This is a genomic window from Nonomuraea sp. NPDC001684 (genome assembly GCF_053596515.1).
This window is the reverse complement of sequence record NZ_JBSFGJ010000024.1, coordinates 1-48,231: the sequence shown is the minus strand read 5'-3', so window position 1 is coordinate 48,231 and position 48,231 is coordinate 1. Positions and strand designations below refer to the sequence as shown.

Annotated in this window: 46 protein-coding genes; 25 read left to right on the top strand and 21 right to left on the bottom strand. The window is 73.2% G+C overall.

Annotated features, from left to right (window positions below; all coding sequences use genetic code 11):
• Positions 1-636 (bottom strand): M20/M25/M40 family metallo-hydrolase (locus ACWCSD_RS07955; protein WP_449913621.1); only part of this gene is annotated, 636 nt, incomplete at its 3' end.
• A gap of 231 nt (positions 637-867) precedes the next feature.
• Between ACWCSD_RS07955 and ACWCSD_RS07950 the strand changes: the two genes are divergently transcribed.
• Complete coding sequence (locus ACWCSD_RS07950; protein WP_364325551.1) at positions 868-2,250, top strand: aspartate aminotransferase family protein; 1,383 nt, start codon at positions 868-870, stop codon at positions 2,248-2,250.
• A gap of 52 nt (positions 2,251-2,302) precedes the next feature.
• Positions 2,303-3,412 (top strand): alanine dehydrogenase, encoded by a 1,110-nt coding sequence (ald, locus tag ACWCSD_RS07945; protein ID WP_397164893.1) that lies wholly within the window; start codon positions 2,303-2,305, stop codon positions 3,410-3,412.
• A 34-nt stretch (positions 3,413-3,446) separates the two neighbouring features.
• Here ald and ACWCSD_RS07940 read toward each other — a convergent pair whose 3' ends face one another.
• The 6 genes from ACWCSD_RS07940 to ACWCSD_RS07915 form a co-directional block, all read right to left on the bottom strand.
• Positions 3,447-4,835, bottom strand: a complete 1,389-nt coding sequence (locus tag ACWCSD_RS07940; RefSeq protein WP_397164891.1) for a tetratricopeptide repeat protein — start codon at positions 4,833-4,835, stop codon at positions 3,447-3,449.
• A gap of 56 nt (positions 4,836-4,891) precedes the next feature.
• Positions 4,892-5,770: an urease accessory protein UreH domain-containing protein gene (locus ACWCSD_RS07935; protein WP_449913620.1), complete on the bottom strand. Its 879-nt coding sequence runs from the start codon at positions 5,768-5,770 to the stop codon at positions 4,892-4,894.
• Between the two features lie 96 nt (positions 5,771-5,866).
• Positions 5,867-6,103 carry an SHOCT domain-containing protein gene (locus ACWCSD_RS07930; RefSeq protein WP_387668614.1) on the bottom strand — a complete coding sequence of 79 codons (237 nt, stop codon included), beginning with the start codon at positions 6,101-6,103 and terminating at the stop codon, positions 5,867-5,869.
• Positions 6,104-6,243: 140 nt separating this feature from the next.
• Positions 6,244-7,017: a class I SAM-dependent methyltransferase gene (locus ACWCSD_RS07925; protein WP_449913618.1), complete on the bottom strand. Its 774-nt coding sequence runs from the start codon at positions 7,015-7,017 to the stop codon at positions 6,244-6,246.
• A gap of 59 nt (positions 7,018-7,076) precedes the next feature.
• A complete protein-coding gene (locus ACWCSD_RS07920) occupies positions 7,077-7,538 on the bottom strand; it encodes a Clp protease N-terminal domain-containing protein (protein ID WP_449913616.1) in 462 nt (153 codons plus the stop codon).
• Between the two features lie 8 nt (positions 7,539-7,546).
• A complete protein-coding gene (locus tag ACWCSD_RS07915) occupies positions 7,547-7,744 on the bottom strand; it encodes a helix-turn-helix domain-containing protein (RefSeq protein ID WP_352326953.1) in 198 nt (65 codons plus the stop codon).
• Positions 7,745-7,801: 57 nt separating this feature from the next.
• Here ACWCSD_RS07915 and ACWCSD_RS07910 point away from each other — a divergent pair, with 57 nt between their 5' ends.
• Positions 7,802-9,280 (top strand): FAD-dependent monooxygenase, encoded by a 1,479-nt coding sequence (locus tag ACWCSD_RS07910; RefSeq protein WP_449913614.1) that lies wholly within the window; start codon positions 7,802-7,804, stop codon positions 9,278-9,280.
• On the opposite strand, the gene ACWCSD_RS07905 is transcribed toward ACWCSD_RS07910, so the two are convergent.
• The gene (locus ACWCSD_RS07905) at positions 9,261-9,908 is read right to left on the bottom strand and encodes a response regulator transcription factor (RefSeq protein ID WP_352349443.1); all 648 of its coding nucleotides are present in this window, start codon (positions 9,906-9,908) and stop codon (positions 9,261-9,263) included. The two genes, ACWCSD_RS07910 and ACWCSD_RS07905, sit on opposite strands and share 20 nt — an antisense overlap.
• Positions 9,905-11,017: a sensor histidine kinase gene (locus tag ACWCSD_RS07900; protein ID WP_449913612.1), complete on the bottom strand. Its 1,113-nt coding sequence runs from the start codon at positions 11,015-11,017 to the stop codon at positions 9,905-9,907. Before ACWCSD_RS07900 ends, ACWCSD_RS07905 begins: the two co-directional genes overlap by 4 nt.
• A 95-nt stretch (positions 11,018-11,112) precedes the next feature.
• Between ACWCSD_RS07900 and ACWCSD_RS07895 the strand changes: the two genes are divergently transcribed.
• On the top strand, positions 11,113-12,837 hold the full coding sequence (locus tag ACWCSD_RS07895) for a gamma-glutamyltransferase family protein (protein ID WP_449913611.1): 1,725 nt from the start codon (positions 11,113-11,115) through the stop codon (positions 12,835-12,837).
• A gap of 212 nt (positions 12,838-13,049) precedes the next feature.
• On the top strand, positions 13,050-13,727 hold the full coding sequence (locus tag ACWCSD_RS07890) for a glycoside hydrolase family 25 protein (RefSeq protein WP_449913610.1): 678 nt from the start codon (positions 13,050-13,052) through the stop codon (positions 13,725-13,727).
• Positions 13,728-13,737: 10 nt separating this feature from the next.
• Here the strand turns inward: ACWCSD_RS07890 and ACWCSD_RS07885 are convergent, their stop codons facing one another.
• Both ACWCSD_RS07885 and ACWCSD_RS07880 read right to left on the bottom strand, forming a co-directional pair.
• Positions 13,738-15,192 (bottom strand): flavin-containing monooxygenase, encoded by a 1,455-nt coding sequence (locus ACWCSD_RS07885; protein WP_449913609.1) that lies wholly within the window; start codon positions 15,190-15,192, stop codon positions 13,738-13,740.
• Between the two features lie 209 nt (positions 15,193-15,401).
• Positions 15,402-15,575, bottom strand: a complete 174-nt coding sequence (locus ACWCSD_RS07880; RefSeq protein WP_357990759.1) for a hypothetical protein — start codon at positions 15,573-15,575, stop codon at positions 15,402-15,404.
• A 106-nt stretch (positions 15,576-15,681) separates the two neighbouring features.
• On the opposite strand from ACWCSD_RS07880, the gene ACWCSD_RS07875 reads away from it, so the two are divergent.
• Positions 15,682-16,464 carry an SURF1 family protein gene (locus ACWCSD_RS07875; RefSeq protein ID WP_449913608.1) on the top strand — a complete coding sequence of 261 codons (783 nt, stop codon included), beginning with the start codon at positions 15,682-15,684 and terminating at the stop codon, positions 16,462-16,464.
• Positions 16,465-16,466: 2 nt separating this feature from the next.
• Positions 16,467-16,778 (top strand): DUF3817 domain-containing protein, encoded by a 312-nt coding sequence (locus tag ACWCSD_RS07870; RefSeq protein WP_352349459.1) that lies wholly within the window; start codon positions 16,467-16,469, stop codon positions 16,776-16,778.
• Positions 16,779-16,803: 25 nt separating this feature from the next.
• Here the strand turns inward: ACWCSD_RS07870 and ACWCSD_RS07865 are convergent, their stop codons facing one another.
• The 4 genes from ACWCSD_RS07865 to ACWCSD_RS07850 all read right to left on the bottom strand — a co-directional run bounded on the left by ACWCSD_RS07865 (position 16,804) and on the right by ACWCSD_RS07850 (position 20,477).
• Positions 16,804-16,995 (bottom strand): hypothetical protein, encoded by a 192-nt coding sequence (locus ACWCSD_RS07865; RefSeq protein WP_352322643.1) that lies wholly within the window; start codon positions 16,993-16,995, stop codon positions 16,804-16,806.
• Between the two features lie 105 nt (positions 16,996-17,100).
• Complete coding sequence (locus ACWCSD_RS07860; RefSeq protein WP_449913606.1) at positions 17,101-18,519, bottom strand: glycosyltransferase family 39 protein; 1,419 nt, start codon at positions 18,517-18,519, stop codon at positions 17,101-17,103.
• Positions 18,516-19,583, bottom strand: coding sequence for a protein kinase domain-containing protein (locus ACWCSD_RS07855; RefSeq protein WP_387668590.1), 1,068 nt, complete (start codon positions 19,581-19,583; stop codon positions 18,516-18,518). Before ACWCSD_RS07855 ends, ACWCSD_RS07860 begins: the two co-directional genes overlap by 4 nt.
• 39 nt (positions 19,584-19,622) lie before the next feature.
• Positions 19,623-20,477 carry an arylamine N-acetyltransferase gene (locus ACWCSD_RS07850; RefSeq protein ID WP_397164871.1) on the bottom strand — a complete coding sequence of 285 codons (855 nt, stop codon included), beginning with the start codon at positions 20,475-20,477 and terminating at the stop codon, positions 19,623-19,625.
• Between the two features lie 72 nt (positions 20,478-20,549).
• On the opposite strand from ACWCSD_RS07850, the gene ACWCSD_RS07845 reads away from it, so the two are divergent.
• The 6 genes from ACWCSD_RS07845 to ACWCSD_RS07820 are packed head-to-tail and all read left to right on the top strand — an operon-like array spanning position 20,550 to position 28,813.
• The gene (locus ACWCSD_RS07845; RefSeq protein ID WP_387668586.1) at positions 20,550-21,233 is read left to right on the top strand and encodes a response regulator transcription factor; all 684 of its coding nucleotides are present in this window, start codon (positions 20,550-20,552) and stop codon (positions 21,231-21,233) included.
• Positions 21,230-24,559 carry a DUF4153 domain-containing protein gene (locus ACWCSD_RS07840; protein WP_449913604.1) on the top strand — a complete coding sequence of 1,110 codons (3,330 nt, stop codon included), beginning with the start codon at positions 21,230-21,232 and terminating at the stop codon, positions 24,557-24,559. Before ACWCSD_RS07845 ends, ACWCSD_RS07840 begins: the two co-directional genes overlap by 4 nt.
• Before the next feature lie 8 nt (positions 24,560-24,567).
• Positions 24,568-26,097, top strand: a complete 1,530-nt coding sequence (locus ACWCSD_RS07835) for an N-acyl-D-amino-acid deacylase family protein (RefSeq protein WP_449913603.1) — start codon at positions 24,568-24,570, stop codon at positions 26,095-26,097.
• 43 nt (positions 26,098-26,140) lie between these two features.
• Positions 26,141-27,217 (top strand): alanine racemase, encoded by a 1,077-nt coding sequence (locus ACWCSD_RS07830; RefSeq protein WP_449913601.1) that lies wholly within the window; start codon positions 26,141-26,143, stop codon positions 27,215-27,217.
• 9 nt (positions 27,218-27,226) lie between these two features.
• On the top strand, positions 27,227-27,607 hold the full coding sequence (locus ACWCSD_RS07825) for a RidA family protein (protein ID WP_352349473.1): 381 nt from the start codon (positions 27,227-27,229) through the stop codon (positions 27,605-27,607).
• Positions 27,608-27,616: 9 nt separating this feature from the next.
• Positions 27,617-28,813: a hypothetical protein gene (locus ACWCSD_RS07820; protein WP_397164864.1), complete on the top strand. Its 1,197-nt coding sequence runs from the start codon at positions 27,617-27,619 to the stop codon at positions 28,811-28,813.
• Between the two features lie 30 nt (positions 28,814-28,843).
• Here the strand turns inward: ACWCSD_RS07820 and ACWCSD_RS07815 are convergent, their stop codons facing one another.
• Both ACWCSD_RS07815 and ACWCSD_RS07810 read right to left on the bottom strand, forming a co-directional pair.
• Positions 28,844-29,383: a TetR/AcrR family transcriptional regulator gene (locus ACWCSD_RS07815; RefSeq protein WP_397164863.1), complete on the bottom strand. Its 540-nt coding sequence runs from the start codon at positions 29,381-29,383 to the stop codon at positions 28,844-28,846.
• 3 nt (positions 29,384-29,386) lie between these two features.
• Positions 29,387-30,001 carry a LysE family translocator gene (locus ACWCSD_RS07810; protein WP_397164861.1) on the bottom strand — a complete coding sequence of 205 codons (615 nt, stop codon included), beginning with the start codon at positions 29,999-30,001 and terminating at the stop codon, positions 29,387-29,389.
• Between the two features lie 102 nt (positions 30,002-30,103).
• Between ACWCSD_RS07810 and ACWCSD_RS07805 the strand changes: the two genes are divergently transcribed.
• The 4 genes from ACWCSD_RS07805 to sigJ all read left to right on the top strand — a co-directional run bounded on the left by ACWCSD_RS07805 (position 30,104) and on the right by sigJ (position 36,303).
• Complete coding sequence (locus tag ACWCSD_RS07805) at positions 30,104-32,842, top strand: helix-turn-helix transcriptional regulator (RefSeq protein WP_449913598.1); 2,739 nt, start codon at positions 30,104-30,106, stop codon at positions 32,840-32,842.
• Between the two features lie 258 nt (positions 32,843-33,100).
• Positions 33,101-33,886, top strand: coding sequence for a hypothetical protein (locus ACWCSD_RS07800; RefSeq protein ID WP_397164857.1), 786 nt, complete (start codon positions 33,101-33,103; stop codon positions 33,884-33,886).
• 173 nt (positions 33,887-34,059) lie between these two features.
• Positions 34,060-35,352 (top strand): ArsB/NhaD family transporter, encoded by a 1,293-nt coding sequence (locus ACWCSD_RS07795; RefSeq protein WP_352349485.1) that lies wholly within the window; start codon positions 34,060-34,062, stop codon positions 35,350-35,352.
• A gap of 57 nt (positions 35,353-35,409) precedes the next feature.
• On the top strand, positions 35,410-36,303 hold the full coding sequence (sigJ, locus tag ACWCSD_RS07790) for an RNA polymerase sigma factor SigJ (RefSeq protein WP_449913597.1): 894 nt from the start codon (positions 35,410-35,412) through the stop codon (positions 36,301-36,303).
• Here sigJ and ACWCSD_RS07785 read toward each other — a convergent pair.
• Positions 36,300-37,724 (bottom strand): MFS transporter, encoded by a 1,425-nt coding sequence (locus ACWCSD_RS07785; protein ID WP_449913596.1) that lies wholly within the window; start codon positions 37,722-37,724, stop codon positions 36,300-36,302. The genes sigJ and ACWCSD_RS07785 overlap by 4 nt on opposite strands.
• A 69-nt stretch (positions 37,725-37,793) precedes the next feature.
• Here ACWCSD_RS07785 and ACWCSD_RS07780 point away from each other — a divergent pair, with 69 nt between their 5' ends.
• A complete protein-coding gene (locus tag ACWCSD_RS07780; protein ID WP_358282985.1) occupies positions 37,794-38,282 on the top strand; it encodes a winged helix-turn-helix transcriptional regulator in 489 nt (162 codons plus the stop codon).
• Between the two features lie 34 nt (positions 38,283-38,316).
• Here the strand turns inward: ACWCSD_RS07780 and ACWCSD_RS07775 are convergent, their stop codons facing one another.
• Complete coding sequence (locus tag ACWCSD_RS07775) at positions 38,317-39,165, bottom strand: NAD(P)H-binding protein (protein ID WP_397164852.1); 849 nt, start codon at positions 39,163-39,165, stop codon at positions 38,317-38,319.
• Positions 39,162-40,193 (bottom strand): saccharopine dehydrogenase NADP-binding domain-containing protein, encoded by a 1,032-nt coding sequence (locus ACWCSD_RS07770; protein WP_397164850.1) that lies wholly within the window; start codon positions 40,191-40,193, stop codon positions 39,162-39,164. The genes ACWCSD_RS07775 and ACWCSD_RS07770 overlap by 4 nt, the downstream gene beginning before the upstream one ends.
• 67 nt (positions 40,194-40,260) lie before the next feature.
• On the opposite strand from ACWCSD_RS07770, the gene ACWCSD_RS07765 reads away from it, so the two are divergent.
• Positions 40,261-40,863, top strand: a complete 603-nt coding sequence (locus tag ACWCSD_RS07765; protein ID WP_449913594.1) for a TetR/AcrR family transcriptional regulator — start codon at positions 40,261-40,263, stop codon at positions 40,861-40,863.
• Here the strand turns inward: ACWCSD_RS07765 and ACWCSD_RS07760 are convergent.
• Positions 40,849-41,418, bottom strand: coding sequence for a hypothetical protein (locus ACWCSD_RS07760; protein WP_449913593.1), 570 nt, complete (start codon positions 41,416-41,418; stop codon positions 40,849-40,851). The genes ACWCSD_RS07765 and ACWCSD_RS07760 overlap by 15 nt on opposite strands.
• Positions 41,419-41,528: 110 nt before the next feature.
• Between ACWCSD_RS07760 and ACWCSD_RS07755 the strand changes: the two genes are divergently transcribed.
• From ACWCSD_RS07755 to ACWCSD_RS07730, 6 genes are all read left to right on the top strand, one after another.
• A complete protein-coding gene (locus ACWCSD_RS07755; protein WP_449913592.1) occupies positions 41,529-42,869 on the top strand; it encodes a lanthionine synthetase LanC family protein in 1,341 nt (446 codons plus the stop codon).
• Between the two features lie 347 nt (positions 42,870-43,216).
• Positions 43,217-43,735 (top strand): flavin reductase family protein, encoded by a 519-nt coding sequence (locus tag ACWCSD_RS07750; protein WP_397164843.1) that lies wholly within the window; start codon positions 43,217-43,219, stop codon positions 43,733-43,735.
• Positions 43,732-44,643, top strand: a complete 912-nt coding sequence (locus tag ACWCSD_RS07745; RefSeq protein ID WP_449913589.1) for a glutathione S-transferase C-terminal domain-containing protein — start codon at positions 43,732-43,734, stop codon at positions 44,641-44,643. Before ACWCSD_RS07750 ends, ACWCSD_RS07745 begins: the two co-directional genes overlap by 4 nt.
• Complete coding sequence (locus ACWCSD_RS07740; protein ID WP_449913588.1) at positions 44,640-45,962, top strand: NtaA/DmoA family FMN-dependent monooxygenase; 1,323 nt, start codon at positions 44,640-44,642, stop codon at positions 45,960-45,962. The genes ACWCSD_RS07745 and ACWCSD_RS07740 overlap by 4 nt, the downstream gene beginning before the upstream one ends.
• The gene (locus ACWCSD_RS07735) at positions 45,959-47,128 is read left to right on the top strand and encodes an LLM class flavin-dependent oxidoreductase (protein WP_397164838.1); all 1,170 of its coding nucleotides are present in this window, start codon (positions 45,959-45,961) and stop codon (positions 47,126-47,128) included. The genes ACWCSD_RS07740 and ACWCSD_RS07735 overlap by 4 nt, the downstream gene beginning before the upstream one ends.
• Positions 47,125-48,159: an LLM class flavin-dependent oxidoreductase gene (locus tag ACWCSD_RS07730; protein ID WP_387668538.1), complete on the top strand. Its 1,035-nt coding sequence runs from the start codon at positions 47,125-47,127 to the stop codon at positions 48,157-48,159. The genes ACWCSD_RS07735 and ACWCSD_RS07730 overlap by 4 nt, the downstream gene beginning before the upstream one ends.
• The last annotated feature ends 72 nt before the right edge of the window (positions 48,160-48,231 follow it).

Below are 48,231 nucleotides of genomic sequence, written 5' to 3'. Positions count from 1 at the left end.
CACGGCCTCGCGCAGCGTGCGCACCTCGATGGTGAAGGCCGCCATGCCGCGCAGCGACGTCGTGACCGCCGGGTCGCCGACGCGCGGGTTGCCGGTGTCGGCGACCACGATGGCGTCGGCCCGCAGCAGCTCGGGGTTGCGCTCGACGAAGGCCTCCAGGCGCTCGCCCGCGTACTCCTCCTGGCCCTCGATGATGACCTTGATGCCCACCGGGAACCGGCCCTGGAAGGCGCGCAGCGCGGCGATGTGGGAGATGATGCCCGACTTGTCGTCGGCGCAGCCGCGGCCGTACAGCTTGCCGTCGATCAGGGTGGGCTCGAACGGCGGCGTGCGCCAGGCGGCCAGGTCGCCGGCGGGCTGCACGTCGTAGTGCGCGTACAGCAGGACGGTGGGCGCGCCGGGAGGGGCCGGGGCCTCGCCGTAGATCGCGGGGAAGCTGCCTTCGACGGCGACCTGCTGGACGTGCGGCAGGCCCGCCGAGCGCACGAGCTCCTCCGTCGCCGCCGCGGCGGCGTAGACCGGCTCCTCCGGGTGCCCGGGGAAGGCCACGGAGGGAATGGAGGCGAGCCGCTTGAGCTCCTCGATGGCTCGGGGCATCGCGGCGGCGACGGCGCTCTCGATCTGGTCAGGAGTCACGGGACGGTCCCCCGGGGGTCGTTCTCGGCAGTTTGGTCTCATTGGATCACAGAAGGTTCCACAGTATGGAAACGGGCATGACCCGCGCGTTAATCTACCTGCGGATTTCGTTGCTGTTACACAACGGTTCTGCGGATCTCGATTTTCTTGCATAGTGCTGCGACCGATTCGCTTGGCAAACCGCAGGTGAAGATGCACACTGTGGGGAGTTCGACACAAGGGAAGATAACCATGACGCAGCCGGAAAACGACGTCCTGAAGGCCGCGCAGGACAACCTGTGGTTGCACTTCACGAGGCACAGCGCCTACCAGGAGAACGAGATCCCGACCATCGTGCGCGGTGAGGGGTCCTATATCTACGACATCCACGGCAAGCGTTACCTCGACGGCCTGGCCGGGCTGTTCGTCGTCCAGGTCGGGCACGGGCGTGGCGAGCTGGCCGAGGCCGCCGCCAAGCAGGCCCAGGAGCTGGCCTTCTTCCCCTTGTGGTCCTACTCGCACCCCAAGGCGGCCGAGCTGGCCGCCCGCCTGGCCGAGCAGGCGCCGGGCGAGCTGAACCGGGTCTTCTTCACCACCGGCGGCGGCGAGGCCGTCGAGACCGCGTGGAAGCTGGCCAAGCAGTACTACAAGCTCGTCGGCAAGCCGCTCAAGCACAAGGTCATCAGCCGCCAGATCGCCTACCACGGCACCCCGCAGGGCGCCCTGTCGATCACCGGCATCCCGGCGTTCAAGCAGATGTTCGAGCCCCTCGTGCCCGGCTCGGTGCGCGTCCCGAACACGAACCACTACCGCGCCGACGAGATCAGTGGCATCCCCGGCATGTCGCCGGAGGAGTACGGCATCTGGGCGGCCGACCGCGTGGCCCGCGCCATCGAGATGGAGGGCCCCGACACGGTGGCCGCCGTCTTCGCCGAGCCCGTCCAGAACGCCGGCGGCTGCTTCCCGCCGCCCCCCGGCTACTTCCAGCGCCTGCGCGAGATCTGCGACGAGTACGACGTGCTGCTCGTCTCCGACGAGGTCATCTGCGCCTTCGGCCGCCTCGGCACCATGTTCGGCGGCCAGAAGTTCGACTACGTGCCCGACATCATCACCTGCGCCAAGGGCCTGACCAGCGGCTACTCGCCCATCGGCGCCATGATCGCGCACGAGCGGCTGTTCGAGCCGTTCAAGCAGGGCGACAACATGTTCGCCCACGGCTACACCTTCGGCGGCCACCCCGTGTCGGCCGCCGTGGCCCTCGCCAACCTCGACATCTTCGAGCGCGAGGACCTGCTCGGCCACGTCACCAAGAACGAGCCCCTCTTCCAGGCGACCCTCGACGACCTGCGCGACCTGCCGATCGTCGGCGACGTGCGGGGCTCGGGCTACTTCTGGGGCATCGAGCTGGTCAAGGACAAGGCCACCAAGGAGACGTTCAACGCCGAGGAGTCCGAGCGGTTGCTGCGCGGATTCCTGTCCAAGGCGCTGTTCGACGCCGGACTCTACTGCCGGGCGGACGACCGCGGCGACCCCGTGATCCAGCTCGCGCCCCCGCTGATCGCGGGGCAGAGGGAGTTCGACGAGATCGGATCCATCCTGCGGGGTGTGCTCTCGGAAGCGTGGGCGCGCCTCTAACACCCTCCCCACCCGGTACGACGAAGTGCCGGTCTCCGAAAGGATCCCTACGATGAAGATCGGCGTCCCTGCCGAGGTCAAGAACCACGAATACCGTGTGGCGGTCACCCCCGCCGGTGTTCACGAGCTGGTGCGGAACGGTCACGACGTCACCGTCCAGCGGGGTGCCGGCCTCGGCTCACACATCACCGACGAGGAGTACCTCGCCGCGGGCGCGAAGATCCTCGACAACGCCGACGCCGTTTGGGCCGGGGCGGACATGGTCCTGAAGGTCAAGGAGCCCATCGCCGAGGAGTACCACCGCCTGCGCGAGGGCCTGGTCCTGTTCACCTACCTGCACCTGGCCGCCTCCCGCCCGTGCACCGACGCCCTGCTCGCCGCCAGGACGACCGGCATCGCGTACGAGACCGTGCAGGTGGGCCACACGCTGCCGTTGCTCGCCCCGATGTCGGAGGTCGCGGGCCGGCTCGCGCCGCAGGTGGGCGCCTACAACCTCATGCGCTTCAACGGCGGCCGCGGCGTGCTGCCCGGCGGGGTGCCCGGCGTGGCCCCCGCCAAAGTCGTCGTCATCGGCGGCGGCGTCTCGGGCCTCAACGCGGCGCAGATCGCTGTCGGCATGGGCGCGGACGTGACCGTGCTCGACACCAACATCGACCGGCTCCGCCACATCGACGCCATCTACCAGGGCCGGCTCAAGACCCTCGTGTCCACCTCGTACGCGATCGAGCGCGAGGTGCTGCAGGCCGACCTGGTCATCGGCGCGGTGCTGATCCCCGGCGCCAAGGCCCCGACGCTGGTCTCCAACGACCTGGTCGCGCGGATGAAGCCGGGCTCGGTGCTCGTGGACATCGCCATCGACCAGGGCGGCTGCTTCGAGGACTCGCGGCCGACCACGCACGCCGAGCCGACGTACACGGTGCACAAGTCGATCTTCTACTGCGTGGCCAACATGCCGGGCTCGGTGGCCAACACCTCCACCTACGCCCTGACCAACGCGACGCTCCCGTACGCGGTCAAGCTGGCCAACCTGGGCTGGCGCGACGCGCTGAAGGCCGACCAGGGCCTCGCGGGCGGTCTGAACACCCATGACGGCCTGCTCACCAACGAGCCGGTCGCCCAGGCGCTGGGGCTGCCGTACACGCCGGTCGCCGACGTTCTCTGATGCTCTTCCGGGGGCGCGGCCGGCGGTCGCGCCCCTAACTCACTCCCAGGCGGCGCCGCAGGTCACGGGCGGTGGCGAGGACGTGCTGGATCTCGCCCGTGCCCGGCCACGGCGCGCTGCCGGGGCGCAGCAGCGTGCCGCGCACCGACGCCAGGTGCTCGACCGCGCTGCGGTGCACCCCGCTCCGCTCCACCAGCCAGCCGATCACGTCGGAGTGGTCGTGCAGCGGCCTGGTCACCAGGTCCCAGGTGCCCAGCACCTCCGTCAGGTCGGGCACCGACAGCGGCACGCCGCCCCTGCGGCCGGTGGCCGCGGACGCCAGCTCCGCGCGGGCGGCCAGCTCGGGCTCGGCGGTGCGCGCCCACGCCTGCGGCGGCGGGTCGGCCAGCCACTCCTCGGCCTCGCCCAGCTCGCCGGCGACCGTCAGCAGCCCGCCCAGCTCGACCGCCGCGCCGTGGTGGCCCGCCTGAGCCGCCTGGCGGAACCAGTGGCGGCCGCCGGCCAGGTCGCCGAACTCGGCGATCAGCAGTAGGCCGTAGTTGAAGGCGGACTCGGCGTCGCCGCCCGCCGCCGCCCTGCCGAACCAGTGGCTGGCCGCCGGGGTGTCGCCGAGCTCCACGCAGACGAACCCGGCCATGCGCTGGTCCTCCAGCCGCCCGGCGGCGGCCGCCCGCTCGTACCAGGCGCGGGCCGTACGCAGGTCGCCGCGGGACAGGGCGATGGCGCCGAGCCGGGAGGCGGCGCCCGGGTGCTCGTTCTTGGCGGCCAGCCGGTAGTAGGCCTCGGCGCCCTCCGGGTCGCGGCTGGCGTGCAGGTAGAGGCCCATGCAGTGGGCGGAGTCGGCGTGGCCGCCCCTGGCGGCGTACTCCCACCAGCGCACGGTCTCCTCGTCCTCGCCGGCGGAGTAGGCCAGGAAGCCGAGGTCGTGGGCCGAGGCCATGTCGCCGTCGTCGGCCGCCCTGCGGTGCCACTCGCGGGCCACGCCGGTCTCGCCGGTGTCCTCGCACAGCAGCGCCAGCCGGCGGGCCGCGGCGCGCGACCCGGCCAGGGCCGAGCGTTCGAACCAGGCCCGCGCGGCGCCGGCGTCGCCGCGCTGTTCGAGCAGGAGCGTGGCCAGGTTGGCGGCGGCCTCCGCGTCGCCGGTGGCCGCGGCGGTCTCGTACCAGATGACCGCCTCCTCCAGGCTGCCGTGCTTCTCGTGCCAGACGCCCAGGTTGTACGCGCTGTCGACGTTGCCGCCCGCGGCCGCCAGCTCCCACCAGAGCCGGGCCGCCGCGCGGTCGCCGCGCTGGGCGTAGAGCTTGCCGAGCCGGTGGGCCGCCTGGGCGTCGCCCTGCTGCGCGGCCACCAGCAACTCCGGCTCGTCACCCACCCGTGGCGCCGGAACGGCCGGCGTCGCCACCTCTCCCTGCCACCAGGCCATGGCGACAGAGTGGCACGTGATCATACGATCGCGAACCGTAATCGCCGACAACGGCCCTAGGAGAACCTGATGAACCCCGAATACATCCCCATCCCGCACACGTAACGCAGCGAGCCGGGGCGGTGGGGCGGCAGCCGTACGGTGGCGGGCAGGGCCACGTCGCGCCCGTCGATGGTGACGGTGCCCGTGCAGCCCTGATCGACCAGTTTGAAGATGACCTCGACCGGTACGTTCGCCGGGACGGACACGGCGGCGGGCCGGTAGCCCTCGCGGGTGGCGTAGACCGTGACGGTCCGGGCGGCGGGGCCGGCGGCGGCCGGTGCGGCCTCACCCGTCCAGCCGCCCAGGTTGAGCCCGGCCACGACGGTCCAGAGCCCGGCGGCGACGGCGACGACCCCGGCGAACCTGGCCAGCCGGGTGCGGGAGATCCGCCGCAGCACGTAGCCGAGCAGCGCGAACGCCGGCGCCGTGCCGACCACGAACCCCGCCATGGCCGCCGCGCCCGACAGCGGCGAGCCGCTGGAGACAGCGAGCATCTCCATGCCGATCGTCACCCCGCAGGGCACCAGGACGGTGGCCGCCCCCAGCAGCGGCGCCTGGTACCCGGACGGCCGGACGGGCTCGGCGCACGCGTGCCGCCCGCCGCGCATGAGCCGGATCGCGAACACGATCACGGCGCAGCCGGCCGCGACCAGGAGCACGGCCCGCGCCCGCGGCGGCAGGCCGACCGCCGAGCCGAGCAGCCCGAGCAGCGCTCCCACCAGCGTGTACGCCGCCAGCCGGCCGGCCAGGAACCAGGCCACCAGCGCCGGGTCGCGGCCGGGGCGGTGGCCGACCAGGCCCACGAGCAGCCCGCCCTGGGCGGCCGTGCACGAGGCGGTGCCCGCCACCAGCCCGGCTGCCACGCCCCCGGCGAACAGGGTGACCGCCTCCACGCTCAGCCCTCCCCGGTCGCGCGCGATGCTTTCGGGGGAAACGTAACGCGGCAGGCCGGATGCGGCCAGTGACAGTTCTTGTACCCTTAGTGATGTTTAGGTGGTTGCGCCCTTGAGCACGGACATCTTCTCGAAGAACTCGTCGTCGCCCAGCTCGCCGCGGGCGTACCGCTCGGCCAGGATCTGCTCGGCCGACGCGGTTGGCCGGTCGGGGACGGCCGCCGGGCGACGCCCCCACCAGCCCTTGCGGCGGGCGGTGACGGCGAGCGCGATGAGCGCGACCCAGAACAGGCCCCAGAAGACCGGGAAGACCGGCCAGAGATGCGGATGCATGACTTCCTCCTTCGTCCTGCCTCCAGGGTCCGCCTTCGCGCGGCGCGGCGAATCGCCCCCCGGGAGCCGCCGCCGCTGCGCCCCGGGGAGTGCTCAGGCGGGCCCGGCGTACGCCTGAGGCGGTAGCGCGCCGGCGCGTTTCATCGTCCGAAGGACGGGTGCGCCCAGGGCCGCCGGGCCTCGATGAGGAACCTGGACGAATGGGCGACGAAAGGGCCCTCGGCCTCGATGAGCTCGTGCAGCTCGCGCAGCCTGTCGCCGTAGCGGGCGACCGAGAAGCCGGGCACGATCCAGATCACCTTGCGCAGGAAGTAGATCACCGCGCCGATGTCGCGGAACTCCATGCGCAGCCGCTCGGCCCGCAGGTCGACCACCTCCAGCCCGGCCGCCTCCGCCTCCGCCACGGCCTGGCGCGGGTCGCGGGCCGAGCCGTCCTGCGGGCCCATGAAGAACTCGGTCAGCTCGAACACGCTGCGCGGGCCGACCTGCTGCGAGAGGTACGCGCCCCCGGGACGCAGCACCCGGGCGATCTCCGCCCACCAGGTCGCCACCGGATGGCGGCTGACCACGAGGTCGAAGACGCCGTCGCGGAACGGCAGGCGCGGCTCGTCGTCGTCGGCCACCACGTACGCGCCGCGCGGGCGCAGCCGGGCGGCGGCCAGCGCCAGGTTGGGCGGCCACGACTCGGTCGCCACCGTCACCTTCGGCAGCGTGGGCAGCCCGGCCAGGATCTCGCCCCCGCCGGTCTGGACGTCGAGCGCCGCCCGCGCCTCCGCCATCCGCCCGGCCAGCAGGCGGGAGTAGCCCCACGAGGGCCGCTCCTCGGTGGCCCGGCCCTCCAGCCAGGAGAAGTCCCAGCCGGCCACGGACACCGTGTCGGCCTCCTCGACCAGGTCATCGTATGTACGCCGCATCCTTCGACCATGTCAGCGCCCCGGCCGCGGCTTCAACCGGATTTCTCCCGTGTCGCCGATCAGGCGACCCGGGCGCGGACGGCCGCGCGGTCGATCCCGAGCTGGTCGATCAGCCGGGCCACCGGGTCGTGGCGGTCGAGCTCCAGGAGGGCGAGCAGGAGGTGGCGGGGCGCCTGCGGCCTGGTCTTCCGCCGGGTGGCCCCGATGGCGGCGTTGATCACCGCGCGGGCGCTCGACGTGAGCGCGGTGCCGGGGACCGGCGGATGCCGGCGGGGCGTCGCGCGCGGGGCCTGGCCGAGGTCGAGGCCGATCGAGCGCAGCGCCTCGCGGTCGAGCTCGTCGAGCGCGGCGCGCGCCCCGGCCAGGTCGACGCCGAGCGCCCGCGCCGGCTCGGCGGCGGGATCGTGCAGCAGGCCGAGCAGCAGGTGCTCGGTGCCGAGCCGCCGGTCGCCGCGCTGCCTGGCCTCGTCGAGCGCCGCGCTGACGACGGCCGCGAAGGGGCTCTTCTCCTTGCCGAACATGGCGATCCTCACTTTCCGTATCTGGCGTGCACGGACTGCCGCGACATGCCGAGCGCGTCGCCGATCTGTTCCCAGGTCCAGCCCTGCTCCCTGGCCGCCGCCACCGACGCCGCCTCGACCTGCTCGGCCAGCCGGTGCAGCGCGCCCACCGCCCGCAGGCCGAGGGCGGGGTCGTTCGACCTGATGCGTTGAGACAGCTCTTCCATGTCCACGCTGTCAGGCTAGATTGACAGGCGAGATTTTGTCAATCTAGCCTGACAGGCATGGACGACGTGATGATCGTGGGAGCGGGCCCGGTCGGGCTCATGCTCGCGGGCGAGCTGGCGCTGGCCGGCTTACGCCCGATCGTGCTGGACAAACGCCCGGAACCCAGCGAGCTGCCCAAGGCCAACGGGCTCGCCGGGCAGATCGTGGAGCTGCTCGGCCACCGCGGCCTGCTCGGCGTCCTCGCCGAGGGCAGCGGCTTCGCCGGCCCCGCCCCGGGGTTCCCGTTCGGGCAGGTGCCGCTGCGCTTCGCCGGGCACGACGACATGCCGCTGCGGCTGCTGCTGATCCAGCAGCCCCGGCTGGAACGGCTGCTGACCGAGCGGGCCGTCCGGCTCGGGGCCGAGATCAGGCGCGGCCACGAGGTCCTCGGGCTGGCCCAGGACGAGGAGGGCGTCACGCTGGAGCTGTCCACCGGCCGGGCCCGCGCCCGGTACGTGGTCGGCTGCGACGGCGGGCACAGCACCGTCCGCGCCCTGGCGGGCATCGGCTTCCCGGGCACCACCGACGACGAGGTGCTGCGGCTCGGCCACTTCGCCCGCGACGAGCAGGGCCCGTTCCAGGCGCCGCGCGTCGAGGGCCTGGAACCCGGCTGGAACCGCACCCCGGCCGGCCGGCTGCTGCTCACCTCGCTGCGGCCCGGCGTGCTCATCGCGGGCGTGCGCGAGCGCGGCACGCTGCCCGGCGGCCCGGTGACCCCGGACGACTTCCGCGCGGCCGTACGCCGGGTGATCGGGCGGGACCTGCCGCTGGGCGAGCCGATCTGGCTGTCCGGCACGGTCGCCCAGGCCCGGCTCGCCGAGCGTTACCGGGCCGGGCGGGTGTTCCTGGCCGGGGACGCCGCCCACCTGTTCCCGGCGGGCGGGTCGGCCCTCAACGTCGGCCTGACGGAGGCGGCCAACCTGGCCTGGAAGCTGGCCGCCGTGCTGCTCGGACGGGTGCCCGCCGGGCTGCTCGACACCTACGAGGAGGAGCGCCGTCCGGTGGCCGCGCGGGCGCTGGCCCAGACCCGCGCCCAGGCGGCGCTGGAACGGGCCCCCGGCGAGGACGGCGACGCCCTGCGCGCGCTGCTCGCCGAGCTGTTCGCCGACGAGCAGCCGCTGCGCCGGCTCGCCGCGCTCCTGCACGGCTCCGACACCCGCTACCCGCCCGCGCCCGGGCTGGAGCACCCGCATCCGCTCGCCGGCCGGTTCCTCCCCGACCTGCCGCTGAGCACGGCGGCGGGGGAGCAGCGGACCGCCGGGCTGCTGCGGGCCGGACGCCCGCTGCTGCTCGACCTCCGCGAAGACCCGGACCCGGTGCTGCCCGAGGGCGGCTGGATCGACGTGGTGCGGGTGCGGTGCGCCGAGCCGCCCGCCGACGTGCTGCTCGTCCGCCCCGACGGGTACGTGGCCTGGGCCGGGACCGGCGGCCTGGCCGAGGCCGCGCGGGCGTGGTTCGGCGCGGGGCCGTCCGCCGTCAGAGCCAGCCCGGCTTGACCAGACCGGACTCGTAGGCGATGACCACGAGCTGGGCGCGGTCGCGGGCGTGCAGCTTCATCATGGCCCGGCTGACGTGCGTCTTGGCCGTGGCCGGCGACATGAACAGCTTGGCGGCGATCTCGTCGTTGGTCATGCCCGTGCCGACCAGGGAGAGCACCTCGCGCTCGCGTTCGGTGAGCTGGTCGAGGCCCTGGGTGGCGACCGGCTCCTTGGCGCGCGAGGCGTACTCGGCGATCAGCCGCCGGGTCACGCTCGGTGACAGCAGCGCCTCGCCCGCCGCCACCACCCGCACGGCCTGGATGAGCTCGGCCGGCTCGGTGTCCTTGACCAGGAAGCCGGACGCGCCGCCGCGCAGCGCCTCGAAGACGTACTCGTCCAGCTCGAAGGTGGTCAGGATGATGATGTGCGGCCCGGGCGGCATCAGGCGGGTGGCGGTCAGGCCGTCGGTGCCGGGCATGCGGATGTCCATCAGCACGACGTCCGGGGCATGCTCGCCTGCCAGGCGCACCGCCTCCGCGCCGTCGGCCGCCTCGGCCACCACCGTCATGTCGGGCTGGGCGTCCAGCAGGGCCTTGAAGCCCGCCCGGACCAGCGCCTGGTCGTCGGCGAGCAACACCTTGATCACGTTGGGTTCTCCTCGGGTAGGGGCAGACGGGCCTCGACCTGGAAGCCGCCGCCCGACGGGCCGGCGACGAGCGTGCCCCCCAGGGCGGAGGCGCGCTCGCGCATGCCGGGGATGCCGTTGCCGCTGCCTTCCTCCGACAGCACGGCGGGCTTGGTCGCCCCCGTGTCGGCGACCACGATGGCCAGCTCCTCGGCGCCGTACTCCAGGCGCACCGACACCCGCGAGCCGGGCGCGTGGCGGGCGGCGTTGGTGAGCGACTCCTGCACGATCCGGTACGCGGCCCGCTCGACCTGCGGCGGCAGCGGCCGCGACCCCACCCGCCGGAGCGAGACCTCCATCCCCGAACGCTGGACGAGGTCGTCGAGCCGGTCGAGCCCGGCCGTCGGGGAGCGCGGGGCGCCGTCGCGCAGCACATTGAGCACCGAGCGCATCTCGCCCAGCACCTCCTTGGACGCCGTCTTGATCGTGGCCAGGGCCGAGCGGGCCTGCTCGGGGTTGGCGTCGATGAGGTGCAGCGCGGTGCTGGCCTGCACGTGGATGAGCGAGATGTTGTGCGCGAGCACGTCGTGCAGCTCCTGGGCCATGGTCAGGCGCTCCTCGCTGGCCTGCCGCCTGGCCTCCTCCTCCGCGACGCGCTCGCGCTCTGCCTGGCGTTCCCTGACGATCCTGACCAGCTCGGCCACGACCATGAACAGCAGGATGAACGCCAGGATCGCCACGCTGTGGAACAGGTCGCGGTTGCCCACCCACCAGGCGTAACTGAGGAGCGAGGCCACCGTCATGGTGGCCATCGTCCAGGCCATCAGCCGTCTGCCGCCCGTGACCAGGAGGAACAGCAGGACGCCCGGGCTGAGGAAGGCGGGGCCGTAGGCGTAGCCGCCGATGAGGAACAGGTCCATCGCGGCGAGCGCGACGGAGACCGTCAGCAGCGGGAACCGCCTGCGGAAGAGGATGGTCAGCGGCCCGACCAGCAGCAACGCGTACGCGTAGGGGTCGAGCGGCTCCCTCAGGAGGCGCTGCTGGCCCCACGTCGCGCCTTGGGCGATCACCAATTGGGCGACCGCCACGATGAGGGCGAGATAAGGGTCGAAACCGGACTTCCAGCGCACGCCTCCACGCTAGGCCACCGGCGGCGCGCGCGACATCATCCCCTTGTCCGAGGGGGCCCTACCACGACGGGCGTAGCTGGGTCATCGTGGACACCATGCGCCGTGTGATCTTCTCCGCAGCAGCAGTCCTCATCTCACTCCTGCCCGCCGCGCCCGCGTCCGCGGGCCCCCAGCAGAAGGCCCCGGTCGCCGAGGGGTACGGAGGCGCCGTCGCCACCGTCGACCTCGACGCCAGCAAGGCCGCGATCTCCGTGCTGAGACGCGGGGGCAACGCCGTCGACGCGGCCGTGGCCGCCGGAGCCGTGCTCGGGGTCACCGAGCCGTACTCGGCCGGCCTGACCGGCGGCGGCTTCATGGTGTTGTACGACGCCAGGCAGCGCAAGGTCGTCACCATCGACGGCCGCGAGACCGCCCCGCGCGCGATGACCGCCACCAGCTTCGAGGGCATCCCGTTCGACGAGGGCGTCACCAGCGGTCTGTCGGCGGGCGTGCCCGGCACGCTGGCGCACTGGGACCTGGCCCTGCGCCGGTTCGGCACCCTCTCGCTCGGCCAGGCGCTCCAGCCCGCCATCGAGGTGGCCTCCCGCGGCTTCGTCGTGGACCAGACGTTCCACGACCAGACCGCCGCGAACGCCGGCCGCTTCAAGGACATCGCCTCGACGGCCCGGCTCTACCTGCCGAACGGCGCCCCGCCGCCGGTCGGCTCGGTGTTCAAGAACCCGGAGCTGGCGAACACGTACCGGGAACTGGCCCGGCGCGGCCCCGGCTGGCTGTACGGCGGCCGGCTCGGCGCGGAGATCGTGGCCACCGTGAAGAAGCCGCCGGTCACCCCCGGCAGCACCCGCAACGTCAGGCCCGGCCTGATGGAGCTGTCGGACCTGCGGGACTACCGCGCCCTCCTGCGCGAGCCCACCAAGATCTCCTACAACGGCATGGACGTCTACGGCATGGCCCCGCCGTCCTCGGGCGGCTCGACCGTCGGCGAGGCGCTCAACATCCTCGAAGCCCTGCCCAAGGTGGGCCTGCACGAGTACCTGGAGGCGTCCAGGCTGGCCTTCGCCGACCGCAACGCCTACGTCGGCGACATCCCCGGCGTGCCGCTGCGCGAGCTGCTGTCCGACGGGTTCGCCAAGGAGCGCGCCTGCCTGATCGGCGACCGGGCACTGACCAGCCCGGTCGCCCCCGGCAGCCCCGACGGCACGTACGGCGCCTGCGCCACCCCGACCGGCACCGCGACCCCGATCGCGGACGAGGGGCCGGAGACCACGCACCTGGTCGTCGCCGACCGCTGGGGCAACGTGGTCGCCTACAACCTCACCATCGAGTCGACCGGCGGCAACGGCATCGTGGTGCCGGGCCGCGGCGTGCTGCTCAACAACGAGCTGACCGACTTCACCTTCGGCCCCGCCCCCGGCGACCCCAACCTGCCCGGCCCCGGCAAGCGGCCGCGCTCGTCGATGGCGCCCACGCTGGTGTTCGACCACGGCAGGCCGGTGCTGGCCGCGGGCTCGCCGGGCGGCTCGACGATCATCACGACCGTGCTGCAGATCCTGGTCAACCGGTACGAATTCGGCATGAGCCTGCCCGACGCCCTCGCCGCGCCGCGGGCCACGCAGCGCAACACCGCCCAGACGCAGGCCGAGCAGGCGTTCCTCGACAAGTACCGGGCCGAGCTGGAGGCCAAGGGGCACGGCTTCGTGCTGAACCCCGAGATCGGCGCGGCCACGGCGCTGGAACTGCGCGGCCACGGCCTGGTCCAGGCCGTCGCCGAGCCCGTACGGCGGGGCGGCGGCAGCGCCCTGGTCGTCGACCCGCGCTGAGCGCGCACGGCGGCGGCCCCCTCGCGGGCCGCCGCCACTCGCCGGCTTGACCCCGGCATGAGGGAATGTTTGCCCAGGTCACGGGGTTGTAACGGGCATCGCGACGCGCCATGCCGCCGGGCGGGAACCGCCTGCCGCAGCGCATCAGCCGCCGTCGCGGCATCCCGACAGACACCCGTGGGCGGCTGCCGCCTGCCCTCAGGAGGAACCCCGTGAAGCCGAACGTCAAGAAGCTGTACGCGAGCGCCCTGCTGGCCGCCACCGCCGCCGTGTCGGGCCTCGGCCTGACGTCCGCCCCCGCCCACGCCGACGGCCTCACCTACGGCCAGGACGTCTCCCACTACCAGCCGGACCACGACTGGGCCGCCAGCGGCGCCGCGTTCGGCATCGTCAAGGCCACCGAGGGCGCCACCCGCGTGGACGCCTCCTTCGCCCGCCACTGGGCCGACCTGGGCGCGAAGGGCAAGGTGCGGGGCGCCTACCACTACGGGCACCCGTCGAACGACCCGATCGCCGAGGCCGACCACTTCCTGTCCGTGGTCGACCGGCAGCCGGCCGCCAAGGGCGACCTGCTCGCGCTCGACCTGGAGACCACCGACGGCCGGTCCGTGACCGAGGTCAACGCCTGGGCCAAGAAGTGGCTGGCGCACGTCCAGGCCAGGACCGGCGTCACGCCGCTGTTCTACAGCGGCTGGAACTTCGCCGACGAGTACGGCCACGGCCTCCAGCGGTACCCGCTGTGGGTGGCCCGCTACGGCAAGGGCCCCGGCCAGGTGGCCGCCCCCGCCGACTGGAAGACCTGGACCATCCACCAGTACGCCGACGCGCCGGTGGACCAGAACGTCTCCGCGCTCACCCCCGTCCAGCTCAAGGCGCTGGGCCGCAGGTGACCCGCCGTCCTCAGTAGATGAGCTCGTACGCCTCCGGCCGCACCTTCCGCGTACGGGCCCAGTACTCGAAGGTGAATCCCGGCCAGATCGTCCGGTTCACTCCGTGCTCGTCCAGATACCAGGAGCGGCAGCCGCCCGCGTTCCACACGAGCGGGTCCAGGCGCGCGTGCAGCCGGCGGTTGAAGGCGTCCTGGGCGTCCTTCCTGACGTCCAGCGCCCTGGCCTGGGTCCTGGAGAGCAGGCGCAGGCACTCGATGACGTAGCGGACCTGGGACTCGATCATGAAGACGACCGAGTTGTGCCCGAGGCCGGTGTTGGGGCCGAGCAGGAAGAACAGGTTCGGGAAGCCGGCGGTGGTGATGCCGTGGTAGGTCTCGATGCCGTGCTGCCAGGCGTCCTGGATCTTCAGGCCGTTCCGGCCGGTGATGCGCTGGTCCTGGAGGGCCTCCACGACCTTGAAGCCGGTGCCGTAGACGATCACGTCGGCCGGGTGCTCCGCGCCGGTCGTGGTGACGATCGAGCGGGGCCGGATCTCGGCGATGCCGTCGGTGACCAGGGTGACGTCCGGCCTGGTCAGGGCCGGGTAGTAGTCGCTGGAGACGAGCACGCGCTTGCAGCCGATCGTGTAGCCGGGCGTCAGCCTGCGGCGCAGGCCGGGATCGGGCACCTGCGCCGCCAGGTGCTTGAGCGCCAGCACCTCGTGCGCCTTCATCAGGCGCGGGTGCACCGCGAAGCCGAGCGCCCGGCTCTCCAGCGCCCAGTAGATGGCTCCGCGCAGGGCCCGCGCCATGCCGGGCAGGGCCAGGACGCGCCGGGCGGCGGGGGAGAAGGCGAAGTCGGGCTTGGGGTGGATCCACGGCGGCGTGCGCTGGAAGACGGTCAGCTCGCGCACCCGGGGGGCGAGCTGGGGGACGAACTGGACGGCGGAGGCGCCGGTGCCGACGACGGCGACGCGCTTGCCGGTCAGGTCGACCGAGTGGTCCCATTCGGCGGAGTGGAAGGAGGGGCCGGCGAAGGATTCCCTCCCCGCAATTTCCGGAAATTTCGGGATGTGGAGGGCGCCGATGCCGGAAACGATCGCGTTCGTCCGCATGGTTGCGCCGTCGTCCGTGGTGACCGTCCAGGTCCGGTGGCCGTCGTCGTACTCCAGGGACGTGACGTGCTTGTTGTAGCGGATGTGGGGGGGCACTCCGTACTTGTCCGCGCACGTGCGCAGGTAGTCCCGGATCTCGGCCTGCGGGGCGAACATCCGCGTCCAGCCGGGGTTCAGCTCGTACGAGTAGGAGTACATGTGCGACGGCACGTCGCACGCGCACCCGGGGTAGGTGTTGTCCCGCCAGGTGCCACCGAGGTCGGCGGCCTTCTCCAGGATCACGAAGTCGTGGTAGCCGGCCTCCTTGAGCTTGATCGCCATGCCGATCCCGGCGAAGCCGGTGCCGATGATCACCAGTCCTGGCTCAGCCACCGAACCTCCTCTCCCAGGAGAAACGCGCCCGGCGCGGCTTGATGTCCCACGTATTGGACATATCGTCCAATGTAGTCAGTCGTCAGCCGCTGGTCCAGTCCGGACATGAAGCCCGTCACGCCGACCGACCGGTATGCGCAGTGTGTGCGGAGACGGCAAAGACCCGCCACGGCGTCGGGGCGGGTGGGGTGTCCGTATGCGGTTGGGTGCTAGCGGAGCAGCAGGAAGGCGGCGACGCCGATGATCACGATCACCACGGCGACCGCGAGGATCGGCAGCAGCGGCGACTTCTTGGGGGCCGCCGCGGCCTCCTGCTCCTGGCGCTGCGCGAAGGCGCGGAACTGCTGGGTGTTGCCCGCGGGATCGATATGCTGGTCAGACATGGCCAGCAGCCTAGCGCGATGGCATGGTCCATTTGCACCCCTTTGCCACTACCTATAGGCACGGGCTGATGAGGGGACCACTCCCCCCGGCGGATAGCTTTGAGGCATGCTCCGGACCCTGCTCTCACCCCGCGTCGTGGGGCTGCATCTGCTGACGATCGGGGTCCTCGTCGCCTTCATCCTGCTCGGCCGCTGGCAGCTCGGCGTGTTCCAGGACTCCGGCAAGCCGCACGCGGCCGTCGATCCGGCCCCCGTGGGCGTCGCCACGCTGGCCCAGGTGGGCGGGCAGATGGACGGCGAGGCCGTCGGCCGCAGGGTCGTCGCCGAGGGCGCGTACGAGGCCGCCCGGCAGCTCCTGGTCGCCGACCGGCGGCCCGACGTCGACGCCCCCGGCGGCAACGTCTCACGCGGCCACGGCTACTGGGTGCTCACCCCGATCAGGCTCGACGACGGCACGCTGATGCCGGTCGTGCGCGGCTGGGCGGCCGAGGCGGACGATCCGGGCGTCGCCGCCGTGCCGCAGGGCCGGGTCACGGTGCACGGGCGGCTGCGGGGCCAGCAGGGCACCGACAGCGTCCAGCGGCGGGCGGAGGGGCTGCCTCCGGGCCAGGTGCAGACCGTGTCCACCGGTGAGCTGATCAACCTGTGGACCGGCCAGAAGCTGCGGACCGGTTTCCTGGTGGCCCAGCCGTCGTCCGGCTCGCTCACGCAGGTGAAGATCCGGCCGCCGGAGGTCGGTGGCACGCTGACCTGGCGTAACCTGGCTTATGCCGCAAACTGGTGGATCTTCGCTGGATTCGCCGTCTTCATGTGGTTCCACTTCGTACGCGACGCCGTACGGGCGGATCGGGACCGCGACAAGTCCCCCGAGATGGTTCTGGAAGGTTAACGGTGGAATCGGCTCTCAAGCCCTTCCGGGTGCTCGCCTACGTGGTCGGCGTCATGCTGCTCATCCTGTGCGTCGCGATGGTGCTGCGCTACGGCTTCGGCGCCGCCGAGCTGTCGAAGATCGTCGCGCCCATCCACGGCGGCCTGTACATGATCTACCTCATCACCGTCATGAACCTGGGCATGAAGGCACGCTGGAGCTGGCCGTACATGCTCGGGGTCATGCTCGGCGGCACGGTCCCGTTCCTGTCGTTCTACGTGGAGCGCAGGGTGCACGGCCGGGTGCGGTCGGAGCTGAGCGCGGCGAGGGCCTGACGACCCCCGCCGCGGCCCGCGGGCCTCAGCCGCCGATCCCGCGCCTGCGGGCCCGCTTGAGCCGCTCGCGCTGCGACGGGTCGAGCATGAGGTAGCCGACCACCGGCGCCGCGACCGCGCCGAGCACCACCAGCAGGGTGATCCAGCCCGGCAAGAAGATCAGCGAGAGCAGAACCGCGGCGCCTGCGCCGATGACGTACTTCTGAACTGGCGACATCCCTGGCTTCCTCCGAACGCGGAGCCCGCGCCCCGCCTCTCCCACATTCTGCGTCGCCCGTCCAACGAGTGGACCCGTGCCTGAGGTTCCATGACGCGATGTATCTCAATTGTTGCGGGACCAGAGGGTGAGGTGGATCGAGCCGTATGTGCGGGTCTGTCCTGGGACAAGCGTTCTTTTGAGGGTGCGGTAGCGCTCGTCGTCGGCGTACTTCGTCCCGATCCTGGGGGAGATGAGCCAGACCCGGTCCACGCCCTTGAGGGCCGCGTCCAGTTCGGCGGCCGTGCGCGGGCCGGGCGCGCCGGGCGCGCGGGTGAGGTCCGTCAGGCGGTCGTACGGGGCGCCGTACACGGCCACGAACAGCCGGAAGCGCTGCGGCACGAACAACACCCGGTCGCCCGGACGTTCCTCCGCGGCCAGCGTGGCGGCCAGCGCGCGCAGGTCGTCGGGACGCGCGGCGGGCTGCCTCATCGCCGCCTGCGCGGGCGACACGAGCACGGCGAACATCACCAGGACGGCGACCGGCACGGCCCGCCACCGCACCCCGGCCAGGCCGATCCCGGCGAGCACCGCGAGCAGCGGCACCGCGAAGAGCACGTAACGCGGATGGTAGACGGGCTGGACCTGGGAGATCGCGAACGACAGCGCCACCGGCAGCACCGCCCACACCGCCACGGCCGGGGCGCGTACGGCTCCCCACAGCGCGGCGGCGAACAGCACGACCGCGCCCGCCCCCGCGACCTCGCCGGGGAAGGCGGCCAGCTCGGCCCAGCCGGGGGTCCTGAGCCAGAAGACCTGGGCGTCCCGCTGACCGGCGGCCAGGACGAGCAGCGGCACGAGCGCCGCTCCCGCCGCGCCGACCGACACCGACGACCGCACGACGGCGGGCATCGGGTTCGCGGTGAGCCGGCGGCGGAGGGCGGGCAGCCAGGCGGTGAGCAGGTGGGCGGGGACGAGCAGCAGGGCGTACAGGTGCAGCCAGCCGAGCAGCGCCACGCTCGCGCCGTAGGCCGCGCAGACCCCCGCGCCGGGACGGTCGAGCAGCTTGACCAGGAGCCACGTGGCCAGCACGGCGACCGCGCTCACCAGGGCGTACGAGCGGGCCTCCTGGGCGTACCGGGCGGCGATGGGGGTGAGGGCGTACAGCAGGCCGGCGTACAGGCCGGCGGGGGTGCCGGCCAGGCGGCGGCCCAGGGCCGCGACCCCGAGCGCGGCGGCCGTGAAGGCGAGCACCGAGGGCAGCCGGACGGCGATCTCCGGCGGCCAGGGAAGCGCGGCGAAGGGCCGCAGGAGCAGGTAGTAGAGGGCGTGGACGGCGTCGAGGTCGGCCAGGAAGCGGCGCAGCTCGCCGAACGGCATGCGCGCGACCAGCGCGCTGACCGACTCGTCCCGCCACAACGACGGCCCCGAGAGCCCCCAGAACCCGGCCGCCGCGGCGACGGCCGCGGGCACGACCGGCCACCACCGGCCGGCGTCCCGCGTGGCGGCGTCGACGGGACGCGGCAGGACGGGCACGCGGGTCATCGGCGCGGGCCCATGACCGCCCGCAGCTCGTGCCGGAGAAGTTCGGGGGCGGGACGGTCGGCCGGATTGCCGGACAGGAGGCGCACCAGGACGGGAGCCAGCGCCCCGGCCCGCGCCAGCGACGCCCCCGGCGCGGGCGGCACCCCCTCCACGGCCATGAACAGGGTCGCCCCCAGGGACCACAGGTCAGCGGCCGGGCTCGCCACCCCCTCCGGAGCCGTGTACGCCGGGACGGTGCCCGACCGCAGCGGCGCGACCAGCGTGGCCCGCCCCTGGTCGGAGATGAGCACGCCGCTTGGCTGCACCGCCCCGTGCCGCCCGCCCATGGCCTGGAGCTGGTCGAGCAGGGCGAGCCCGATCTCGGCCACCTCGGCGGGCGGGAGCGGTCCAAGGGCGCGGACGACCTGGTCGAGCGGCTGGTCGAGAGCCAGTCTCTCCAGCGTCTCGCGGACCACCTCCACCGGCGGCGACCCGGCGGGATGCAGCATGGCGCGGATCAGCGACCGCAGCGGGTCGGCGCCCTCGGCGGGCACCTGGCCGGGCGGGCGGCCCTCGACGGCGAAGTGCAGCGTGGCCGCCAGCGACCACAGGTCGGCCGAGGGCCGCATGCTGAGGCTCGGCACCCCGAACCCGGTGAGCACCGCCCTCCCGGTGCCGGTCAGCAGCACGTTCCCGGGGCTGACCTGCCCATGGACGATCCCGGCCGCGTGCGCCACGGACAGCGCCGACAACACGCAGACGCCCATCCTGGCCACCTGGACGACGGGCAGCGGCTGCCGCGCGCGTACGGCCTGCTCCAGCGACACCCCCGAGACGAACTCCATGACCAGCCAGGGCACCCGGTCCTCGACCAGCACGCCGAGCACCCGGGCGATCGAGGCGTGCCGCAGCCCCGCGGCCCTGCGCGCCTCGTGCAGCGCGGACTCGCGCAACTCGGGCGGGATGCGCAGCTCCCTGACCGCGACGTCGCGGTGTTCCGTCTCGTCGAAGGCCAGCCGTACGGACCCCGCGCCCAGGGGGTTGAGCAGCCGGTAGCGCCCGGCCAGCTTCCTGGTCTCAGCCATGTCGAGTGCACGATAGCGCTCGCCCGGCCCGCCCGGCCATCACGCGGTCCGGCCGGTCAGCCACGCCTCGTGGGCGTCGTGCAGCCTGCTCCAGAGCCGCTCCTCGTCCTGGTCGGTCAGGTCGTCGAAGGTCAGCGAGAACACGTCGGCCAGCGCCGCGAAGTAGTCGCGCGCCGTGTCCAGGGTGATCGAGTGGCTGCCGGCGCCGACGCGGGTCAGGACGAGTCCGCGCAGCGTGTCCACGCCCGAGGCGTCGCGCCTCTGCACGACGGCGGTGCGCACGAACCCCGACGACGGTGACGTCGACAAATGGCTGTGCATATCAGCGAAAGCGGACATCTCTGTCGGGGTCCGCTCGAAATCCATCCCCACGAACGAACCACTCGGGTCATGGTCGAACCGCCACCCGCCGGGCGCGACCTGCGACGGCCGCAGGACGTACGTGAACGGCCCCTGCCGGTACGCGCCCGCGACCAGCGGCAGCGGCTCGTGCACGCCGTCGCCGAGGCCGAGGTCGGCCAGCCACTCGCCGCCCGGGTTGTCCTGGCTCGGCAGGCCCCGCACGGTCAGCACGAGGTGGTTGCCGGTGACGCCGGGCTCGCTGCCGGGGTTCTGCACGCCGCCGACGTGCCTGGTGACGTCGTAGCCGAGGTCCCTGATCAGCTCGGAGAAGGCGCCGTTCAGGTGGTAGCAGTAGCCGCCGCGGCCCCTGATGATGCGCTCGGCGGACTCGACGGGATCGAGGGAGGTGGGGCGGCCGAGCCAGATCTCCAGCGCCTCGTAGGCGACCTTCTCGACGTGCGCCACGTGGAGCGCGCGCAGGCCCTCGGCGCTCGCGGGGGCGTCTATCAGGTGGGACAGGCCCAGACGGCTGAGGTAGCCAGCGGTGTTCACGCGGCAAGTCTGCACCAGATGTGCACAAATTATGGAGTGTCGTCTGCACAGCGCACTTCTAGGCTTTCGTACGTGGCAGAGCAGCGGCGTGTCCTCGTGGTCGAGGACGATGTGACGATCGCACTGGCCGTGCGGAACAGGCTGGCCGCCGAGGGTTTCGACGTCCGGGTGGCGGGCGACGGGCAGGACGCCCTCGTCCAGTACGGGAAGGCGGAGCCCGACCTGGTGATTCTCGACCGGCTGTTGCCCGGTCTGGACGGGCTGGAGGTGTGCCGCAGGATGCAGGCGGCGCGCCCGGTGCCCGTCCTCATGCTGACCGCGCTCGGCGAGGAGACCGACGTGCTGGTCGGGCTGGGGGTGGGGGCCGACGACTACCTGGCCAAGCCGTTCAGCATGCGCGAGCTGGTGGCCAGGATCCACGCGCTGCTGCGCCGGGTTGAGCGGGCCGCCCAGCTCGCCGTCGAGGACACGGTGATCAGGGTGGGCGAGGTGGAGATCGACACGGCCGCGCGCCGGGTGTTCGTGGGCGGGATCGAGGCCCAGCTCACCAGGACCGAGTTCGACCTGCTGCGGCGGCTGGCCGAGCGCCCCGGGCAGGTCTTCGAGCGCGACCGGCTGCTGTCGGACGTGTGGGGCTTCTCCGAGGCCGCCGCGACCAGGACCGTGGACAGCCACGTCCGCGCGCTGCGCCGCAAGCTCGGCTCCGACGTGGTGCGCACCGTCCACGGCGTGGGCTACGCCCTGGTCCGGCAATGAGGCCGCTCGACTTCCTCGGCCGCATCAAGGTCAAGCTGGGCATCGTCATCGTGCTGGCGGTGGGCACCGCGTTCGTGGTGAACGAGGTCGGGCTGAACGCCGGGTTCACCCGGGACGTCCGGATCGTGGTCGCGGTCATCCTCGCTCTGATCATGGTCCAGGTGCTGGCCATGGGCATGACCAAGCCGCTGCGCCAGATGGCCAGGGCCGCCCAGACGATCGCCAAGGGCAGCTACGGCCTGCGGGTCAGCGCCACCTCGCGGGACGAGGTGGGCGAGCTGGCCAGGGCGTTCAACGCGATGGCCGCCGACCTCGGCGAGGTGGATCGGCAGCGGCGCGAGCTCGTCGCGAACGTCAGCCACGAGCTGCGCACCCCCATCACCGGCCTGCGCGCGGTGCTGGAGAACGTCGTGGACGGCGTCTCCGCGCCCGACCCGGTCACCATGAGGACCGCGCTCGCCCAGACCGAACGGCTCGGCCGCCTGGTGGCCCAGCTCCTCGACCTGTCCAGGCTGGACTCCGGCGTCCGGCTGATCGAGCCCGAGGCCGTCGCGCTGGCGCCGCTGGTCGAGCAGGCCGTGCGGGAGGCGTCGCTGGCTCGTGAGGACGTCACGATCGAGGCGTCGGCTCCCGCCGGGCTGGGGGTGCGGGCCGATCCCGACCTGCTGGCGCAGGTGCTGGCGAACCTGCTGGACAACGCCGTACGGCACAGCCCTCCCGGGGGCGTGGTGACGGTGGCGTGCGGCGCGGAGCGGGACGGGGCTCGGCTGGTGGTGGCCGACCAGGGGCCGGGCATCCCGGCGGCGGCCCGGGGGCGGGTGTTCGAACGGTTCTCCCGGCTGGACGCGGGGCGCGCGGCCGACTCCGGGGGCGCGGGGCTGGGGCTGGCGATCGTCAAGGAGGTCGTGGAGCTGCACGGGGGGTCGATCCGCATCGACGAGTGCGCGGGGTGCCGCATGGTCGTCGATCTACCAGGAAGGACGACGATGACGGACACACCGTTCGACACGGGGGCGAACCGGAGCCACAACGACCACCTGAGAGACCCGCTCCCCCCAGCCACCGCCGCCCACGCAGGCGGCGCCGTCCCCACCGCCCCCACCCCGGCGCCCCAGATGGCGGCTGAAGGCACGACGGCGGAGGAGGGCGCGACGGCAGGGGAGGGCGCGGCTGCCTCGGGAACGCCGGTCCGGCCGGCCACGGCCGAGGACGCGCCGCCCGCGCCGGCAATGACGGACCCCGGCCCGCTCCCGGCGTCCGGCACCCCCAGAGGGCTGGACGCACCCGCAGGGTCCGGCGCCCCCAGAGGGCCTGGGGCCACCACAGAGGCTGGGACGCCCATAGAGGGCGGCATCCCCACAGTGGCTGGCCCCACCACAGGGGCTGGCATCTCCGCAGCGTCCACCGCCACAACAGGGATCGGTATGCCCGCGGGGATCGGTGCTGCCGCAGGGGGAGGCATGCCCGCAGGAGGCGGGGCCCATGAGGCAGGCGGTGCGGCGCAGCCCGTGTCGGCGGGGGTGGCTCCGGTGGGGGTTGGAAGCGGGGGGCTGGCCAGGATGGTCGGTGGCGGGGTCCTCGGGGTGATCGTCGGGTTTCTGGGCGGTCTGTTCGCGGCCGTGCTGGTTTCGATGACCGTCGGCGACGGTCTCGCGCTCGTCACCCTCGTCATGGTGACCGCCCTGGGCGGCGCGCTCGGCATGGCGCTGGGCGCGGGCTCAGCGCGCAGAACGGCGGCCTACCAGGCCGCTTACCAGACCGCGACGCACCAGGGTGCCGTCTATCAAGGCGCCGCGCACCAGGAGGCCGCCTATCAGGGGGCCGGGCGGGCAGGGGGCGGGGGTGGGCAGGTGTATGTGCCGCCGCCGCTCTTCCCCAGGCCCGAGCTGCCCGCGCCGCCGCGCTGGCTGCTGCCGGCCGCCGCGGGCGCCGGCGTGTTCGCCGCCGTGGCGCTGCCCGACGCGCAGGTCGGGCTGGGGATCGTGCTCGTCGCCATGGTGCTCGGCGCGGCGGCGCTGCCGGCCGTGCTGCGCAGGACGACCCCGTGGACGCTGGCGTTCGGGATGACGGCGTACTGGCTGATCTCCATGACGGCCGTGCGCGACGCGGACTGGCTGGTCGCGATCCTGCTCATGGCGGGGGCCGGGCTGGGCGCGCTGGCGGTGTCCGGGGCGGGGGCGGGCTGGCTGGGCGTGATCAGGGGCGGCATGTCCGTGGTGCTCGCGCTCGGCCCGGTGCCGTGGTTCCTCGCCGGGCCGTTGCGGAAGCTGACCGCCAGGCGGCGGATCCTGCCGGTGCTCGCGGGGCTCGGCATCACGGTCGTGCTGGTGCTGGTGTTCGGGCTGCTGTTCGCCTCGGCCGACGCGGTGTTCGCCGCGTACGTCGAGCGCCTGACCAGCACCCCTGCCTGGGCCGACTCGGTGCCTTCGCGGATCTTCGTCTTCGGGTTCGTCGCCGTGCTGCTGGCCGCCACGGTGCTGGTCGCGCTGCGGCCGGTGATCGACCCGGTCGGTCCTGAGCACAAGTTCGGCGTGAGCAGGAGCGTGTGGCTGGTTCCGCTGGTCGCGGTGAACCTGCTGTTCACGGCGTTCGTGGCGGTCCAGATCAGGGTGCTGTTCGGCGGCGACGGCTGGGTGCTGCGGACGGCGGGCCTGACCTACGCCGAGTACGCCAGGCAGGGGTTCTTCCAGCTCGTGGTGGTCAGCGTGTTCGTGCTGGGCATCGTCGCGGTGGCCGGGGGGCTGCTGCGGACCGAGCGCGGCGAGCGCTGGCTGCTGGCCGTCATGCTCGGCGTGTTGTGCGGGCTGACCATGGTGGTGCTGGTCTCGGCCCTGCACCGGATGAGCCTCTACACCGACGCCTACGGCCTGTCGCGGCTGCGGATCTCGGTGCAGGCGACGGTGTGGTGGCTGGGCGCGCTTTTCGCGCTGGTGCTGCTGGCCGGGGCGGTACGCCTGGCGGGCCGCGGCTCCGGCTGGCTGCCGCGCACGATCGTCCTGGTCACCGGGCTCGGCCTGGGGGCGTTCGCGATGGTGAACCCCGATCTGCAGGTCGCGCAGACCCAGGTCGAGGTGCGCGGCGTGACCAACATGGACTCCGACTACCTGGGCGACCTCGGCGCGGAGGCCGTGCCCGCGCTCGACCGGCTGCCCGAGCCGCAGCGCAGTTGCGTGCTGGCCGACGTGGTCCGCGCCAACGGGCTCGACCGCCCCGACCCGTGGAACGGCTGGAACCTCGCCCGCGCGCGGGCCAGGGACCTGCTGGCCGAGCGGCCCGTCGTCCGCTCGGTCACGTGCCCATCGGCGTCCTCGCGCGGCTCTGATTGAATCTTGGTGTGAGGTTCGACGTAGTCATCAGTGGCGGCCGGGTGCTCGACGGCACGGGCGCGCCGCCGTACCGGGCGGATGTGGGCATCGCGGGCGACGAGGTCGCGGCGGTCGGCAGGCTGGGCGGCGCGCAGGCCGGGACGGTGATCGACGCGACCGGCCGGTTCGTCGCGCCGGGCTTCGTCGACTGCCACGCGCACGGCGACACGGCCGTGTTCGACCCGGCTGTGCAGCTCGCGGCGTTGCGGCAGGGGGTGACCACGTTCGTCCTGGGGCAGGATGGTCTGTCCTTCGCGCCGGGGTCGGCGGAGACCGTCGCCTACGCCTCCCGCTACTTCGCCGCCGTCAACGGCGCCCTGCACGAGGGCCCGCTGAGCGTGGCCGAGCTGCTCGACGGCTACGACCGCGCGGTGGCGCTGAACACGGCCTACCTGCTGCCGCACGGCACGATCCGCTACGACGTCCTCGGGCCCTCGCCGGAATCGGCCTCGCGGGCGGAGCTGGCCGCGATGGTCGAGCGGGTCGAGCGCGGCCTGTCCGAGGGCGCGGTCGGGCTGTCCAGCGGGCTGGAGTACCTGCCGGGCCGCTACGCCGACGCCGCCGAGCTGGCCGCCCTGTGCGCGCCGCTCGGCGGCCTGCCGTACGTCACCCACATGCGGGCCTACGGCGCGAACGCCGGGGTCGGCATGGCGGAGGTCGTGGACATCGCCGGCCGTTCGGGCGCGGCCGTGCACGTCTCGCACCTGCACGGGCCGGCCGACGTGCTGCTGCCGCTGGTCGGCAAAGCCCACGACGACGGCGTCGACCTCACCTTCGACACCTACCCCTACCTGCGCGGCAGCACGATCCTGGCCATGGTGGTGCTGCCGCCGTCCGTGCCGGGCGCCGACACCGGCGCGGCGCTGGAGATGATCGCCTCGCCCGAGCTGGACGACTGGTGGGCGGGGCTCGGCGAGGTCTACCCCCGGCTGACCGTCTCCCACGCGCCCGGCCTGGAATGGGCCGAAGGGCTCGCCCTGCCGGACGCCGCGGAGCGGGCCGGCATGACCCCCGCCGCCTTCTGCCGCCACCTGCTGGTGGCGACGCGGCTGGAGGCGGGGTGCGTCTCCGCGCGTCCCGACGAGGGCCCGGCGGGTGAGGAGTCCGTACGCCGGATCCTGCGCCATCCCTCCCACACCGGCGGCTCCGACGGCATCTACGTGGGCGGTCATCCGCATCCGCGCGGGTTCGGGGCCTTCGCCAGGTTCCTCGGCCGGCACGTCCGCGAGCTGGGCGACTGGACGTGGGAGCAGGCGGTCGTGCACCTGGCCTCCCACCCGGCCCGGCGGTTCGGGCTCGACCGGCGCGGGCTGGTACGCGCCGGACACGTCGCCGACCTGGTGGTGTTCGACCCGCTCACGGTGTCGGACCGGTCGACGTACGCCGATCCGCGCACCCCCGCGCACGGCGTGGACGACGTGCTCGTCTCCGGCGTTCGGGTGCTGACCGGCGGCGAGCTGACCGGCGCCAATCCCGGACGGGCGCTTCGATCACGCTGATCCCGCCTGGGATAAGGTCAGACGCGGATAAAAGGGGGGTGTCGTGCAGGTGATCCTTGGGCAGTCCGTCCTCGACGGCGAGCTCGGCTTTCCGCTGATGATCGTGCACCGCGACGCGCTGGAGCACAACGTGGCCACGATGGCGGCCTTCGCCCGCGACCACGGCATGGAGCTGGCTCCGCACGTCAAGACGCACATGTCGCCAGAGATCTCCGCGATGCAGCTCGAAGCGGGCGCCTGGGGGCTGACGGTCGCCACGACCCGGCAGGCCAGGATCGCCCGCGGCTACGGCGGCGACCGGATCATGGTGGCCAACCAGGTCGTCGACACCGCCGGGCTGACCTGGGCCGCCGGAGAGCTCGACCGCGACCCCGCCTTCGAGTTCCTCAGCTTCGTCGACTCCGAGGCCGGGGTGGACATTCTCGCCCGGCACGCCTCGACCCGGCCGTTCCGGGTGCTGGTGGAGCTCGGGCACGCAGGCGGACGAGCCGGCTGCCGCACCCTCGACGAGCTGCTGAGGGTGGCCGCGTACGCGCAGGAGACGCCCGGCGTCGAGCTGGCCGGCGTCGCCGGGTACGAAGGGGCGCTGAAGAGCGCCGACGAGGTGCGGCGGTACCTGGGCGTGCTGCAGGAGGCCGTCGAGCACGTCCGCGTGCGCACCCCGATCCTGACGATCGGCGGCAGCCAGTGGTTCGACGTGATCGGGCGCGAGCTGGTCACCACGCACGCCAGGATCCTGCTGCGCAGCGGCGCGTACGTCACCCACGACGACGGCTACTACCGGGAGCGCACGCCGTTCAACCGGATGGAGGGCGAGCTGCGGCCGGCCCTTGAGGTGTGGGCGCACGTGTTGTCCACGCCCGAGCCGGGCCTCGCGATCGTGGGCATGGGCAAGCGCGACGCGCCCTACGACGAGGGCCTGCCGGTGCCGCGCCGCAGCGGCGTCACGATCACGAAGATGCAGGACCAGCACACCGTCGTCCGGGCCGACGGGCTCAAGCCGGGCGACCTGCTGGCCTTCGGGATCTCACACCCGTGCACCGCGTTCGACAAGTGGCGCGTGCTGCCGTTGGTGGACCGGGATTACCGTGTCGTCGGCACGATTCACACCGATTTCTAGGGAGATTCCGTGAAGAAAGAGCTCAAGACCACCGAGGGCGCCGCGCCGGTCGGGGCGTACTCCCAGGGGCTCGTGGTGGGCGACTTCGTCTTCACCTCCGGCATGGGCCCGCTCGACCCGCACACCGGCGAGATCGTCGGCGACGACGTGGCCGCCCAGACCCACCAGGTCATGAAGAACCTCGGGGCCATCCTCGCCGCCCACGGCCTCGGCTTCGACGACGTCGTCAAGTCGACGGTCCACCTCCAGAACGTGAAGGAGGACTTCGCCGCGTACAACGAGGTGTACAAGTCGTACTTCACCCAGCCGTACCCGGTGCGGACGACGGTGGGCTCGCAGCTCATGAACATCCTGGTGGAGATCGACTTCGTCGCGCACAAGAGCGCGTAAGGTCTGCACGTGGACAGTTCGGTATACGTCTTCGCCGAGGACCTGCACGGTGAGGGCGTCGAGCGGGTGCTCGACAGGATCAGCGCGTACGGCGTGGGCGGGGTCACGGTCGGCGCCGTCCACCACGCCGCGCGCGACGTCACCCCGCACGGACTGTCCCGGCTGACCGTCAGGCACGACGGCGCCCACTTCACCCCGCCGGCCGAGCTGTTCGACGGGCTGCGGCTCGCCCCCGTGCCCGGCCACGTCCACGCCCTCGACGGGCTGCGCGAGGCGTGCGCCGGGCGCGGCCTGAAGCTCCACGGCTGGACGGTCTTCCTGCGCAACGCCACGCTCGGCAACGAGCACCCCGACGTGACCGTGCGCGACTGCTTCGGCGACCGCGGCTCGCTCGTCGACCTGTGCCCGGCCCATCCCGACGTGCGCGCATACTCCGTCGCGCTGGCCAGGGCGGTGGCCCGGCTGGGCGTCGAGAGCGTGGTCGCCGAGGCGCTGCACTTCACACCGGTCCAGCCGCAGCGCTCGTTCGTGCAGCTCGGCCCCATGGACACGTTCCTGTTCGGGCTCTGCTTCTGTGACTACTGCATGCGCCGGGCCACCGACCTGGGCGTGAACGCCGAGGTGGCGCGCGAGGAGTGCGCGCGGATCGTCGGGGGCGTCTTCGACGGCGACCCGGCCGCGCAGGGCGAGGTGACCAGGGCGGCGCTCACCGCCTACGCCGGGCCCGAGGTGGTGGCGTACGCGCGGGCGCGCTCGGAGACCGTCACCACGCTGGTCTCCGAGGTGTCGTCGGCGGTCGCGGAAGAGGGCTCCAAGCTGGTCTTCATCGACTCCACCGGCGCGGTGAAGGGCTACCGGGACGGCCTGCCGACGCCGGGCCTGGCCGCCCACGACGCCTGGCAGCTCGGCGTGGACCTGGTGGCGCTGGGCGACCTGGTGCCCGCCTTCGGCGTGCTGGCGTACGCGCGGGACGCGGCGCGGGTGGCCGACGACGTGGGCGCGTACCTGCGGTCGGTGGGCAAGGACCGCGAGGTGCGGGCGGTGCTGCGGCCCGGCTACCCCGACAGCGACTCGACCGACCGCCTGGTGGCCAAGGCCAGGGGCGCGAAGGCGGCGGGCGCGCTGGCGGTCGACTTCTACGCCTACGGTCTGGTGCCGCACCCGGTGCTCGACCGCATCCCGGCCGCCCTCGCCGCCGCCGGCTGACCCACCGAGCCCCGAATCAGGCGCCGCCGCTCAGAAGGCGTCGAGCAGGGCCGAGACGGCCTTCTCGGCGAAGCCGCCGGGCAGCGGCAGACCGCGGAAGACCGTGCGCATCCACACGGCCCCGGCCAGCAGATCCATGATCAGCAACGGGTCGGCGGACGCGCTCAGCTCACCCCGCCGCACCGCGCGCTCGAACACCACGCGTTCTCGCGCGAACCGGTCGGCGAAGAACCGGCGGACGTCGAGCTCGGGATGGCGCACGGCGGCGGCCAGCGCCGCGACCGCGATGTCGCTGCCGGGCGGCTCGGTGAGCAGCCGCCCGACCTGCTCGACCAGCGCCACCAGGTCGCCGCGGAACGACCCGGTGTCCGGCGGCTCGAACGCCAGCACGTCCGACTCGATCATCGCGGCCACCAGCAGCGCCGCCTTGGACGGCCACCACCGGTAGATCGTCGTCTTGTTGACCCCCGAGCGCTCGGCGACCCCCTCGACGGTGAGCCCGTCGTAGCCCTTCTCCGCGACCATCCACAGGGTCGCGTCGAAGATCTCCTGCTGCTTCCTCGGCGCCATAGGTCATTTTCTCCCGGCGAACGCCATGGCCACGCCGAGCCCCAGGTAGACGACGCCGCTGACGTACCGCAGGGCCTTGGCGCCCCTGGTCAGCCGGGTGCCGAGGGTGCCGGCGGTGAGGGCGTACACGACGTCGGAGACGAGCCCCAGGAGCAGCAGCGTCAGGCCGAACACGACGATCTGCAGCGCCGGCGAGCCGGCGCCGGGGTCCACGAAGTGCGGGAGGAACGCCACGAAGAACAGCGCCACCTTGGGGTTGAGCACGTTGACCAGGACCCCTTCGAGGAACACCTTGGCCAGCGGCTGCACGGGCGGCGTCCCGGCCTGCGCGTCCTTGGCGGTGAAGGCGCGCACGCCCAGGTAGACGAGGTAGGCCACGCCGGCCCACTTGACGACCGCGAACAGCGTCGCCGACCGCGAGATCACGTACGAGAGCCCGGCCGCCGCGGCGGCGATGTGCACCAGCGTCCCGGTCTCCACGCCGAGCGCGCTGGCCAGCCCGGCGGCCCTGCCCTGGGCCAGGCCCCGCGCGGTGATGTAGAGGTGGTTGGGGCCGGGGACGAGCACCAGGGCGAGCGAGGCCGTCATGAAGAGCGCGAAAGTCGTCAAGGAGATCACGAAAGAGCAGCGTAGAGCGGGTCCGGCAGGACGATGAGGGCCAATTCCGCGGCGGCCGGGCGGACCAATGGAATGTCACAGGCGCGTGGCACACTTGCTGGCGTGAACGGTCTTCTCGTCGGGCGCTCGGCCGAGCTGTCCAAGCTCGTGCGTGTGCTGGAGTCCGCGGCCGACGGCACGGCCGGGGTCGCGCTCGTCGGCGGCGACGCGGGGATCGGCAAGACCCGCATGGTCGGCGAGCTGGTCGCCGAGGCGCGCGAGCGCGGCTTCCACGTCATGGTCGGCCAGTGCGCCGAGCTGGGCGACGCGCTGCCCTACCTGCCGCTGGCCGACGCGCTGCGCGGGGCCGAGCCCGGCGTGCGCGAGGCGGTCGCCGCCCATCCCATGCTGGGCCAGCTCCTGCCGGGCCGGGAGAGCGGGGCGCCGTCGGCCGGGCTCACCCAGCAGCGGCTGTTCGGGTCGCTGCTCGGGCTGCTGGCCGACGTCCAGCCGGTGCTGTTCGTGATCGAAGACCTCCACTGGGCCGACCGTTCCACCCGCGACCTGCTGGTCTTCCTCAGCCGCATGCTCCAGAGCGAGCGCGTCTGCGTGGCCGGCACCTACCGCACCGACGACCTCCACCGCCGCCATCCGCTGCGCGCGGTGCTGGCCGAGCTGAAGCGGCTGCCGTCGGTGACGAACGTGGAGCTCGGCCCGCTGGAATCCGGCGAAATGTCGGACTATGTCACCACCTTGGGGCAGGTGGACGCGCAGGAGCTCGGGCTCATCGTCTCGCGCGCCGAGGGCAACCCGTTCTACGCCGAAGAGCTGTTCGCGGCCATGTCCGAGGGCGACAGCCTGCCCGACGGGCTGGCCAGCCTGCTGCTGTCGCGGGTCGAGGTGCTGTCCGAGGCCGGGCAGCGGGTGCTGCGCGCCGCCGCGGTGGCCGGCCGCCGGGTGGAGGACGACCTGCTGCGCGAGGTGGCGGGGCTGCCGCTGGCCGAGTTCGAGGAGGCGGTCAGGGAGATCGTCTCGCGCGGCCTGCTCAAGGTGCATGGCCACGGCTACGCCTTCCGCCACGCCCTGCTGCAGGAGGCCGTCTACACCGACCTGCTGCCCGGCGAGCGCACGCGGCTCCATGCCGACTTCGCCCGGCTGCTCACCTCGCCCGCCGAGCTGGCCCACCACCACCTCGCCAGCCACGACCTGGCCGGGGCGCTGGCGGCCTCGGCGCAGGCGGGCCGCGAGGCCGAGCGGCTGGGTGCGCCCGCCGAGGCCCACAACCACTACGACCAGGCGCTCGGCCTGTGGGACCGCGTCGAGGGCGCCGCCGGGCTGGCCGGGGAGAGCCGGGTCGCGCTGGCCTTCCGCAGCGCCGTCGCGGCGGCCGACAGCGGCGACAACCACCGCGCGGTCCACCGGCTGCGCGCGCTGCCCTCGACCTCCGAGGTGGAGGAGCGGCTGGCGTACTACCTCTACGAGACCAACGACCCGCCCGGCGCCATCGCGGCGGCCGAGCGCGCGGTCGAGAGCGCCGAAGACGAGCCGAGCCTCGCCCGTGCCCTCGCCACGCAGGCCCGCACGCTGCTGTGGACGCCGCGCCACCACGAGGTCGAGCCGCTGACCGCGCGCGCCCTGGAGACGGCCCGCGCCTGCGGCGCCGTCGACGCCGAGGTGGGCGCGCTGCTCACGCTGGCCAGCTACGTCGAGCAGCGGGGCGACGTCGCCCGCGCCCATTCGCTGGTCGAGAGCGCCTCCGCCCGGGAGACCGGCGACCTGGCGATGGATCTGCGGGCCCGCTTCCACCACGCCCGCATCCTCTACGAGCAGGGCCTGCCGGCCCAGGCCGCCGAGGTCGCCGACGACGGCATCAAGCTGGCCGTCCACACCGGCCTCAACTGGAGCACCTACGGCACCGACCTGCGCTTCCTGCGCCTGCTCATCCACTACGTCGCCGGCGAGTGGGACGCCGCGGAGGCGGTGGCCGCCGGGTTCGGCGCGCGGGTGGGCACGTTGTCGGAGGCCATCCTGTCGTCCTTCGCCCTGTTCATCGAGGTGGGGCGGGGGTTGCCCGCGGTGGAGGCGCGGCTGGGGTGGCTGCGCCCGTTCTGGCACGACCCGCTGGCGACGTACATGTCGCGGGGCATGGCCGCCGAGCACGCCCTGTGGAACGGCGACCCGGCCGCCGCGCTCGACCACGCCCACGCGGCCATGGCCACGCTCGACGAGGGCGAGTCGGGCACGCTGCGGCTGGCCGCCGTCAGCCTGTGGGCGATGGCCGAGCTGGGCACCACCGAGGGGGCCGACGACCTGCTGGCCCGCGCCCGGTTCGCCGCCACGAGAGGGCCGACCGGCGACGGCGGCCACCTCGGCCCCGAGGGCCAGGCGTGGGCGCTGCGCGTGGAGGCCGACTGGCACCGCCTCCACGGGCGGCTCGACGTCGAGCTGTGGCGCGAGGTGGTCGCGGCGTTCGACTTCGGCTTCGTCTACGAGGTGGCCAGGGCGCGCTGGCGGCTGGCCGAGGCGCTGCTCGCGGCCGGTGAGCGCGAGGCGGCGCAGCAGGAGTGGTCCCTCGCCAAGGAGGCGGCCGGCCGACTGCGGGCCGCGCCGCTGGAGGCCGCGCTGACGGAGTTCGGCAGGCGGGCCAGGTTCGGCGGCGGGCAGGCCGAGGGCGGGCTCACCGCGCGCGAGGTCGAGGTGTTGCGGCTGGTCGCCGAGGGGCTTACCAACAAGGAGATCGCCGGGCGGCTGTTCATCGCGCAGAAGACGGTGAGCGTGCACGTCTCCAACATCCTGGCCAAGCTGGAGGTCGCCACCCGTACGCAGGCGGCCGCCGCGGCCCGCGCGCACGACCTCCTCTGATCGCCTGCTCCGGCTGCCGGGCTGCCGCGCCTGCGCTGCCGGGAATGTCGAGGGCGGACAGGCAGGGGTGAGTCCGTACATCTGGGACGCCACGTGCGGCCATTTGGGGCGATGTTTGCGGTTCGCTTCGTAGCGTCCGAGATCGGGACCTCTCACCGGAGAGCGATGGCGGGCCCGGGCCGGCTCGCGTCGACCCGTCCTGTCGTGACAGGTCGGCCCGATGCGCCGACCCGTCCTGCCTCGAAAAGGAGCAGTCTCATGCCTACTCTCGCCACGTCACTGCCCGCCCTGGCCGCCGCCGGGCTGACCGTCCTGGCTCCGGCCGTCGTCCCGGGGGCCGCGCACGCCGCGGCCGTGATCTCCTGCACCGTGTCCGGCCAGGCACAGTACATTCCCGGGGCGCAGCGGCTGCTGCACCTGGACCGTTCCGTCAGCCGCCGGGAGCCGTGGAACTGCGTCGACCACAGCGGCACGGGCGTCACCGCGGCACGGCTCAGAGCCAGCTTCAACGGCGTGAACCCGAGCTGCGGCGGACGCACCATCACCAGGGGGCGGCCGTCCGGCGAGGGCAACGCCTTCGACCGCGTGTTCGGCGACCGCGACGCCGAGAACCGCAGCCTGTCCAACCGCATCGTCTACAACCGCGAGGGCCGCAGCCTGGCCGACCGCATCATCCACGACCAGGACGAGCGCAACCTGGCCGACCGCGTCGTCTACGACCGCGAGCGCTGGGGGCAGTCCGACGGCGTCATCCGCGACCGCGCCGCCGCCGCCGGGACCGCCGCGCCCGGGGGCACCGGCACGGTCACCATCGACTGGACCATCAAGGGCACCAGGCAGACCAGCAAGGCCAGCGCGCGCATCGTCGAGATCGTGCACGACACGGCCAAGGTGTCGGGGACGATCCAGTCCGGGCCGTTCAGGGGCAGGACGTTCACCGGCCGGTTCGACACGTACCTGCTCGGCGGTTCGGGCACGTGCGCCTCGGGCTCGTCCGGCAGCGTGCTGCACGCGGGCTTCAAGGGGCAGTTCAACGTCGGCTGACCGGCCACCCCACCGGGCGCGACCGGCGCCTGGCCCCGTACGGGCGGCCAGTCCGCCGGTCCCGTCCGGCCGCGCATCTTGGTAAGTTGTCCTGAGGTGTGCCGGGAAGTCTGGTCGGCGATTCTGCCGTCGATCGTGGAGTTCTCCTTGAAGGCTTTCCCGGGTGGTCCGCCGTGACCGTCACCGCGTGGCTGGCGGTCGCCGTCTTCCTCGTCTCGTACACGCTGATCGCCACCGAGAAGGTGCACCGGGTCGCCGCCGCGCTCGGCGGCGCGGGGATCATGCTGGTGCTGCACGCCACCGACGGCGGCGCCGCCTTCTTCGACGAGCACACCGGCATCGACTGGAACGTCATCTTCCTGCTGCTCGGCATGATGGTCATCGTCGGCGTGCTGAAACAGACGGGCGTCTTCGAGTTCCTGGCCATCTGGGCCGCCAAACGGGCCAGGGGGCGCCCGTTCCGGCTCATGGTGCTGCTGATCCTGATCACCGCGGGCGCGTCGGCGCTGCTGGACAACGTGACCACCGTGCTGCTGATCGCGCCGGTGACGTTCCTGGTCTGCGAGCGGCTGGCGCTGCCGGTGGCGCCGTTCCTCATCGCCGAGGCGATGGCCTCCAACATCGGCGGCACCGCCACCCTGGTCGGCGACCCGCCCAACATCATCATCGCCAGCCGCGGCGGGCTGACCTTCAACGACTTCCTCGCGCATCTCGCCCCGCTGATCGTGGTGCTGCTCGTGGTCTTCATCGGGCTGTGCCGGGTGATGTTCCGCCGGTCGTTCCGCTACGACCCCGAGCTGGCGGCCGAGATCATGACGCTCGACGAGCGCGAGGCCATCGCCGACCGCAGGCTGCTGTGGCAGTCGCTGACCGTGCTCGCGGTGGTGATGGCGGCGTTCGTGCTGCATCCCGTGCTGCACTACGAGCCGTCGGTGGTGGCGCTGCTCGGCGCGGGCGTGCTGGTGGCGCTCACCAAGGTGACCACCGAGGAGGCGATCGCCGAGGTCGAGTGGCCCACGCTGGTGTTCTTCGCGGGGCTGTTCGTCATGGTCGGCGCGCTGGTGGAGACCGGGGTCATCGCCCAGGTCTCCCAGGCCGCCGCGCAGGCCACGCACGGCCGGCTCGGGCTGACCACGATGGTCCTGCTGTGGGCCTCGGCGGGCCTTTCCGCCATCGTCGACAACATCCCGTACGTGGCCACCATGAGCCCGATCGTCGCCGACCTCGTCCAGGCCAACGGCGGGGAGGGGCCGGCGCAGGTGTTGTGGTGGGCCCTGGCGCTCGGCGCCGACCTGGGCGGCAACGCCACCGCCGTGGGCGCGGCGGCGAACGTGGTCATCCTCGGCATCGCCGCCCGCAACGGCACCCCGATCAGCTTCTGGCAGTTCACGAAGTACGGTCTGATCGTCACCGCGACGACGGTCGCGCTGGCGACGCCGTACCTGTGGCTGCGTTACCTGGTGTGACGCAGTTCATGTCACACCCGGGGGCCGCAAAGGCTCTCAAAGGACATGATGCCTGGAATGACGGACGTTTTCGGCGGCCACAGGGAGCTGCTGTTCTCCATCGTCTACAACATGCTCGGCAGCGTCTCCGACACCGAGGACGTGCTCCAGGACACCTGGCTGGCCTGGTCGTCGCGGGACCCGGACGAGATCGGCAACCCGCGCGCCTACCTGGTGCGCATCGCCGTGAACCAGGCGCTCGCGCACCAGTCGGCGCTGCGCCGCCGCCGCGAGACCTACGTCGGGCCGTGGCTGCCCGAACCCCTGGTCACCGCGGCTGACGGGGCGGCCGACGGGGCGGAGGACGTGGTGCGGGGCGAGTCGGTGTCGCTGGCCCTGCTGGTGGTGCTGGAGACGCTGACCCCGCTGGAGCGGGCCGTGTTCGTCCTGCACGAGGTGTTCGCCTTCCAGCACGCCGAGATCGCCGGCATGCTCGGCCGCAGCCCCGCCGCCGTACGCCAGCTCGCGCACCGGGCCCGCGAGCACGTGCAGGCCCGGCGTCCGCGGTACCGGGTGGACGCGCACGTCCAGCAGGAGGTGACCGAGCGGTTCGTGGCGGCGGCGTTCGGCGGCGACCTCGACGCGCTGATGGAGCTGCTGGCGCCGGAGGTGACCCTGTGGGCCGACGGCGGCGGCAAGTCCGTGGTGGGCGGGCCGCGTCCGGTCCGGGGCCGCGACAAGGTGGCCCGGCTGCTCGTCGCGCGCACCGCGCAGCCGATGGAGGGGCTGGACATCCAGTACCGGGAGACCAACGGGGACCCCTCGGCGGTGGTGTTCGTGGATAACGCGCCGTTCGCCGTCATGGTCGTCGATCTGACCTCCGACGGGTCGCAGGTGCGCGACATCTACACGGTCGCGAACCCCGACAAGATCTCCCGGGTGCGCAAGGAGCCGGGGGCGGACCCGTCCTAGCCGACGGTCTCGGGCACCGGGCTCTCGACGGGCGCGGCGGCGGCGCGGGCACGCAGGCCGAACGCGGCCACCAGCACGGCCGCCACCGCGACGGCCACCGGGACGGCCAGGGCGATCCGCAGAGAGTCCAGGGTCGGCGCGGCGCCGCCGCCGAGCGCGGCCACGTTCACGGCGGTGACCGCCGACAGGCCGAGCGCGGTGCCGAACTGCATCGCGGTGTAGAGCAGGCCGCCGGCCAGGCCCTGCCGGTCCTCCGCCACGCCCTCGGTCGCGGCCATGGTCAGCGGGCCGTAGGTCAGCGAGAAGGCCAGGCCGAGCAGGAGCATGGTGGGCAGCATGGCGGCGTACGTCCAGTCCGGGCCGACCGGCAGGAACAGCGCGTACGCCAGCGCCGACAGCACGATCCCGGCGAACAGCACGCGGGCGTTGCCGAACCTGTTCACCAGGCGCGGCGTGAGCGTGGGGGCCAGCACCGTGTCGACGCCGATCACCAGCATGGCCAGGCCGGTCTGCAGGGTGCTCCAGCCGCGCACCTCCTGCAGGTAGAGCGTGGCCAGGAACTGGAACCCGGCGAACGAGGCCAGGAAGAGCAGCGCGCCGAGGTTGGCCCGGACGAGCGGCCCCGAGCGCAGGATGTCCAGCCGGACCAGCGGGTTGGACGAGCGGCGTTCGATCAGCACGAACAGGGCGAGCAGCAGCAGCCCGGCGGCGAACGTCGCGACGGTGACGCCGGAGCCGTGCGCGGGGGCCTCCAGGCGGACCACGCCGTACACGAGCAGCAACATCGAGCCGGTGATGGTCAACGCCCCGGCCAGGTCGAACGAGCCCCGCACCCGTTCGCCGGAGTCCTTGACCAGCGGGACGGCGGCCAGCAGGATCACCGCCGACAGCACGACGGGGGCGAAGAACACCCAGCGCCAGCCGATCGAGGCCAGCAGGCCGCCGGCGACCAGGCCGAGCGAGAAGCCGCCCGCCGCGGTCCCGGCGTACACGCCGAGCGCCTTGGTGCGCTGCGGGCCCTCGGGGAAGTTGCCGGTGACCAGCGCCAGCCCGGCGGGCGCCATGAACGCGGCGGCGACCCCCGTGACGAACCGGGCGACCAGCAACATCCATCCTTCGGTCGCCAGGCCGCCCAGGCCGGAGAAGAGCAGGAACACCGTCAGCCAGGTCAGGAACATGCGGCGGTGGCCGAGCAGGTCGGCGGCCCGGCCGCCCAGCAGCATGAAGCCGCCGTAACCCAGCACGTACGCGCTGACCACGCCGCTGAGCGTGCCGGTGGACAGGCCGAGATCGGCGCGGATCGACGGCAGCGCCACGTTGAGCATGGCCACGTCGATGCCTTCCAGGAAGACGGCCCCCGCCAGGACGAACAGCGCGCTCCACGCGCGCGCCCCCATGCGGGGGTGGTTCGAGGGAGACATGGTGCATTCCTTCCATAATGGTCGGTTCCTTCTTGTAACCAGCAGCATTTTTGGTCACCATAAGGAGCCATGGAAGACGGAACTTCGATGTCCCTCGGTCACTGCGGGGATACCGACTACGACGTGCTGCAATGGGACCAGCGGGAGGACTGCGAGGTCAGGCAGATCCTCGACCGGATCGCCGACAAGTGGTCGCTCCAGGTGATCGCGCTGCTCGACCGGCGCAGCCTGCGCTTCACCGAGCTGCGCCGCATGATCGACGGCGTGAGCCAGCGCATGCTGACCAGGACCCTGCGTCACCTGGAGCGCGACGGCCTGGTGAGCCGTACCGTCCATCCGACCGTGCCGCCCCGCGTGGACTACGCGCTGACGCCCCTCGGCGGCACGTTGCACGCCACCATCCGCGCCCTGGTCACCTGGACCGAGGAGCACCAGGGCGAGATCGCCACGGCCCGCGCCGCCTACGACGTGCGGATGGCGGCCGAGCAGGCGGCGGCGGCCGAGGAGGAGGCCGGGCGGGAGGCCGTCGCCCGCGGCGTGCTCGCCGGCCTGCGCTGACCGACCTGGTGGAGGCGGGCCGGCCAGTACGGGGTCAGCGCCGGGCGGCGGCGAACTCCCCGATCGTCACCGGACGACGCCCGCCGACGCGCTCGATGCTCTCGGTGACCCGGTAGAGCGGGTGGTCGCCGGAGCCGATGAAGCGGAAGATCGCCCACAGGTGGCTCAGGTGCTCGACGGCGTACGGGTCGCGGTACACCTCGTGCGCCCGCCGCTCCCACTCCTCGGGCGGCAGGTCCGCGTAGCGCACGCCGAGGGCGTCGGCGGCCTCGGCGGCCGTCGCCATCTGGCCCGTCACCAGGCACACCGGGTCGGCCGGCGCCGGGTCCAGCAGCAGGCCCGCGCCCACCCGCGCCACGTCGGCGGCGGCGACGAGCGGGATCAGCGTGTCCGGCGGGCCCAGCGGGAGGGCCAGCTCGCCGTACGCGTCCGCCACGACGGCCAGGTTCTCGAAGAAGACCGCCGCGCGCAGGTGCACCGCGCCCACCCCCGCCCAGTCGAAGACCTGCTCCGACAGCCAGTGGCGGCGCATGCGCGGCGTCCCGGCCTCGGGCTGGGCGTCGAGCTGGGAGACCTCGACCACCCGCTCCACCCCCTCCTCCCTGGCCGCCGCCGCGAACGCGCCGGTCGCGTCGAGCAGCCCGGCCGTCACCGGATAGGTGAAGTACGCCCGCCGCACCCCGCGCATCGCGGGCCGCACGTCCCTGATCTCGCGCAGGTCGCCGACGACGACGTCCGCGCCGAGCTTGCGCAGCTCGCCGGCGCGCTCGTCGTCGCGGTGCACGAAGGCGCGCACCGGCTGGTCGCGCTGGAGCAGCTGTTCGGCGACCTGCCGGCCGGTGCCGCCCTGGGGGCCGCCGGCCGCGCCCGTGACCAGGATCATCGCCCGCTCCTTCCCGGCAGGGTGAGCCGGAGCAGCCCGAGTGCTTCGAGGTCGCGCAGGAACGGCTCGGCGGGGAACGCCTCGGCCGGGGCGAAGACGCCGGGCCCCGGCCCGTGCCCGCCGGCCAGCCGCACGGCGGCCTCGACCGAGGCCAGCGCGCTGAGCCGCCACAGGTCGCGGCCGGTGATCCGGCCGGCCGCGCCGCCGTCCTCGGTGACGACCTGGACGGCCACGGTGAACTCCGAGCCCGCCCTGGTCTCCGGGTCGGCGGCCTCGCCGGTGAACGCGCCCTCCTCCTCGAAGGTGTGCGCGGTGAGCTGCGCCTCGACCCAGCGGGCCGGCACGTGCCTGGGCACGGTGACGACCTCCGACGACGGGATCGGCGCGATCATCGTCCGCGGTCCGAGCGGCGGCGGGAAGGGGAAGACGGCGTTGCGCGGCTCGACGTACCCGACGTGCTGGGCGCCGTCGCTGAAGGTGATGCGGCGGGTGTCGGCGAACAGCAGCTCGGCGGTCTTGCGCGCGCCGGTGGTCAGCCGCCAGCCGGACACGGCGTACGCGCTGGTCACCCGGTCGATGCCGGTCAGCCCGGCGGACACGGCCGCGGCCAGCAGGTCGCCCATTCCGCCGTAGAAGCTCATGGCCGTGATCATCGTGATGCCCGCGGCCGCGGCGGGCTCGGACATGGTGTCGAACATCCACTTGGTGTGGTGCTGCTCCAGGGCGTGGTCGACGTAGTGGCAGCCGGACGCCGCCGCGGCGCGGGCCACGGGCCGGCCGGTGTCGGTGAAGGGCCCGGCGCAGTGGACCAGCACGCCGGCCTCGGCGGTGAGGGCCCGCAGGGCGTCGGCGTCGTCGAGCGGGGCCTCGTGCACGCGGGCTCCGCCGAGCTCGTCGGAGACGGCCTTGAGGCGGGCGGCGTCGCGGCCGGCCAGGATCACCTCCAGGCCGCGGGCGCGTAATTCCGCCGCCACCAGGCGTCCGGTATGACCACTTGCTCCGTAGACGGCGATGGGTTCTGCGGACACGATCGGCCTCCATGTTCCATACTTCTGGTACGTGATTCGAACATACGTACTAGGAGTATGGAAGTCAATGAGCCGCCGTACCCAGGCAGAACGCACGGACGAGACGACGGCGCGGCTGGTGGGCGCCGCACGCCGGCTGTTCGGCGAGCACGGCTACGCCGACACCTCGATCGACGCCGTCGCCGCCCGCGCGGGGGTGACCAAGGGGGCCGCCTACCACCACTTCGGCGGCAAGCCGGCGCTGTTCAAGGCGGCGTTCACCGGCGAGCTGGCCGAGGTCGCGGCGGCCCTGGAGCGCGCCGGGGCCCAGGAGGACGACCCGCTGGCGGCGCTGCGCCGGGGCCTGCGCACCTTCCTGGAGCACTGCCTCGACCCGGGCTTCCGGCAGATCGTGCTGCTCGACGCGCCCTCGGTGCTGGGCTGGGAGACCGCCCGCGAGATCGAGTACGACCACCTGCTGCGCGTCCTGGCCGGCGGCCTGCGCCGGGCCGCCGAGGACGGGCGGATCGCGGACGGGAACGCGCCCGCCCGCGCGCAGCTCGTGTTCGGCGCGGTCTGCGAGGGCGGCATGCTGCTGGCCCGCTCCGCCGACCCGGACGCCGACCTGCCGCTGATCGCCGCCGAGCTGGACCGGCTGCTGTCGGCGCCGCGGCCGTCAGTGGCCGGTTGAGTGGCCGGTTGAGTGGCCGGTCCGGTGACGGGGCGCGTGGGGCGGCGCGTGGCCCGGCGCCGCCGGAGTGGTCGCGGGGCCCGGCGAGCCGGCGGGGGACTGGGTCGCGTTCTGCTTCACGGGCACGTACACGCGCACGGCCCCGGCGTCGCGGAAGGTGAAGGTCATCGGCACGGTGGCGCCGCGTACGCCGGTGACCGTGCCGAGCGGCTGGTCGCCCGCGCCCACGGGCTGGCCGGGCCGGATGTCGGCGGCGGCGGCGGAGAGCTGCACCGAGCCGCCGCCGCCGTCGACGGTGATCCGCTGGAGCTGGTCGGGCTTGTGGCCGTCGTTGATCAGCACGGCGTAGAGGGTCTGCTCGGCGGCGGGCGAGGTCGGGGAGGCCGCCTGGCCGGCGGCGGCCCGAAGGTGGGCGTTGCGCACGTGCATGACGCCCTTGGCGTCGGCGTTCGCGCCGTCGTTCTGCGGCAGGTGCTGCCCGGTGTCGTATCCGGTGTTCGTGCAGCCCGTGACGCCCAGGGCCAGGATCGCGGCACAGATGATGGGACGCTTCACGACGCCCTCCCCGTTCGATACTCGACGTCACCGTTCCGTTACCCGCGATGATGGAGGCGAACCCTTGAGAAAAGGCCGATTTTCCTACCGGAAGTGTGGGAGAATGGAGTATGGGCTTGGACCGGACCCGCTCGCCGAGTGAGCGCGCCGAGACTCCGCTGACCGCCGCGATCATGGCGGGCCGCTGGATCCGCACCGCCGCCGTCGACGACGGCAGAGGCCGCCACTGGCGCGCCAACCCCGACCCCCGTGGCAGGTCGGCCGCCGCCGGCGACTCCGCCTCCCTGTACGCGGGCGCGGCCGGCATCGTGCTGTTCTTCCTGGAACTGGCCGCCGCGACCGGCCACGAGGCGTACCTGGACGACGCCCGCAGAGGCGCCCGCTACCTGGCCGCCACCTGGCGCGAACGCGCCGACCTGACCCTCTACCACGGCCTGACCGGCACGCTCGTCGCGCTGATCGAGGCCGGCTGGGCCTTCGGCGACGGCGTCTTCGAGGAGGAGGCCGTCGCGGTGGCCGACACGATCGTCCGCGCCGCGCGCCCGCTGGACGGCGGCCTCGGCTGGACCCGCGAGCCCGCCCAGCGCGGCGACGGCGGGATCGTGCTCGGGCTGCTCCAGGCCGCCGCCGCGCTCGGCGTGCGCGGCTACGAGGAGACGGCGGTGGCGGCGGGCGAGCGCATCGCCGGGCTCGCCGTGCCCGGCCATCGTTTCGGCGACTGCGCCGACCTGCCGCTCGACGCCGTCACCCCGGGCTTCCTGTCCGGCACGGCGGGCACCGCCTTCCTGCTGGCCAGGCTGCACGGCGTCACGGGCGAGCGGCGTTTCCTGGAGGCGGCCGCCCGTGGCGCGGGCTTCGTGCGCGAGGTGAGCGCGGTGGCGGGCAGGTGCGCCGTCGTCCCGCATCACGTGCCGCAGGGGCGCGAGCTGCACTACCTGGGCTTCTGTTCGGGCTCGGCGGGCGTGGCCCGGATGTTCTACGAGCTGTACCGGGTCACCGGCGACCCCGGCCACCTCGACTGGGTCGAACGGCTCGCGCACGGCGTCGTCGAGAGCGGCGCCCCCCTCCGGCAGACCGACGGCTTCTGGAACGTGGCCTGCCAGTGTTGCGGCGCGGCCGGGCTGCTCGAACTGTTCGTCGGCCTGTGGGCGGCGACCGGCGACGAAACCCGCCTCGCGCAGGCCCAGGTGCTCGCCGGGCACCTCATCGGGCGCGGCGACAACCACGACGGCCAGGGGTTCCGCTGGTACCAGGCGTACCGGCGGCTGCGGCCGGGCGAGGTGAGCGCGGACACCGGGTACATGGTCGGCGCGGCCGGCATCGGGGCCGCCCTGCTCCACCTCGACGCCGCCATGCAGCCCCGGCAGGCGCGCCGGGTCATCCTGCTGCCGGACAACCCCTTCCCGGCGATCCCGGTGCCACCCGCCAAACTTCGCGATTCATCCCAATAAGGTATTCCCTTTAAAACCAGTAGGGAATATTGACTTGAGGCTCGCGGCGGCCTAGCGTCGTTGGCATGAGCCAGGGCACTCTCCTGACCAGGCGCCCGCACGTGGACTTCGGCCACGTCGCCAGCGCGCAGTGTCGTTGATCACGGACCAGCAGCCGCCCGCCTTCCCCTGAGCGCTCCAGCGTGGCCGACGCCGTCCACGCCTCCGCTGACGAACCCTCGCGTGCCCCCTTCCCGGCGCTCCCGGCCCGGTCGCCGGGAGCGGCGTGAGCACGCCCTCTCTCCCGTGAGGAGCCTTTCCGTGATCGCAAACAGAACCGTCCGCCCGTACCGAGCGGAGGCCGGCGCATGACCGACACCCTGCCCGACCAGCAGGCCGTCGGCGCCGACGTGTTCCGCCAGGCGCTCGCCGTGCACGCCAGCGGAGTGGTGGTGATCACCGCGCAGAGCGAGGGCATCCCCGTGGGGCTCACCGCCACCTCGTTCTCCTCGGTCAGCCTCGACCCGCCGCTCGTCTCCTTCTACGTGGACCAGTCCTCCACCACCTGGCCGTGGTTGCGGGGGGCCGACCACTTCGCGGTCAACATCCTGGCCAGCGACCAGGCCGAGCTGGCGGCGCGGTTCGCGCGCAAGGGGGTGGACAGGTTCGCCGCGCCGACGCGGTGGCGGGCGGGGCCGCTCGGCGCGCCGCTGCTCCAGGACGTCTCCGCTCACCTGATCTGCCTGCCGTACGAGAACGTCGAGGTCGGCGACCACGTGCTGGTCGTCGGCCTGGTGGCCGAGGCGGCCACGCACAACGCCGGCCGCCCGCTGCTCTACCACCAGGGCCGGTTCGGCCGCTTCCTACCCCACCAGGAGAACCTGTGACCGCCACCACCGGCACGCCGGTCTACGCCGGCCCGCTCGACCGCGTCGCCTACGGCCGCTACGGCCCCGGCCGCCTGCACCTGTCGGCCGGCTGGGACCGCCCGGTCTACCCCTTCCAGGACCGCGTCACCGCCGACGGCACCAGCGGCTACCGCGCCGAGCCCGGCCGCTACCACGTCTATGCCGCCTGGACCTGCCCCTACGCCCAGCGCGTCGCGATCGTCCGCAAGCTCAAGCGCCTGGAGGACGTCGTCTCGCTGTCGTACGTGGACGACGAGCGCGACGGCCGGGGCTGGGCCTTCAGGGAGCGCAGGGGCCCGGACCCGGTCAACGGGTTCGCCTTCCTGGAGCAGGCCTACGACGCCACCGAGAAGGGCTACCCGGGCCACATCTCGGTGCCCGTGCTCTGGGACAGGGCGCGGCGCAGGATCGTCAGCAACAACTTCCCCGACATCACGATCGACCTGGCCACCCAGTTCGAGAAGTGGGCCGACACCTCGGTCGACCTCTACCCCGAGCACCTGCGCGCCGAGATCGACAAGCTGAACGCGTGGATCTACCACGACGTCAACACCGGCGTCACCCGGGTGGCCCCCGCCGGCACCGAGGCCGCCCGCGAGGACGAGCGCCACCGCGTCGTCGCGGCCCTGGAACGCCTGGACGAACGTCTGGCCGAGCAGCGCTTCCTGACCGGCGACACGATCACCGAGGCGGATGTGCGGCTGTGGGTGACGCTGGCCAGGTTCGACGCGCTGCACAACCGCGAGCACCTCATCAGCGAGCGCGAGCTGCCCGACTTCGAGCACCTCTGGGGCTACGCCCGCGACCTCTACCAGCGCCCGGCGTTCGGCGAGACCATCGAGGGCCTGCCCGCCGCCTGGGGCACGCCGCACGGGCGGGGCCGGTGACGCGCAAGAGGCAGGTGCACCTCGCCGCGCACTTCCCCGGCGTGAACAACACCACCGTGTGGGCCGACCCCCGGTCGGGGAGCCAGATCGACTTCGCCTCGTTCGTCCACCTCGCCAGGACGGCCGAGCGCGGCACGTTCGACTTCTTCTTCCTGGCCGAGGGGCTGCGGCTGCGCGAGCTCAAGGGCCGCATCCACGACCTGGACGTGGCCGGCAGGCCCGAGGCGCTGACCGTGCTCAGCGCCCTGGCCGCGGTGACCTCGCGGCTCGGGCTCGCGGGCACGGTCAACGCCACCTTCAACGAGCCGTACGAGCTGGCCAGGCGGCTGTCCACGCTCGACCACCTGAGCGAGGGCCGGGCCGCCTGGAACGTGGTGACCACCTCCGACGCCTTCACCGGCGAGAACTTCCGCCGCGGCGGCTTCCTCGACCCCGCCGACCGGTACCGGCGGGCCGAGGAGTTCGTCCGGCTGTCGCGCGAGTTGTGGGACTCCTGGCAGCCGGACGCCGTGCTCGCCGACCAGGGCGCGGGCCGCTTCCTGCGGGAGGGCGCGATCGGCACGGTCAGCCACCGGGGCAGGCACTTCACCGTCGAGGGCCGGTTCACGCTGCCGCGCTCCCCGCAGGGACACCCGGTGATCATCCAGGCCGGCGACTCGGACGACGGCCGCGAGTTCGCCGCCGCCCACGCCGACGTGGTCTTCACCCCGCACGGCGGGCTGGAGGACGGCAGGCGCTTCTCCGCCGACGTCAAGGGCCGCCTGGCCCGGTACGGCCGGGAGCCGCACCAGCTCAAGATCATGCCCGGTGTGACGTTCGCGCTGGGCGACACCGACGAGGAGGCCGCCGAGAACGCGGCCAGGATCCGGCGGCAGCAGGTCGGGCCGCAGACCGCGATCGCGTTCCTGGAGCAGGTGTGGGGGCGGGACATGTCGGCCTTCGACCCCGATGGACCGTTCCCCGACGTCGAGCCGGACCTGTCCCAAGGCGTCTCCCAGGGGCGGGTGCCGATCAAGGACCGCGCCGAGGTGGCGGCCAAATGGCGGGCGCTGGCCGCGGAGAAGGGGCTGAGCATCCGCGAGCTGGTGATCGAGGTCACCGGGCGGCAGACGTTCGTCGGCACCCCCGAGGGCGTGGCCCGGCAGATGGACGAGCACGTGCAGGCCGGCGCGGCCGACGGCTTCATCCTCGTCCCGCACCTGACCCCCGGCGGGCTGGACGAGTTCGTCGACCGGGTGGTGCCGGCGCTGCGCGAACGCGGCGTCTTCCGCACGGAGTACACCGGGACCACCCTGCGCGAGCACCTGGAGCTGTCATGACGCTGCATCTGGCCGTGGCCCTGGACGGCGCCGGCTGGCACCCCGCCGCCTGGCGCGCGGCCCCCGGCACGCGGCTCTTCTCGGCCGGTCACTGGGCGGGGCTGGTCGCCGAGGCCGAGCGCGGGCTGCTCGACTTCGTCACCTTCGAGGACGCGCTGGGCCTGCAGTCCACCCGGCCCGACGGCCCCGACGACCGCACCGACCAGGTACGCGGCCGGTTCGACGCGGTGCTGCTCGCGGCCCGGCTGGCGCCGCTGACCACCAGGATCGGCCTGGTGCCGACGGCCACCACCACGCACACCGAGCCGTTCCACGTGGCCATCGGCATCGCCACCCTCGACCACGTCAGCGGCGGCCGGGCGGGCTGGCGGCCGCAGGTCTCGGCGCGGGCGAGCGAGGCGGCCCACTTCGGCCGCCGCCGGTTCGCCCCGCTCGACCAGGTGCTGAACCGGCCCGGCGGGGTGGACCTGTCGGCCGACCCGCACGTCCGCGCCCTGTTCGCCGAGGCCGCCGACGCCGTGGAGGTGGCCCGGCGGCTCTGGGACAGCTGGGAGGACGACGCCGAGATCAGGGACGTGGCCACCGGCCGGTTCGTCGACCGCGGCAAACTCCACCACATCGACTTCGAGGGCGGGTTCTTCTCGGTGCGGGGGCCGTCCATCACGCCCAGGTCGCCGCAGGGGCAGCCGGTCGTGGCCGCGCTGGCCCACGCCCGGCTGCCGTACGAGTTCGCGGCGGGCGGCGCGGACGTCGTCTTCGTCACGCCGCGCTCGGCCGAGCACGCGCGGGAGATCGTCCAGGAGGTCCGGGGGCTCTCCGGCGACCTGCGGATCTTCGCCGACCTGCTCGTCTTCCTGGGCCCGGACGCGGCCCGGCGCAAGGCGCGGCTCGACGAGCTGGACGGGGCCGAACTGACCTCCGACGCGGCGATCTTCACCGGCGACGCGGGGGAGCTGGCCGACCTGCTGCTGGAGTGGCGGCGGGCCGGGATCGAGGGCTTCCGGCTGCGGCCGGGGGCGGCGCCGTACGACCTGGAGCGGATCAGCCGGGAGCTGACGGCCGAGCTGCGCGGGCGCGGGGCCTTCAGGAGCGGGTACGAAGCCCGGACGTTACGCGGGCTGCTCGGCCTGCCGCGCCCGGCGAGCAGGTACGCGGAGGTGTCATGAAATTTCTGGGCATCACATTGATCGTCCACAGCGACGGCCGGTCACCCACGCAACGATTCCGCGAGGTCGTCGAGACCGCCGTGCTCTTCGAGGAACTGGGCTTCGACGGCTACGGCGTGGGCGAGCGGCACGAGCGGCCCTTCATCTCCTCCTCGCCCCCGGTCGTGCTCAGCCACATCGCCGCCAAAACGTCCAGGATCAGGCTGTTCACCGCGGTCACCACGCTGAGCCTGCTCGACCCGGTCCGCGCCTACGAGGACTACGCCACGCTCGACCACCTGTCCGGCGGCCGGCTCGAACTGATCGTCGGCAAGGGCAACGGCGCGGCGCAGGCCAGGCTCTTCCACGTCACCGCCGCGGACCAGTGGGAGCGCAACCGCGAGTCGTACGAGCTGTTCCGCCGCCTGTGGCGGGAGGACCGCGTCACCTGGCAGGGCCGCTTCCGGCCCGCGCTGACCGACGCCGAGACCTGGCCGCGCCCGCTGCAACGGCCGATCAGGGTCTGGCACGGCAGCGCGACCAGCAAGGAGTCGGTCGAGCTGGCCGCCCGCCACGGCGACCCGCTGTTCTCGGCCAACGTCACCAACCCCATCGAGCCCTACGCCGAGCTGATCGACCACTACCGCGAACGCTGGGCCCATCACGGCCACGACCCCGCCGACGCCCTGGTGGGGGCGGGCAGCGCGGGCTACTACGCGGCCCGCACCTCGCAACGGGCCCTGGCCGAGTACCGGCCGATCTACCAGGCCCGCCTGGAGACGTTCCGGCGGGCCGGCGTGCGGCCGGTCTTCCCCACCCTGGAGGACGCCGTCGAGCGCGGCTCGATCCTGGTCGGCAGCCCGCAGCAGATCATCGACAAGGTGCTGCGCTACCACAAGCGGTTCGGGCACGAGGTCATGCACCTGCCCGCCGACGCCGACGGCCTGACGCCGGGGCAGCACCGGGAGACGCTGGAGCTGTTCCAGACCGAGATCGCGCCGGCGCTGCGCGCGGAGATCCCCAGCCGCCCGTTCCCCGGGAGCGCGTCATGAGCCTGTCCGTCCTCGACCTGGCCCCCATCAGCTCGGGCGGCACCGCGGGCCAGGCGTTACGCGACACGATCG

Excerpts from the sequence above, each read along its gene's own strand:
- ACWCSD_RS07950 (WP_364325551.1), top strand. The coding sequence starts at position 868 with ATGACGCAGCCGGAAAACGACGTCCTGAAGGCCGCGCAGGACAACCTG.
- ald (WP_397164893.1), top strand. The coding sequence starts at position 2,303 with ATGAAGATCGGCGTCCCTGCCGAGGTCAAGAACCACGAATACCGTGTG.
- ACWCSD_RS07940 (WP_397164891.1), bottom strand. The coding sequence starts at position 4,835 with ATGGCCTGGTGGCAGGGAGAGGTGGCGACGCCGGCCGTTCCGGCGCCA.
- ACWCSD_RS07930 (WP_387668614.1), bottom strand. The coding sequence starts at position 6,103 with ATGCATCCGCATCTCTGGCCGGTCTTCCCGGTCTTCTGGGGCCTGTTC.
- ACWCSD_RS07925 (WP_449913618.1), bottom strand. The coding sequence starts at position 7,017 with ATGCGGCGTACATACGATGACCTGGTCGAGGAGGCCGACACGGTGTCC.
- ACWCSD_RS07920 (WP_449913616.1), bottom strand. The coding sequence starts at position 7,538 with ATGTTCGGCAAGGAGAAGAGCCCCTTCGCGGCCGTCGTCAGCGCGGCG.
- ACWCSD_RS07915 (WP_352326953.1), bottom strand. The coding sequence starts at position 7,744 with ATGGAAGAGCTGTCTCAACGCATCAGGTCGAACGACCCCGCCCTCGGC.
- ACWCSD_RS07910 (WP_449913614.1), top strand. The coding sequence starts at position 7,802 with ATGGACGACGTGATGATCGTGGGAGCGGGCCCGGTCGGGCTCATGCTC.
- ACWCSD_RS07895 (WP_449913611.1), top strand. The coding sequence starts at position 11,113 with ATGCGCCGTGTGATCTTCTCCGCAGCAGCAGTCCTCATCTCACTCCTG.
- ACWCSD_RS07880 (WP_357990759.1), bottom strand. The coding sequence starts at position 15,575 with ATGTCTGACCAGCATATCGATCCCGCGGGCAACACCCAGCAGTTCCGC.
- ACWCSD_RS07875 (WP_449913608.1), top strand. The coding sequence starts at position 15,682 with ATGCTCCGGACCCTGCTCTCACCCCGCGTCGTGGGGCTGCATCTGCTG.
- ACWCSD_RS07865 (WP_352322643.1), bottom strand. The coding sequence starts at position 16,995 with ATGTCGCCAGTTCAGAAGTACGTCATCGGCGCAGGCGCCGCGGTTCTG.
- ACWCSD_RS07860 (WP_449913606.1), bottom strand. The coding sequence starts at position 18,519 with ATGACCCGCGTGCCCGTCCTGCCGCGTCCCGTCGACGCCGCCACGCGG.
- ACWCSD_RS07855 (WP_387668590.1), bottom strand. The coding sequence starts at position 19,583 with ATGGCTGAGACCAGGAAGCTGGCCGGGCGCTACCGGCTGCTCAACCCC.
- ACWCSD_RS07840 (WP_449913604.1), top strand. The coding sequence starts at position 21,230 with ATGAGGCCGCTCGACTTCCTCGGCCGCATCAAGGTCAAGCTGGGCATC.
- ACWCSD_RS07815 (WP_397164863.1), bottom strand. The coding sequence starts at position 29,383 with ATGGCGCCGAGGAAGCAGCAGGAGATCTTCGACGCGACCCTGTGGATG.
- ACWCSD_RS07800 (WP_397164857.1), top strand. The coding sequence starts at position 33,101 with ATGCCTACTCTCGCCACGTCACTGCCCGCCCTGGCCGCCGCCGGGCTG.
- sigJ (WP_449913597.1), top strand. The coding sequence starts at position 35,410 with ATGACGGACGTTTTCGGCGGCCACAGGGAGCTGCTGTTCTCCATCGTC.
- ACWCSD_RS07785 (WP_449913596.1), bottom strand. The coding sequence starts at position 37,724 with ATGTCTCCCTCGAACCACCCCCGCATGGGGGCGCGCGCGTGGAGCGCG.
- ACWCSD_RS07780 (WP_358282985.1), top strand. The coding sequence starts at position 37,794 with ATGGAAGACGGAACTTCGATGTCCCTCGGTCACTGCGGGGATACCGAC.
- ACWCSD_RS07775 (WP_397164852.1), bottom strand. The coding sequence starts at position 39,165 with ATGATCCTGGTCACGGGCGCGGCCGGCGGCCCCCAGGGCGGCACCGGC.
- ACWCSD_RS07765 (WP_449913594.1), top strand. The coding sequence starts at position 40,261 with ATGAGCCGCCGTACCCAGGCAGAACGCACGGACGAGACGACGGCGCGG.
- ACWCSD_RS07755 (WP_449913592.1), top strand. The coding sequence starts at position 41,529 with ATGGGCTTGGACCGGACCCGCTCGCCGAGTGAGCGCGCCGAGACTCCG.
- ACWCSD_RS07750 (WP_397164843.1), top strand. The coding sequence starts at position 43,217 with ATGACCGACACCCTGCCCGACCAGCAGGCCGTCGGCGCCGACGTGTTC.
- ACWCSD_RS07735 (WP_397164838.1), top strand. The coding sequence starts at position 45,959 with ATGACGCTGCATCTGGCCGTGGCCCTGGACGGCGCCGGCTGGCACCCC.
- ACWCSD_RS07730 (WP_387668538.1), top strand. The coding sequence starts at position 47,125 with ATGAAATTTCTGGGCATCACATTGATCGTCCACAGCGACGGCCGGTCA.